This window comes from Muricoccus pecuniae (assembly GCF_014199205.1).
Classification (GTDB): Bacteria; Pseudomonadota; Alphaproteobacteria; order Acetobacterales; family Acetobacteraceae; genus Roseomonas; species Roseomonas pecuniae.
Genome location: NZ_JACIJD010000019.1, coordinates 1 through 54,809, shown reverse-complemented (window position 1 = coordinate 54,809; position 54,809 = coordinate 1). Strand labels below are relative to the sequence as shown.

Genomic DNA, 54,809 nt, shown 5'->3' with positions numbered 1-54,809 from the left:
CGGCTGGACGAGATCCAGGCCGCCATCCTGCGCGTCCGCCTGCCCCTGCTGGACGCGTCCAATGCCCGCCGGCGGGAGATCGCCGCGGCCTATGACGCCGCGCTGGCGGACGGTCCCTTCTCCCCGCCCCATCGCGCGCCGGGGGTGGAGCACGTCTTCCACCAGTACGTCCTGCGCGTGCCGGACCGTGAAGGGGTGATGGAGCGGCTGCGCGTCCAGGGGGTGATGACGGCCATCCACTACCCCGTCCCCGTCCATGAGCAGGCGGCCTATCGCGGCCGCGTGGCCCTGGGGCCGGCGGCCTGCACCGAGACGTCCCGCGCCGCCGGGGAGGTGATGAGCCTGCCCGTCTTTCCCGAGATGACCGAGGCGCAGCTCGACAAGGTCTGCTCGGCGCTCCGGGCGCTCTAGGAACGGCGGGCGCCGCCCCGGGCAGGATCGCGGCGGCCCTGGTCAGGGCTGCCCCTCCCGGCCGAAGGGGCCCCGCCCGCCTCAGCGAGCGGCGTGGGCGGGCGTGCGGCCGTCGTCGTCCTTCCCGGGATCGACGCCGTCCTTGCCCGAGCCGTAGCCCTCCTCGGTCCGCTGCATCGTGTCCTCCATCGCCTGATCGGGCACGCTCCCGGTCTTGTCGGTCTCCGTGTTCCAGGCCTGCTCGCTCTTCCGGGCGGCCTCGTCCCAGTTGTCGGTCACGGGCTTGGTCTCGGGGGAGGGCTTGGTGTCGTCCATGGGTGGCTTCTCCTCTGCGGTGCACCGGGCGCGCCGTCAGCCCCAACAACGCGGGACGGGGGCGGAGGGTGCCCGCGGTAGCCAAGTTTGCGAGGAGGCACGGATCGCTAGGCGAGGCCGCGCGCCAGGAGCTGCGCGCCGAGCGCCAGCAGCCCGAGGAAGAACCAGCGCCGGAACACCTCGGGCGAGACGCGCCGGCGCAGCGCGTTGCCCAGCCCCATCCCGGCCAGCGCCGGCGCGAGGGCGAGGGCCGAGCCCCAGGCCAGCCCCGCATTGAACACCCCGGCACCGCCGAGCGCCGCGGCGAGGGCGAGGGTCGAGACGGTGAAGGAGAGGCCGAGCGCCTGGACCAGCTCGTCCCGCGAGAGGCCGAGCGCGCCGAGATAGGGCACGGCGGGGATGACGAAGACCCCCGTGGCCCCCGTCACCAGCCCCGTCGCCGCCCCGGCCAGCGGCCCGGCCCAGGCCTCGTGCCGCGGCGGCAGGCGGGGCGGCTTGCGCGGCAGCAGGCCGAACACGGCATAGGCAACGAGCGCCGCGCCCAGCCCCGCCATCGCCGCCGGCCCGTTCGCCCGGGCGAGCAGCCCCGCCCCGGCCAGGCTCCCGGCCACCACCCCCGCCAGCATCGGCCAGAGGCGGCGCAGCAGCGCCCCAAGCCCCGGACCGCCGGTCATCTGCAGGATATTCGTGACGACGGAGGGGATCACCAGCAGCGCCGCCGCCTCGGCGGGCGGCATGAGGGAGCCGAGCAGCCCCATGGCGATGGTGGGAAGCCCCAGTCCGATCACCCCCTTCACGAAGCCCGCCAGGGTGAAGGTGGCGGCGATCGCGGCGATCAGCGCGGCGTCCATGTTCAGGTCCCCTCCGTCATGGGCGCTCATTCTCGGCGTCCGACGCCGCCGGATGCTTCGCTCCCGGCCGTAGCATGGGCGGTGGCGGGCGCGGTATCCGGTGGGCATGGCCAGCACCGCCGCCCTCGCCGAGACCGCCGCCGCCCTGGGCGACCCTGCCCGGCTGGGCATGCTCGCCGCGCTGATGGACGGCCGCGCCCTGACAGCGGGGGAGCTGGCGCGGGTCGCCGGGGTGGCGCCGAGCACGGCGAGCGGCCATCTCGCGCGGCTGCTGGAGGCCGGGCTGCTGGCGCAGGAGCGCCAGGGCCGCCACCGCTATCACCGCCTCGCCTCGCCCGAGGTCGCGCGGGTGCTGGAGGGTCTGATGGCGCTCTCCGCCGCGCAACACCGCCCCTCCGCTGGCAGTCCGCCGCGCACCGGCCCGCGCGAGGCGGCGCTGCGCGAGGCCCGGACCTGCTACGACCACCTCGCCGGTAGGCTCGCGGTGGGGATGGCGGATTCGATGGTCGCGCGCGGCCATCTGCGGCTCGGCGAGGATGGCGGGGCGCTGACCGGATCGGGCGAGATCTTCCTCGCCTCGCTCGGCATCGCGGTCCCCGGCCGCGCCGGCCGCCCCTTCTGCCGTCCCTGCCTCGACTGGAGCGAGCGCCGCCCGCACCTGGCCGGGTCGCTCGGCGCGGCCCTGTGCCGGCGGCTGGTCGAGATGAACTGGGTCCGGCGCGTGCCGGGATCGCGGGCGGTGGAGGTCACCCCGCCCGGGTGGCTTGGGCTGCGGGAAGGCTTCGGGCTGGACCGGGCGGCGCCCTACCCATCCGCCAGGATCTCCGGGGCGCGGTAGCCCTGGGCGTAGAGCAGGGCGCGCAGGTCGGCATGGTCCACCCGCGCGCGGGCGGCGGCGGCCACGATCGGCTTCGCGCGATAGGCGACGCCGAGCCCTGCCGCGCCGATCATGGCGAGGTCGTTCGCCCCGTCGCCGACCGCGAGCGTGGCGGACATGGGCAGCCCCCTCTCAGCCGCGAGGCGGGTGAGGGTGGCGAGCTTCGCGTCGCGGTCGAAGATCGGCTCGGCCACCGTGCCGGCCAGCGCCCCGTTCTCCTCCAGCAGCGTGTTCGAGTGGTGGCTCGCGAAGCCGCAGAGCTCCGCCACGCGCCCGGTGAAGAAGGTGAAGCCGCCGGAGGCGAGGGCGCAGTGCGCGCCATGGGCCGACATGGTCCGCACCAGCGCCCGGGCGCCGGGCATCAAGTGCGTCTCCCTCCAGGTCGCCTCCAGCGCGTCCAGGGGAAGGCCCTTCAGCATTACCACCCGCGCGCGCAGGGCGGCGGCAAAGTCCAGCTCGCCGTTCATGCTGCGCCGGGTGATCTCGGCCACCTGCTCCTTCAGCCCGGCATAGGCGGCCAGCTCGTCCAGCGTCTCGCTGGTGACGATGGTGCTGTCCATGTCGGCGATCAGCAGCGCCTTGCGGCGGCCCTCGGCGGGCCCGGCGATAGCGTCCACGGGCGCGTCCCCGGCGGCGCGGCGGAAGGCGGCCACCGCCTGCTGCGGGTCCAGCCGGGAGAAGGGCAGGTCCACCGCCTCCGCCTCCGCCAGCCAGTCCGGCGCGCCGAGATCGGCGCCGAGGGCGGCGAGCGCATCGCGGGCGAGGCCGGGCAGGGAGGCCGGAAGCCCCCCGGGGGGTGCGACGAGGGTGAGGACGTGCGACATGGGCGCGGTTCATGCCCTCGGACCCGCCATGGAGCAAATCGCCGGAACGCGCAGGGCAGCCCTGCTGATCGCGGGGCCCACCGCCTCGGGAAAGTCCGCCCTCGCCCTCGCTCTCGCGCGGCGCCTGGGCGGGGTGGTGATCAACGCCGACTCCATGCAGCTCTACCGGGAGCTGCGCGTCCTCACCGCCCGCCCCTCGCCGGAGGAGGAGGCCATGGCGCCGCACGACCTCTACGGCGTGCTGCCGGCGGCGCGCGCGGCCTCCGTCGCCTGGTGGCGCGAGGCGGCGCTGGAAGCCATGGCGCGGGCGGAGGCGGCGGGGCGGCTGCCCATCCTCTGCGGCGGCACGGGGCTGTATTTCAGCAGCCTGACCCGCGGCCTCTCCGAGATGCCGGCCATCCCCGACGCCGTGCGGGAGGAGGCGCGGCGCCTGCTGGCGGAGGAGGGGCCGGAAGCCCTGCACGCCCGCCTCGCCACCGCCGATCCCCGCAGCGCGGCGCGGTTGCGGCCCGGCGACAGCCAGCGCCTCGCCCGCGCCTGGGAGGTCTGGCGGGCCACGGGGCGCGGCATCGCCGCTTGGCAGGCCGAGGCGCCGGCCACCGGCCCCGCGCCGCACAGCTTCCGCGCGATCCTGATCGACCCCCCGCGCGACGTGCTGCGCGCCGCCATCGCCGCCCGCTGGGAGGCGATGCTGCGGGCGGACGCGATGGAGGAGGTGCGCGCGCTGCAGGCCCAGCACCTCGACCCCGCGCTGCCTGCCATGCGCGCCCATGGCGTGCCGGAGCTCTCCGCGGTGCTGGAGGGGCGGCTGTCCCCCGAGGAGGCGGGGCGGCGGGCCTGCCTCGCGATCGGCCAGTACACGAAGCGGCAGGCCACCTGGTTCCGCCATCACCCCCTGGCTGCCCCGAACCGGGCGCATATCATCAATGCGCGTATCGCGGGTTACGCGCAATTTTCGGAAAGTCAGTTAGGTGGAATCTTATCATTTCTGCAATTGCCGGATTGACGCGGGGGGAGGGGGCCCGTAGACCACCGGCCCGCGACCCCCTGCCCAGGAAACGCCCGATGTCCGCAACCCTTCCGGCCCAGACCGACCAGAGCACCCTGACGGGCGCCGAGATCGTCCTCCGCGCGCTGAAGGAGCAAGGCGTAGAGGTCATTTTCGGGTATCCCGGCGGCGCGGTATTGCCGATCTACGACGCGCTGTTCCAGCAGAACGCCATCCGCCACATCCTCGTGCGGCACGAGCAGGCGGCGGTGCACGCGGCCGAGGGCTATGCCCGTTCGACGGGGAAGGTTGGCTGCGTGCTCGTCACCTCCGGCCCCGGCGCGACGAACGCGGTGACGGGGCTGGTGGACGCGCTGCTGGACAGCATCCCCATCGTCTGCCTCACAGGGCAGGTGCCGACGCATCTTATTGGCAACGACGCGTTCCAGGAGGCCGACACCACCGGCATCACGCGGCCGGCGACGAAGCACAATTACCTCGTCAAGAAGATCGGCGACCTCTCGCGCACGGTGCACGACGCCTTCTACGTCGCGCGCTCCGGCCGGCCCGGCCCGGTGGTGGTGGACCTGCCCAAGGATATCCTGCTTGCCCGCGGCACCTATGAGGAGGCGCCGCGCGAGGAGCACCGTTCCTACCGCCCGCAGACGCGCCCCGATGCGGAGTCCATCCGCCGTGCCGTCGCGCTGCTCAAGGGCGCGAAGCGGCCCGTGGTCTATGCCGGCGGCGGCGTGATCAATGCGGGGCCGGAGGCGAGCGAGTTGCTGGCGCGCTTCGTGCGGATGGCGAACATGCCCTGCACGAACACGCTGATGGGCCTGGGCGTTTTCCCCGCCAGCGACCCGCGCTTCATCGGGATGCTCGGCATGCACGGCACGGTCGAGGCGAACCTCGCCATGCATGGCTGCGACGTGATGTTCAACATCGGCGCGCGCTTCGACGACCGCGTGACCGGGCGGCTGAACGCCTTCTCGCCGGGATCGAAGAAGATCCACGCCGACATCGATCCCTCGAACATCAACAAGAACGTCAAGGTGGACGTGCCCGTGGTGGGCGACGCCGCCGCCGTGCTGCGCGCCATCATCGAGGCCTGGGAGGCCGACCGCGCCGAGCAGGACCGCGAGGCGATCGCCGCCTGGTGGCGCGAGATCGACGGCTGGCGCGCGCGGAACTGCCTGGACTACGTCCAGAGCGGCAGCATCATCAAGCCGCAGCACGCCGTGCGCCGCCTCTACGAGATCACGCGGGAGAGCGGGCGCGACACCTTCATCTCCACCGAGGTCGGCCAGCACCAGATGTGGGCCGCCCAGTATTTCGGCTTCGAGAAGCCGAACCGCTGGATGACCTCGGGCGGGCTCGGCACCATGGGCTACGGCCTTCCCGCCGCGGCCGGGGTGCAGATCGCGCATCCGGACGCGCTGGTGATCGACATCGCCGGCGAGGCCTCGATCCTGATGAACATCCAGGAGATGGGCACACTCGCGCAGTACCGCCTGCCCGTGAAGGTCTTCATCCTGAACAACGAGTACATGGGCATGGTCCGCCAGTGGCAGGAGCTGCTGCACGGCTCCCGGTACTCCGAGAGCTACTCGGCGGCGCTGCCCGACTTCGTGAAGCTGGCCGAGAGCTTCCACGCCCGCGGCCTCCGCGCGACGGATGCGAGCCATCTGGACGAGGTGATCCGCGAGATGATCGCGCATCCCGGCCCCGTCATCGCCGACATCGCCGTCGACCAGAAGGAGAACGTCTTCCCGATGATCCCCTCGGGCGCGGCGCATAACGAGATGATCCTCGGCCCGGGCCAGCAGGGCGGGGTCGCCGGCGTGACCGACGAAGGCAAGGTGCTGGTCTGAGCATGTCCGACCTGATGCAGCGCACGGCGACGATCGCCGTGCTGGTGGAGAACGAGGCGGGCGTGCTCGCGCGCGTGATCGGACTCTTCTCCGGCCGCGGCTACAACATCGAGAGCCTGACGGTGGCGCCCGTGGACGAGGAGCGGCGCCTGTCGCGCATCACCGTCGTCACCAGCGGCACCGACATGATCATCGAGCAGATCAAGGCGCAGCTCGACCGCCTCGTGCCCGTGCACACGGTGTCCGACCTCTCGCTGGAGGGGCCGCACCTGACGCGGGAGCTGGCGCTGATCAAGGTCGTCGGCCGCGGCGAGGCGCGCATGGAGGCACTGCGCCTGGGCGACGCCTTCCGCGCCCGCGTGGTGGATGCGAGCCACGAGAGCGCGACCTTCGAGATGACCGGCACCGCCGAGAAGATCGACGCCTTCGTGGCGCTGATGCGGCCGCTGGGGCTCGCGGAGGTGTCCCGCACGGGCGCCGTCGCCATCGCGCGCGGGCCGCGCAGCCTCGCGGCCTAGAACTGGCAAGCTCGACAAGGGGAAAGACTGGATGCGCGTTTACTATGACCGCGACGCGGACGTGAATCTGATCAAGGCCAAGAAGGTCGCGGTCATCGGCTTCGGCAGCCAGGGCCATGCCCATGCCATGAACATGCGCGATTCCGGCGTGAAGGACGTCGTCATCGGCCTCCGCCCCGGTGCCTCCGCCAGGAAGGCCGAGGCCGCGGGCTTCAAGGTGATGTCGCCGGCGGACGCGGCGAAGTGGGCCGACGTGGTCATGATGCTGACCCCCGACGAGGGCCAGGGCGACCTCTATCGCGAGCAACTGCACGCGAACATGAAGGAGGGTGCGGCGCTGGCCTTCGCGCACGGGCTGAACGTGCACTTCAACCTGCTCGATCCCCGCCCGGATCTCGACGTGTTCATGATCGCGCCGAAGGGCCCGGGCCACACGGTGCGCGGCGAGTACCAGAAGGGCGGCGGCGTGCCCTGCCTCGTGGCCGTGCACCAGAACCCCAGCGGCAACGCGCTGGAGATCGCGCTCTCCTACGCCTCCGCCGTCGGCGGCGGGCGCTCGGGCATCATCGAGACGACCTTCAAGGAGGAGTGCGAGACCGACCTGTTCGGCGAGCAGGCCGTGCTCTGCGGCGGGCTGGTCGAGCTGATCAAGGCGGGCTTCGAGACGCTGGTCGAGGCCGGCTACGCCCCCGAGATGGCCTATTTCGAGTGCCTGCACGAGGTGAAGCTGATCGTTGACCTCATCTATGAGGGCGGCATCGCCAACATGAACTACTCCATCTCCAACACCGCGGAGTACGGCGAGTACGTCACGGGCCCCCGCATCATCACGCCGGAGACGAAGGCGGAGATGAAGCGCGTGCTGGACGACATCCAGACCGGCAAGTTCGCCCGCGACTGGATGCTGGAGAACCGCGTGAACCAGGCGAGCTTCAAGGCCACGCGCCGCAAGCTGGCCGAGCACCCGATCGAGCAGGTGGGCGAGCGCCTCCGCGAGATGATGCCCTGGATCAAGAAGAACCAGCTCGTCGACCAGGCGAAGAACTGAGCCGGCCCGCGGGGTCCCTGAAAGGGGCCCCGCGACGCCATTCCGGGCTTGCCCTTGCCCGAGAGGCGACGTAGCTTTCCCACCATGCAGGCGAACCCCGCCCGTTCCGCGCCCTTCCGCCCCGGCCTTCCCGCCGGCGCTTCCGCGCGCCCGGCCCTCGCCCTCCTTCTCCTTCGACTTCGCCGCCCCTGGGCGTGACGCGCGGCTGACCGGCCCGCATCGCTCAGGGGGTTCCCCGGGCGACGCGCCCGTATGTCTGAACCACACGGCACCAAGGAACGGCACAGATGGCCAGCAGCCACCCCAGCTTCGGCACGATCGCGGAAGACCGCGTCATCATCTTCGACACCACGCTGCGCGACGGCGAGCAGTCCCCCGGCTTCTCCATGAACCTGGAGGAGAAGCTGCGCATGGCCGAGAGCCTGGCCGAACTCGGCGCGGACGTGCTGGAGGCCGGCTTCCCCATCGCGAGCCCCGGCGACTTCGACAGCGTGCGCTCCATCTCGCAGCGCTTCGAGAAGGACGGGCCGGTGATCTGCGGCCTCGCGCGCTCGGCGGATGCCGACATCATCCGCGCGGCCGAGGCCATCAAGCCCGCCGCGCGCGGGCGCATCCACACCTTCATCTCCACCTCCGAGCTGCACATGCGCGTGAAGCTCCGCATGTCGCCGGAGGACGTGCTGGCGGCCGTGTCGCGCAGCGTGGCGCTCGCGCGCAGCCACACCGCCGATGTCGAGTGGTCGGCCGAGGATGGCAGCCGCACCGATCCCGACTTCCTCTGCCGCTGCGTCGAGGCGGCGATCAAGGCGGGCGCCACCACCATCAACGTGCCGGACACCGTGGGCTACGCCCTGCCGGAGGACATGACCCGCATCTTCTCCATGCTGCGGGAGCGCGTGCCGGGGGCGGATGAGGTGATCTTCTCCACCCATAACCACGACGATCTCGGCCTGGCCGTGGCGAATACCCTGGCCGCCATCCAGGCCGGCGCGCGGCAGGTGGAGTGCACGATCAACGGCATCGGCGAGCGCGCGGGCAATGCCTCCCTGGAGGAGGTGGCGATGGCGCTGCGCACGCGCGGCAACGCCATCGCGCGGCGTACCGGCATCAACACGCCCAACATCCTCCGCACCTCGCGCCTGCTGGCCACCATCACCGGCTTCGACGTGCAGCCGAACAAGGCCATCGTCGGCCGCAACGCCTTCGCGCATGAGAGCGGCATCCACCAGGACGGCGTGCTGAAGGACGCCTCCACCTACGAGATCATGACGCCGGAGAGCGTGGGCTGGACCACCAACTCGCTGGTGCTGGGCAAGCATTCCGGCCGCGCCGCCTTCCGCGACAAGCTGAAGGCCCTGGGCTACGAACTGGGCGACAACGCGCTGAACGACGCCTTCCGCCGCTTCAAGGACCTCGCCGACCGCAAGAAGTCCGTCTACGACGAGGACGTGGTCGCGCTGGTGGACGACGAGGTGGTGCGCCAGCACGACCGGGTGAAGATCACGGCGCTCACCGTCACCTCCGGCCTGAACACGCGCCCCATGGCGTCGCTGAAGCTGGACGTGGATGGCGAGGAGCGCGAGGGCATGGCGGTGGGCGACGGCGCGGTGGACGCGACCTTCAACGCCATCCGCGCGGCATTCCCGCACGAGGTGGCGCTGAAGCTCTATGCCGTGCAGTCCGTCACCGGCGGCACGGACGCCCAGGCCCGCGTGACCGTGCGCTTCGAGGAGCACGGCAAGCTCGTGGACGGGCAGGGGGCCGACACGGACACGATCGTCGCCTCCGCCCGCGCCTATGTGCACGCGCTGAACAAGCTGCTGGTCAAGCGCGAGCGGACGGCGCCGGCCGAGATGGCGCAGCCCGCTGCCTGAGCCGGGCCACCCCGAAGAAGAAAGGGCGCCCCGAGGGGCGCCCTTCGCGTTTCTGCCCGAGACGGGCTCAGCGCCAGGCGGGGCGGCCGAGATTCACGTCGCGCCCGCTGGTCAGCGCGCCGCCGGCGGCACCCGCCGCGCCGCCGATCAGGGCGCCCGTGCCGAGGCTGCCGCCGGTCAGGGCCGAGACGCCCGCGCCGGCGCCGGCGCCGAGCAGGCCGCCGGAAACCGCCCGGTCCCCGGTGCTGTAGCCGCAGGCGCCGAGGCTGAGCCCGGCGAGGGCGAGGAGGGCAAGGCTGGTCTTCCGCATGATGGGTTTCCCTGGGCTTTGTTGACGACTGTCTCAAAAACGCGGCCTGTCGCGCCGGGTTGCGAGACCTTCATCTCCCCCGCCGCCGGTTTCCGGGCTTGAGCGGCCCGGCCCTTGCCGCTAGTCACCCCTCGCCCGGTCCGCCGGCCCCCTCCCACGCCCTTCCGAGGTCTGATTCCCATGTTCTCCCGCCTGTTCGGCTTCCTCTCCGCCGACATGGCCATCGACCTCGGCACGGCGAACACCCTGGTCTATGTGAAGGGCCGGGGCATCGTCCTGGACGAGCCGTCGGTGGTGGCCATCGCCGATATCCGCGGCCGCAAGCAGGTGCTCGCGGTGGGGGAGGAGGCCAAGATGATGCTCGGCCGCACGCCCGGGAACATCGCGGCCATCCGGCCCCTGCGGGACGGCGTGATCGCCGATTTCGAGGCGGCGGAGGAGATGATCAAGCACTTCATCCGCAAGGTTCACAACCGGCGCTCCTTCGCCTCGCCGATGATCATCGTCTGCGTCCCCTCCGGCTCCACGGCCGTCGAGCGCCGGGCGATCCAGGAGAGCGCCGAATCGGCCGGTGCCCGGAAGGTGCTGCTGATCGAGGAGCCCATGGCCGCGGCCATCGGTGCAGGCCTGCCGGTCACGGAGCCTTCCGGCTCCATGATCGTCGATATCGGCGGCGGCACGACGGAGGTGGCCGTCATCTCCCTCGGCGGCATCGTCTATGCCCGCTCGGTCCGCGTCGGCGGGGACAAGATGGACGAGGCCATCATCTCCTACATCCGCCGGCAGTTTAACCTGCTGATCGGCGAGAGCACGGCCGAGCGGATCAAGATGGGGATCGGCGCCGCCGCCCAGCCCGAGGGCGGCGAGGAGGGGCCGATCGCCGAGGTCAAGGGACGCGACCTCATGAACGGCGTCCCGCGGGAGGTCTATGTCTCCCAGCGCCAGATCGCCGAGAGCCTCGCCGAGCCCGTCTCCCAGATCGTGGAGGCGGTCATCGTGGCCCTGGAGAACACCCCGCCGGAGCTGGCCGCCGACATCTCGGACAAGGGCATCGTCCTCACCGGCGGCGGGGCCCTGCTGCACGGGCTGGACGGCGTGCTGCGGGACGCCACCGGCCTTCCCGTGAGCGTGGCCGAGGAGGCCCTCTCCTGCGTGGCGCTCGGCACCGGCCGGGCCCTTGAGGATATGAAGCGCCTTCGCCACGTGCTGTCCTCGATGTACTGATATCGGGGGGACGGAACCGGGCGAGTCCCGATCCGTTTTAACAACCAGAACTTGTGGTGACATCCGCGCGGGCGCGTTCCGGCCCGGGCGGGGCGCGTGGCCGCGGGGTGGAGGGGGGCTGAACGGCATGATTCGTCTGAGCGTCCCGCTCCGGCACGCCCTCGCCCGGCTCTCCGTACCCGTGCTGGTCGCCGCCGCCTTCGGGACGATGCTGCTGGGCAAGGCGGACCCGCCGCTCGTCGAGCGCGGCCGCATGGCGGTGGCCGACCTGCTCGCCCCGATCTACGCCCTGGCGGCGGAGCCCATCGGAGCCCTGCGCGGCGCGGTCTCGGAAGGGGGTACGCTGCTCAACCTCCGCGAGGAGGCCGCGCGGCTGCGCGAGGAGAACGAGCGACTGCACCGCTGGCAGGCCGCCGCCCTCGCGCTCGAATCCGAGAACGCCCTGCTGCGCCGCCAACTCCTCTTCGTGCCGGACCCCGCGCCGCATTTCCGGACGGCCCGCGTGGTCGCCGATGCCGGCGGCACCTATGCCCGCGCCGTGCTCATCGCGACCGGCCCATCCCTCCAGGTGGAGAAGGGGCAGGTGGCGCTGGACGAGCGGGGCCTGGCCGGGCGGGTGACGGAGGTGGGCTCGCGCTCCGCCCGCATCCTCCTGGTGACGGACATGAACAGCCGCATCCCCGTGGTGCTGGAGGGCTCGCGGGCCCGCGCGATGATGGTGGGCACCAACGGCGCCCGGCCGAGGCTCCAGCACTGGCCCTCGGGCATGCAGCCGGGGGAGGGGGACCGGGTGGTCACCTCCGCCGAATCCGCCACCTTCCCCGCGGGGCTGCCCGTGGGCGTGGTGCGGCTGGGCGAGACGGGCTGGCCGGAGGTGGAGCTCTTCGCCCGGCTGGACCGGCTGGACCTGCTGCGGATCTTCGAGTTCGGCCTGGCCGGCATCCTGCCGCCCGAGGCGGTCGTGCGACCGGACCCGGCCGCCCGGCCGCGCCGCTGACCCCGTGGCCCGCCCCGGACGCCCCGCCTCCGCCCCCGGCCCCGTGGCGCGGCTGGATGCGCTGGCCCGCGCCGCGGGGCCGAGCGTGGCCACCGCCTCCTTCATGATCCTGGCCGCGGCCCCGGTGGGCCTCCCCTCGCTGCTGCCGGCCGTCGCCCTGGCCGGGGTGTTCTTCTGGAGCCTCTTCCGCCCGGCCTCCATGCCGGCGCCCGCCGCCTTCGGGCTGGGCTTGCTGCAGGACCTCCTCGGCTTTGCCCCGCTGGGCAGCGGCGTGCTGGTCCTGCTGCTGACCCATGCCGGCGCGCTCAGGGCGCGGCGGGTGCTGGCGCGGAGGTCCTTCCTGCTGGTGTGGCTGGCCTATTGCGGCTTCGCGGCGCTGGCGGTGGGGCTCGGCTACCTCCTCCAGGCGCTGCTGGGCTGGGCCGTGCCGCCGGCCTTCCCCGCCTTCACCCAGCTCGCCCTCACGATCGGCCTCTATCCCCTGCTGGCCTGGCTCATGGCCCGGGCGCATCGCGGGATGCAGCGTGCCGAGGCCCTGGCGTGAGCGCCGCGCGGAAGGAGGAGGCCGCGCGGCGGGGCGTCTTCACCCGACGGGCGCTGGTGCTGGGCGGAATCCAGCTCGGCGCCCTCGGCTTCCTCGCCTACCGGTTGAAGAAGCTCCAGGTGGATGAGGGGGAGCGCTACGCGACCCTGGCCGAGGAGAACCGCATCTCCGCCCGCCTCCTCGCCCCGCCCCGCGGCCGGGTGCTGGACCGGGAGGGGAAGGTGATCGCCGGCAGCCAGTCCAACTGGCGCGCCCTGATCGTGGCCGAGGACGCGCGGGACGTGCCCGCCGTGCTGGAGACCTTCTCCCGCATCGTGCCGCTGACGGAGGCCGAGCGCGGGCGGATCGAGCGCGAGTTGCGCCGCCGCCGCCGCTTCATCCCCGTGACCGTGCGCGAGTTCCTGAGCTGGGAGGAGATGGCGCGGATCGAGATGAACGCGCCGGATCTCCCTGGCATCTCCGTCGATGTCGGCGCCACCCGCGAGTATCCGGAGCGCGAGCACCTCGCCCATATCGTCGGCTACGTCGCGCCCCCCGCCGAGGCCGACATGGGGGAGGACCCGCTGCTGGAGCTGCCCGGCATCCGCGTCGGCCGCGCGGGCGTCGAGCGCTTCCACGACAAGGCGCTGCGCGGCCGCGCGGGCTCCATCCGGCTGGAGGTGAACGCGGTGGGGCGCGTGATCCGCGAGCTGGACCGGCGCGAGGGCCAGCCCGGCCAGGACGTGCAGATCAGCGTGGATGCCGAGCTGCAGCGCACCGTCCGCGCCCGCTGCGAGGAGGGGACGAGCGCGGTGGTGCTGGACGCCCGCACGGGGGAGGTGCTGGCCATGGCCACCCAGCCCTCCTTCGACCCCAACCTCTTCAACGCCGGCGTCTCCGCCGCGCAGTGGCGGGAGTGGACGAGCCGGCGGCAGACCCCGCTCATCAACAAGACGACCAACGGCCTCTACGCCCCCGGCTCCACCTTCAAGATGGTGGTGGCGCTGGCCGCGCTGGAGGCGAAGGTCTGCACGCCAGGGGAGCGCGTCCACTGCCCCGGCCATTACGACCTCGGCGACACGCGCTTCCACTGCCACTCCCGCTACGGCCATGGCAGCCTCGATATGCGGGGGGGCATCAAGCTCTCCTGCGACGTCTATTTCTACGAGATGGCCCGGCGCACGGGGATCGACCGCATCGCGGCCATGGCGCGGCGCCTCGGCCTCGGCGTGGACCTGGAGATCGAGCTGCCGGGCACGCGGCGCGGGCTGGTGCCCACGCGGGAGTGGCGGCAGGCCCAGGGCAAGCCCTGGAACCTCGGCGACACCGTGGTCCACGGCATCGGCCAGGGCTTCTACCAGCTCACCCCGCTCTCCCTCGCCACCATGACGGCGCGGCTGGCCACGGGGCGGGCGGTGCAGCCGCACCTCACCCGCGCGGTCGGCGGGCGGCCCGTGAAGGGCATGCGCCCGGACGACTGGCCCCCTCTCGGCATTCCCGAGCGCGACCTGAAGCTCGTGCGGGAGGCCATGTGGGCCGTGGTGAACGAGGAGGGCGGCACGGCCCGCGGCGCCCGCCTGCCCGGCAACCTGGGCCAGCTCGCGGGCAAGACCGGCACCACCCAGGTCCGCCGCGTCAGCCGTGAGCAGCGCGAGCGGGGCTTCCGGGTGGAATCCATGCCGCGCGAGTGGCGCCCCCACGCGCTCTTCGTCTGCTTCGCGCCCTTCGATAATCCCCAGTTCGCCGTGATGGTGATCGTCGAGCACGGGACCAGCGGCTCGGGCGCCGCCGCCCCGATCGCGCGCGACATCATGGCCGACACCATCAACCGCTTCCGCCAGCCCGTGACCGCGCCGCCCGCCCGGGTGGCCGAGGCCGCGCCGGGGACCGCCCGCCCATGATCCTGCCGGATAACCGGACCTATGAGCGCCGCCTGCTCATGCGGGGTTACAGCTTCGGCGTGCTGGAGAAGCTCTGGGCCATCCCCTGGCTCTTCGTGCTCCTTCTCTGCGCCGTGGCGGGGGTGGGCTATGTCGCCCTCCTCTCCGCCGGCGAGGGGGTGGCGGAGGCCTATGCCTCGAAGCACGCGCTGCGATTCGGCTTCGGGCTGGTGCTGATGCTCTCCCTCTCCCTCGTGGACATCCGGGTGATCGCGCGGCTGGCCTGGCCCGCATACGCGGTCGGGGTGGGGCTGCTCGTGCTCGTGCTGCTGCACGGCAATGTGGGGAAGGGGGCCCAGCGCTGGATCGATATCGGTCCGGTCCAGCTCCAGCCCTCGGAGTTGATGAAGATCCTGCTCGTCCTCGCCCTGGCCTCTTGGTTCCGGCGCGCGAGCTGGGAGCGGATGGGCAACCCGCTCTTCCTCATCCCGCCCGCGCTCGCGGTGCTGGTGCCGGTGGCGCTCATCCTGAAGCAGCCGAATCTTGGCACGGCGCTCATCACCGCCACCATCGGGGCGGCGATGTTCTGGGCGGCCGGCGTGCGGTTGTGGAAGTTCGCCATCCTCTTCGCCGGCGTCGGCCTCGCGGCCCCCATCGCCTACGAGCGTCTGCACGACTACCAGCGCGCCCGAATCACCACCTTCCTCGACCCCGAGAGCGATCCGCTGGGGGCGGGCTACAACATCATCCAGTCCAAGATCGCCCTCGGCTCCGGCGGGCTCTGGGGGAAGGGGTTCCTGCAGGGCACGCAGGGGCACCTGAACTTCCTGCCGGAGAAGCAGACGGACTTCATCTTCACCATGGTCGCCGAGGAGTTCGGGCTGGTCGGCGCCCTGGGCACGCTCGCCCTGCTGGCCCTGGTCATCGTCTTCGCCCTGCTCACCGCGCTCCGCTGCCGCCACGGCTTCGGGCGGCTCCTGGCGCTCGGCCTCGGGATGAACTTCTTCCTCTACGTCTTCGTGAACATCGCCATGGTGACGGGCAGCATCCCCGTGGGCGGGGTTCCGCTGCCCCTCATCAGCCATGGCGGCTCGGCCGTGCTGACGGTGATGCTCGGCTTCGGGCTGCTGGGCAGCGTCCATGTCCACCGGGACGTGGAATTCGCCGCCTCCCATGATTAGGTGGCGGATAGGGGGTTGACCTCTGCGAGGGATCGGATAGAAGCCGCCTCCCGGGCCGAACGGACAATGCGAGGCCCGGCGAATGGTGCGATGGGCGCATAGCTCAGTTGGTAGAGCAGCTGACTCTTAATCAGCGGGTCCTAGGTTCGAGCCCTAGTGCGCCCACCATCGCTCCAGTAAATCAGCTTTTCCCAGGGCTATCTGCGGTGTGGCCTCCGGGGTCGCAGACCGCTATCGGACCTGCTCGGCATGAAGCCTGGGCGTCCCGTTCTTCTTCCGCCTTATCCCCCCCAATTCGGAACTGCTTCGGCTGACCAGGGAGCGTGGCTGGGCTTCAGCATGGCCCGCTCCAATGGCCGGTGGTGCGGGACGAAAATCGCTGGTTCGGCTAGCCCGGGCGGTGGACGCAACGCTTCGCCAGCGTTCGAAGAGGCTGAGTGGGAAATCAACGAAGCGTATCGGCCGATCAGGGGTTCATGACCTCTACTCGATCACCATTAAGAGAGGTTATTCGCGCATTACGAAACTCTAAAATCTTTTTTAGACAATACACGTTCTATTCCCAGCAAGTTTCACCTGGGTCCGACGCGATGAGCAAAAACAGCAACTTCGACTGGAATGAACTCGACACCGATGTCGTCGTGGAGCGCCGTGGCTTTCGGGCGGAAGCCTGGGGGTGGAGAATCACCAACAACGGTCATACCGTGGACGGGTGTGAGCGGGGCTACCGCTGTGCCGAAGATGCCTATGCAGCCGCGCATACCTATCTGAAGCACCTGCGTGCCACATCGGCTCCGGTGAAGCGCAGCCCCAAGCCGGAGGTTCGCCCGGAGAAGCAGGGTCTGCCCGAGGTTCCGGCGAAGAAGCGTGTTCACCAGCGTCGGATCATCCCGGGCTGGACCCGGGGACCCCGTTCGGAGAAGTCGGAAGCGGTGGTGGAAGCTCCTCGCTCCTATCCCGCATGGCATCCATGGGCTGCATCACAGCAGGCCGGCACTCTCTAGGGCCGGATCGTGGTGGAGGAGCAACCCTCGGATCGCTCCTCCCCCGACCCGGCGAAATCCCGTCACCCCGCGGGTGTCGGCGCCCCTTCCGGCAGCACGCCCTCCCTCTTCAACTCCGTCCAGAAGCCGGCCGGGACGGGCTGGTTCATCAGCGCCACGTTCTGCCGGACCCTCTCCGGGTTCTTGGTCCCCGGAATGACCGAGGCGACCACGGGATGCGCCGCGCAGAACTGCAGCGCGGCCGCGCGGAGATCGACGCCGTGCCGCTCCGCGATGGCGGCCAGCCGGTCCCGCGCCGCCACCCTCTCGGGGGAGGCCTCCTGGTACTCGAAGGTCTTGCCGCCCGCGATGAGCCCGGAATTGTAGGGGCCGCCCACGACGACATGCACGCCCCGCCCGGCGCAGCGGGGGAACAGCACCTCCAGGGCGGGCTGGTTCAGCAGGCTGTAGCGCCCGGCGAGCAGGAACACGTCGGGGTCCGCCCGCTCGAGCGAAAGCACGCAGGGCTCCACCCGGTTCACGCCGAGGCCCCAGGCGCGGATCACGCCCTCCTCCCGCAGCCGCGTCAGCGCGACGGCGGCGCCCTTCATCGCGGTGTCGAACACCTCCATCCAGTGCTCGCCATGCGCGTCCTCCGCGCAGTCATGGATGTAGGCGACGTCGATGCGCGCGAGGCCGAGGCGCTGGAGGCTGTCCTCGATCGAGCGGCGCACGCCGTCCGCGGTGTAGTCGTAGTCCACGCGGAAGGGCAGGCCGGCGACGAAGGGGCCGTGCTTCCCGCCCTTGCTCGCATCCGCCCGCAGCAGGCGGCCGACCTTGGTGGAGAGCACGAACTCGTCGCGCGGCTTGTTACGCAGGAACTCGCCGAAGCGGTGCTCGGAGATGCCGGGGCCGTATTCCGGGGCAGTGTCGAAGTAGCGGATCCCGACATCCCAAGCAGCGGCGAGGGTCGCGGCGGCATCGGCGTCCGACACCACCTCGAACATGTTGCCGAGCGGGGCGCCGCCGAAGCCGAGCGGACCGGGCGGGGCGTAATGGGGGCCTTGGGCCATGGGGGTACCTCTGTGCTGAGCTCCCTAAGCGCGCCGCAGCCCCTCCCGTTCCATTCGTCCCCGAACCGGCCCGGCGCTCAGCCTGCCCGCTCAGCCTTGGCGGGGGAGCTGCTGCTCCACCATCGTCGCCCACCAGGAGGCGCCGAGCGGCAGGACCGCGTCGTTGAAGTCGTAGCGGGGATGGTGGACCTGCGGGTCGGCCGGGGAACGCCCGGCGCCGAGCATGAGATAGGCGCCCCGCTTGGCGTTCAGCATGAAGGAGAAGTCCTCGCCGCCCGTGGTGGGCTTCTCCAGCTCCACCACCCGCGCCTCCCCGGCGACCGCGCGCGCGGCCTCGGCGGCCAGGGCCGTGCTGCTCCCCTCGTTGATGGTGGCGGGGTACATGCGGTCGAAATGCACCTCGGCCTGGGCGCCGAAAGCCAGGGCGATGCCGGAGGCGAGGGACTTCACCTTCGTCTCCAGCACGTCGCCCACCTCCGGCAGGAACCAGCGGGCGGTGCCGCGCAGGTTCACCACCTCGGGGATGACGTTGAAGGCCATGCCGCCCTCGATCTTGCCGATGGTGATGACCGCGCCCTCCACCGGCTCCACGTTGCGGGCCACGACGGATTGCAGCGCGGTGACGATCTGCGCCGCGATCACGATGGGGTCCACGCCCTGGTGCGGCATGGCGCCGTGCGCGCCCTTGCCGGTGACGGTGATGCGGATGTCCGCCACCGCCGCCATCACCGGGCCGACGCGCCAGAGGAAGACGCCCTCCGGCGCGCCGGGCCAGTTGTGCAGCCCGTAGACGCGGTCCATCGGGAAGCGCTCGAACAGCCCCTCCTGCACCATCACCTCGCCGCCGCCGCCCATCTCCTCGGCGGGCTGGAAGATCATGTAGGCCGTGCCGGAGAAGTTCCGCGTCTCGGCCAGGTAGCGCGCGGCGCCGAGCAGCATGGCCGTGTGCCCGTCATGCCCGCAGGCATGCATGATGCCGGGGGTGAGGGAGGCGTGGGGCACGCCCGATTCCTCGTGGATGGGCAGGGCGTCCATGTCGGCGCGCAGGCCGATCGCGCCGCCCTCGCCATGGCCCTTGATGACGCCCACCACGCCCGTCGTGGCGATGCCCGTGATCACCTCGTCGCAGCCGAACTCGCGCAGCTTCTCCGCGACGATGCGGCTGGTGCGGACCTCCTGGAAGTTCAGCTCGGGATGCTGGTGGAAGTCGCGGCGCCAGGCCGTCATCTCGTCGTGGAAGTCGGCGATGCGGTTGATGATGGGCATGCGGTCCTCAGTGAAGGGGAGGGAGTTGGCCGATCCTGGGCGCGGAAGGGCGCGGCGTGAAGCCCGCCAGTCCCGCCCGTGGTCAGTCGGGCGCGCCGAAGGTGCGGGAGAGGCCCTCTTCCAGCGGAATGGGCTCCACCCCGAGGAGGGCGCGCATGGGGCCGATGTCGAAGGCCTTGTCCTCCGTGAGCCGCCGCAGCTCGGCGGCGCGGATCCGGGGCAGGCGCGGCACGAGGCGCAGCAGCGGCGCGGCGGCGACCAGCGGGGCGAGGGGGAGGGGCACCACCCGCGGCGGCCTGAACCCGGCGGCGCGGCAGACGGCGCGCAGGAAGTCGGCGTAGCGCAGGGGCTCGGGCCCCGCGATCACCACGGCCTGCGGCGCCGCCCAGTCCCGCCGCAGCGCGGCGATGACGCAGCGCGCGACATCGGACTGGTGGATCGGCTGGACCAGCGCCCGCCCCCCGCCGGGAAGCGGCGCGAGCGGCAGGCGCCGGAGCAGGGCGGCGAGGCGCTGCACGTTGTCCTCCCCCTGAGCGCCGTAAATCATCGTGGGGTGCAGGATGGCCCCCGGCCGGCCGCTCTCCAGCAGCGCCGCCTCCCCCTGCCGGACCCCGTCCCCGTGGCCGTCCCGCCAGCGGGAGAAGCGGCGGGTGCTGCCCATCAGCACGACCGGCGCCTCCGGCGGCGCGGCGGCGAGGATGGCCGCGGCATAGCGCGCATGGGCGGCGGAGGCGATGCGGCCGGCGCCGAGGAGGGCGGCGCGCAGGGCGGCGGGGTCGCGCAGGTCGGCCAGGGCCGGTTCGCCGGGCAGGCCGGTCGCGGCCCAGCGCGCGGCGTTCCGCACCACCGGGCGGAAGGGGATGCCCTCCGCCAGCAGCGCGCGGCAGAGCGCGGCGCCGGAGCGTCCTGAGGCGCCGATGACGGCGATCGGTGCGGTCATCGGCAGGTGCCCCAGCCTCCCCGGTCCAGGTGGAAATGGTCGCGATGCGCGGCGTTGTACTCCGGCCCGAGGACGGTGCCGAAGACCCGGCACGCCGCCCCCCGCACCGCGCGCAGGAAACTGCCCGAGGGCGCGGGGGCGGTCCAGTCGCGCGGCAGCGCGACGGCGCGCCCGTCCGCCAGGGTGAAGCCCGCGACGTCCAGCGCGTCCGCCGTGGCGTGGCGGCTGCGGGGCGCGCGCTCCTGGTGGTAGATGTTGCGGCAGTTATAGGCGCCGAGGTGGCGCACCCCCGTCACCCGCTGCCCGAACTCATCGCGGGCGGCGGGCTGGAGCCCGTGGCGCTCGAAGATCGCCCAGGCAGCGGCGAAGGGGCAGTTCACCACCGGAAGGTTCGGACTGAAGCGCAGCTCGCTCGGCAGGCGCACGGGGTCCTCGATGCCGCAGCCGTCCCGCAGGGGCTGGGGCGTGAGCTGCTGGAGAGGGATGCCCGAGAGGGCGAAGGAGGCCGCGCAGAGCCCGGGATCGCGCGCCATGCGGGACAGCTTGTACCGCGTGAGCAGCCCGGGCGGCTCACGCAGGTCGAGCGGCGTGCGGGGATCCCAGGCCGGGGGAAGGACGACGGCGCGCGGCAGCAGGACGATCAGCAGCACGAGCAGCGGGAGCAGCAGGAGGGGGAGCCAGCGGCGCATCCACCCCCAGATAGGGGCAAATCCCGAGGGCGGGCAGGGGTCTCCGGGGCTGTGGTATCATGATACCACAATCTTTTCCTTGACGCGGCGCGCCTCCCGGGCGATAGGGCGCGCCGCATTTCTGATTGAACACACGGATCATGCTGCAAACCCAGACCCGCTCGATCAAGCCGGCCGAGGTCCAGAAGGACTGGATCCTGATCGACGCCGATGGCCTCGTCCTCGGCCGTCTCGCCGCGCTCGTCGCGAACCGCCTGCGCGGCAAGCACAAGACCACCTTCACCCCGCATGTCGATTGCGGCGACCACGTGGTCATCATCAACGCCCGCCGCGTCCGCCTGACCGGCAACAAGGCCGAGCAGTCGGTCTTCTACTGGCACACCGGCTATCCCGGCGGCATCAAGGGGCGCACCGTCCGCGAGGGTCTCGAGGGCCGCTTCCCCGAGCGGGTCGTCGAGAAGGCCGTGGAGCGCATGATCACGCGCAACAATCTCGGCCGCCAGCAGATGCGCAACCTGCACGTCTATGCCGGCGCCGAGCATCCGCATGCCGGCCAGTCCCCGAAGCCGCTGGATGTCGGCGCGCTGAACCGCAAGAACATCGCCGCCGCGAAGAAGGCCGCCTGATTATGAGCGAGCAGACCACCGCCACCTCGCTGGCCGACCTGAAGACCCTCGTCGCCGGCACCCCCGCCTCCCCCGAGACGCCCGCCGCGGCCCGCGAGCCGAAGAAGGACGCCTTCGGCCGCGCCTACGCCACGGGCCGCCGCAAGAACGCGATCGCCCGCGTGTGGATCAAGCCGGGCAAGGGCACGGTCGAGATCAACGGCAAGCCGGCCGCGAAGTACTTCGCCCGCCCGGTGCTGCGCATGCTGATCGCCCAGCCCTTCCTGGTGGCCGACCGCTACCAGCAGTTCGACGTGATGTGCACGGTGACCGGCGGCGGCCTCTCCGGCCAGGCCGGCGCGGTACGCCACGGCCTGTCCCGCGCGCTGACCAACTTCGAGCCGGGCCTGCGCCCGATCCTCAAGAAGGCCGGCTTCCTGACCCGCGACCCCCGCGTGGTCGAGCGCAAGAAGTACGGCAAGCCGAAGGCCCGACGCTCCTTCCAGTTCAGCAAGCGCTGACGCTGGCGGGCCGGCGTTCGCGCCGGTCCGTTCGACAGGACCGATATCAGGAGGGGCGGCCCGCAGGGGCCGCCCCTCTTGCGTTTCCGCCCCCCTCATCCCCTACTTCCAGTCCCGAGGAGAGCCAGATGGCACAAGGCAGCACCCCGAGCGTCTTCATCGACGGCGAGTCCGGCACGACCGGCCTCCAGATCATCGAGCGTCTCCAGGGCCGCGCCGACATCGCCCTGCGCTCCCTGCCGCCCGAGCGCCGGAAGGACCCGGAGGCCAAGCGCGAGATCTTCGCCGAGGTGGACGCCGTGGTGCTCTGCCTGCCCGACGACGCCGCGAAGGAGGCGACCGCCCTCGCCACGAGCCTCGGCGCGCGGGCCCCGAAGCTGCTGGACGCCTCCACCGCCCATCGCGTGAACCCCGACTGGGTCTATGGCGTGCCGGAGCTGGCGCCGGGCCAGGCCGCGCGGATCGCGGCTTCCCCGCGCGTGGCCAATCCCGGCTGCTACCCCACCGGCGGCATCCTGCTGCTGCGGCCCCTGGTCGAGGCCGGGCTCCTGCCGACCGACTATCCCGTCACCGTCAACGCCGTCTCCGGCTATTCCGGCGGGGGCAAGGCGATGATCGCCGCCTATGAGGGGGAGGGCGCCCCGCCCTTCGAGCTCTACGGCCTCGGGCTTGAGCACAAGCACCTGCCGGAGCTGCAGCACTATTCCCGCCTCACGCGCCGCCCGATCTTCGTGCCGAGCGTCGGCGACTTCCGCCAGGGCATGCTCGTCTCCATCCCGCTGCATCTCGACCTCATGAGCGCGGCGCACAGCCCCGCCATGCTCCACGACGCCCTGGCGAGCTACTACGAGGGCTCCGAATTCGTCCGCGTCCTCCCGCCCGAGCCGGGCGGCAAGATGGAGCCGGAGGCGCTGAACAACACCAACTTCGTCGAGCTGCGCGTCTTCGGGAACGAGCGGCGCGGGCAGGCCGTGCTGGTCGCGCGGCTGGACAACCTGGGCAAGGGCGCCTCGGGGGCTGCGGTGCAGAACCTGGAGCTGATGCTCGGCCTCGGCGCTTCCAGCCGCATGGGGAAGGCCGCGTGAGCGGCCCCCTCTTCCCCTTCAAGGGGCGCTGGCCCGCGATCCACGAGCGCGCCTTCGTGGCGCCCAGCGCCTCCGTCATCGGCGACGTGACGCTCGAGGAGGATGCGAGCGTCTGGTACGGCTGCGTGCTGCGCGGGGACACGAACTTCATCCGCATCGGCGCCCGCAGCAACGTGCAGGACGGCACGATCATCCACGTCAACGCGGGCACCATGCCGGCTGTGATCGGGGCGGATGTCACCATCGGCCATGCCTGCATCATCCATGCCTGCACGCTGAAGGACCGCGCCTTCGTCGGCATGGGGGCCACGGTGCTGGACAAGGCGGTGATCGAGGAGGGCGGGATGCTCGGCGCGGGCGGGCTGCTCGCCCCGGGCAAGGTGATCGGGCCGAACGAGCTGTGGCTCGGCGCGCCCGCGCGCCTGGCCCGCGTCATGTCGGCCGAGGAGCGCGCCGGCTGGGACAAGACCGCGCCCCATTACGTCGAGCTGGCGAGGGAGCACCGCGCCAGCCTCTAGGAGCACGCCCCCCCATGCGCGCCGCCCCCGCCGCCCTTCTCCTGGCCCTCGCCGGCTGCTCCGTGCCGGCGACGGAGGCGCTGCCCGTGCCGCCGCTGGCCGGGCTGGGCAACCGCGCGCCCGGCTACAACGCGATCCAGGGGGCGGCCGAGGCCTTCTCCTCCCCCTCCGCCCTAGCCGGCCGACCGGACCTGGCCGCGGTCGCCGTCAGCCGGCTGGAATGGGAGACGGTCGCGGTCGGGGCCGACCGCAGCTTCTTCACCTTCAGCACCATCACCCCGCCGGCCCTCAGCGCCGCCCGCTGGGAGGTACGGCGGGCGCTGGGTATCGCCGGGGACGCTCCGCCCCCGGCCGTGATCGCTGCGATGGAGGCGGCTGCCCCGGCCCTCGCGCGGGGTGACCGCGCCGCCGCGGCCGCGGCCCTTCCGCCGTCCCTCTTCGCGCCGGACATCATCGACCGCCTGTCGAGCATGCCCTACCTTCCCCAGGCCAATCTCGCGACACGGAAGGCGCAGGCGGACCTCGAGTTCGGGCGCGACGAGGATCGCGAGTTCCCGTGAGGCGGCGCGCGCGGCATGGTGCGTCCCCATGCTACCGGAATCCGCGATGACGCGCCGCCGCGCCCTCCTCCTCTCCGCCCTGCTGCCGCTCGCCGCCTGCGCCGAGCTGAGCCGGCCGAACCTGCCCCAGCCTGCCCCGCCCGGCCTGCTGCCGCCGGGCGTCGATCCCGGGCGCGCCGCCATCGCCGCGCTCGCCCAGGACCTGCGGGGCGCGAATGGCGGCATACCCGGCGACCCCGCCCGTGTCGCGCGGGCCGCCGCACTGCTGGAGTGGCTGGCGGTGGAGCTGGTGTCCAACCCGCGCTGGGCGCCCGTGCCGGGGGATGCGCGGGCCGGGATCGGCCTCGCCCGCGACGAGATGCGGGGCGCGCTGGGCGCGGACCCGCTCGCGGCCTCCCCGCGCATGATCGCCGCCCTGGCCTCCGCCTACCGCGCCCTTTCCGCGGGCAATCGCAGCCTCGCCGCGGCCTCCTTCCCCCGCGCCCTGTTTCCCCGGGGAGGGGAGGCGGTGCTCGCCCGCCTCGCGGATCCCGGGCCGCTGCCCCAGGGCGAGATCGCGTCCGGCGCCCTGGCCGACCGCGTGCGCGCGCTCGACGAGACGAATGGCTGGGCCGCCGACTTCGGCACGCCGATCCCGCCCGAGCGGGGCGGGCGCGGCTCGCTGCCCTTCGGGATCTAGGGCGGCCGGGGCTCAGTCCCCGGCCATCACCTTGACGTAGCTGCCGGGCGCGTCCTCCAGCGCGGGCAGGCCGCCGGCGCCGGGCACGCGCGCGGGCACGGTGCTGCGGTCCTGCGCCGTGATCCAGCGCTGCCAGTCCGGCCACCAGGAGCCGGCGAACTCGGTCGCCTGCTCGAACCAGGCGGCAGGGTCTGTCGGCGCGTCCACCGTCGCGACCCAGTGGCTGTACTTCCCGCTGTCCGGCGGGTTCACCACCCCCGCGATATGGCCCGAGGCCGCGAGGACGAAGCGCACGGGGCCGGAGAAGATCTGGGTCGCGCGGTAGCTGCTCTTCCACGGCGCGATGTGGTCCTCGCGCGTAGCGAGGATGTAGGTCGGCAGCTTGATGTCGCGGAGGTCCAGCGCCTCGCCGTCCAGCACCACGGCGCCGGGCTTCACGAGGTCGTTCTGCTGGTACATCCGGCGGAGATAGAAGCTGTGCATCTTCGCCGGCATGCGCGTGGAATCGCCGTTCCAGAACAGCAGGTCGAAGGGAAAGGGCTCCTGGCCGAGCAGGTAGTTCTGCACGACGAAGGACCAGATGAGGTCGTTGGCGCGCAGCATGTTGAAGGTGTCCGCCATCTCGGACCCCTCGAGGAAGCCGCGCTGGCTCATCTTCAGCTCCAGCGCCTGGAGCTGCTCCTCGTCGATGAAGACGCCCAGCTCGCCCGCCTCCTCAAAGTCGAGCATGGTCGTGAAGAAGGTGGCCGAGGCGATGCGGTCGTCGCCCCGCCTGGCCATATGCGCGAGGGTGGAGGCCAGCAGCGTGCCGCCGAGACAGTAGCCGATGGCGTTCACCTGACGCTCGCCGGTCGCCTTCTCGATGGCCTCCAGCGCTTCGTAGGGGCCGAGGCGCATGTAGTCGTCGAAGCCCATCTCGGCCAGCGTCTCGTCCGGGTTCACCCAGGAGCAGACGAAGACCGTGTGTCCCTGGGAGACGGCCCAGCGCACGAAGGAGTTCTTCGGGCGGAGGTCGAGGATGTAGAACTTGTTGATCCAGGGCGGCAGGATCAGCAGCGGGCGCTTCAGCGCCGTCTCCGTCGTCGGGCTGTACTGGATCAGCTCCATCAGCGCGTTGCGGTAGACCACCTTGCCCGGGGTGACGGCGATGTTCTCCCCGATGGTGAACTTGCTCTCGTCCGTCATGTGGATGCGCAGCTTGCCGTGGCCGCGCTCGAGATCGGCGAGCAGGTTGGACAGGCCCTTCAGCAGGTTCTCGCCGCCCGTCTCGGCGGTCTTGCGCAGCACCTCGGGATTGGTGAGCCAGAAGTTGGTCGGGCTCATCGCGTCCACGAACTGGCGGGTATAGAAGTCCACCTTCTGCGCCGTCTTCGGTGTCAGCCCCTCCGCCCCGTGCACCACGTTGGTGAAGTAGCGGGAGGAGAGGAGGTAGGACTGCTTGATGAAGTCGAAGACCTCGTTCTCGCGCCAGGCATCGTCCTTGAAGCGCTTGTCGCCGCGGCGCTCGGCGATCACGGGCTCGGGCTGGCCGCCCATCATGCGGCGCGCCGTGTTCTGCCAGAGCGTGAGATAGTCCTGCCAGAAGCCGATCTGCGCCTGCATCAGCCGCGCGGGATTGGCCATCAGCCGCGTCGTCATCTCCAGGAAGGCGCCGCCGATATTCAGCGGGTCCGGGTTGGGCGGCGCGTCCGCCTTGCCCTGGCGGCGGAGGAACTCGGCCACGATGCGCTGCCCGCGCTCGGCCACGTCCGCCATGGTGCGGCTGACGAGGTTCGGGTCGGGCAGGCGGAAGGCAGGCTCGGCGGCGGTGGCGACGGGCGCGGGAGGGGAGGGCGATGCGGCGCGCGGCGCGGCGGCGGCTCCAGCCTCGGGCGGGGAGGCCTTGGGCGCGGCGGGGGAGGGGGGCGGCACGGGCACCGGCGCGGCCGCCACGGGGGCAGGCGCCGGCTGCTCCCGCACGGGAGCGGGGGGCGGCGGCGCTTCCGGCGCGTGGTCCGGGGCGGGGGAGGAAGCGGCGATGGCCATGGCGAACTGCGAGACCGCGGGCTCCGCCGCGCGCGGCTTCCGGCCGGGCGGCTGGGCGCGGACCATCGGCGCTGCCTGCTCCAGCGGGGCCGCGTGGGCGGCGAGCGGCCGGGCCTTGCCCCTCGGCTTGCGGGGGGCCGGCGGGCTGCCTTCCGAGGGGCCCCCAAGGGCCGCCGCCCCGGCCTGGGCCACCTCTGCCGGGCTGCGGCCGCCTCTCCGTTTCTCGCTCATTCCGCGCTCTCTCCCTGAAGGCCGCCCGCGGGCCGGCGCTCCCGGCCTCTTCACCGGCTATCGCCGCTCGCCATTCTGCGGCAAACCCCTCCGGAGAGGAGCGTGCGATGCGAGAGCAGGCGGTGCCGTCCCGGCCCGATTTCGTCCGGTACGAGAAAGCTAGGGACCGCGGGAGGGCGAAGCAAGGACGCCACCCCCGGTTGATGGTCGCCATTCTCGCCCCGTTGGCGCTGGGCGGCTGTGTCGGCTCGCCGGGTGAGGGGCCCTTCGAGTTCTACCGCCAGATCTCGGGCAAGGCGCTGGAGGGGCGCCCCCTCCCCCCGGGGATGGACCGCGACAGCCCGAATCTCGGCAGCGTGCCGCAGCGGCCTGACCGGGGGCCGGCCAGCGCGCGGGCTGACCTATCCGCCCTGCTCGCGGCCAACCGCGCGGCCTCGGCCGCCCCGCCCCGCCCCGGCGCCCCGGTCCCCGAGCGCCCGGCGACCGAGGGGCTGGCCGCCGTGCCTGCCGCCCCGCCCGCGCCGCCGCGCCTGGCCACCGCCCCACCCGTGGGCACCGGCCCCGCGACGCTGCTTGTGCCCGGTACGGAGGCGCCGACCATCGGGGAGAGCGCCCCGGCCGCCCCGCCGCCCGAGATGAGCGTGCCCGCGCCGCCCGATCTCGCCGCGCCGCCCAGCTTTCCGCCGATCGCGCCTCGCGGCCTCTGACCGCCGCCGCTATCCTGTCACGCAGATAACGCCGAGCACCCGGACCATGACCGAAGAGTTCCACCGCATCCGCCGCCTCCCGCCCTATGTCTTCGCGGAGGTCAACGCCGCCAAGGCCAAGGCGCGCGCGGCCGCAGAGGACGTGGTCGATCTCGGCATGGGCAACCCGGACAGCCCGACGCCGCCGCATATCGTGGCCAAGCTGGTCGAGGCGGTGCAGGACCCCCGCACGCACCGCTACTCCGCCTCCAAGGGCATCCCCGGCCTGCGCCGGGCCCACGCGAACTACTACGCCCGCCGCTTCGGGGTGAAGCTCGACCCGGAAACGGAGGTGATCGCGACGCTGGGCTCGAAGGAGGGGCTGGCGAACCTCGCCCAGGCCATCGCCTCGCCGGGTGACACGATCCTCGTGCCCAACCCCTCCTATCCCATCCACCAGTTCGGCTTCCTCATCGCCGGTGCGAGCGTGCGGAGCATTCCCTACACGCCGGATGACGACATGCTGCGCGCGATCGACCGCGCGGTGCGCCACTCCGTGCCCAAGCCCACGGCGGTGATCGTCAACTTCCCCTCGAACCCGACGGCGCTGGTCGCGGGCATCGAGTTCTACCGCGAGCTCGTGGCCTTCTGCCGCCGCCACGAGATCTACATCCTCTCCGACCTCGCCTATGCCGAGCTCTACTACGGCACCACGCCGCCCCCCTCCGTGCTGGAGGTCGAGGGCGCGAAGGAGGTGACGGTGGAGTTCACCTCCATGTCCAAGACCTACAACATGCCGGGCTGGCGCATGGGCTTCGCGGTGGGCAACCCGAAGCTGATCGCGGCGCTGACGCGGGTGAAGTCCTATCTCGACTACGGCGCCTTCACCCCAATCCAGGTCGCGGCCACCGCCGCGCTGAACGGGCCGCAGGACTGCATCGCGGAGATGCGTGCCCTCTACAAGGACCGCCGCGACGTGCTGGTGAAAGGGCTGCGCGGCGCGGGCTGGGACGTCCCCTCGCCCGAGGCCTCCATGTTCATCTGGGCGCCGATCCCCGAGCGCTTCCGCCATCTCGGCAGCGTCGAGTTCTCCAAGCTGCTGCTGGCCCGCGCGAAGGTGGCGGTGGCGCCCGGCATCGGCTTCGGCGAGCACGGGGACGACCATGTCCGCATCGCCCTCGTCGAGAACACGCACCGCATTCGCCAGGCGCTGCGCGGCATCAAGACCTTCCTCCAGGGAGACAATGCCGCGCCCGCCATCGAGGAGCAGCCGAAAGTGGACGCCGTCCGCGCATGACCCGTCCTCTTGCTGTCGGCGTCGCCGGCCTCGGCACGGTGGGGGCGGGCGTGCTCGGCCTGCTGCGCCAGAACGCGGAGATCGTGGGAGCCCGCGCCGGGCGCCGCATCGCCGTCACCGCCGTCTCCTCGCGCGACCGCACGCGCGACCGCGGCATCTCCCTCGACGGGCTGCGCTGGTATGACGACCCCGTGGCGCTGGCCAACGACCCCGGTATCGACGTGGTGGTGGAAACCATCGGCGGTAGCGAGGGGCCGGCGCGCGCGCTGATGCAGGCGGCGCTGGCCGCCGGCAAGCCCGTGGTCACCGCCAACAAGGCGCTGCTGGCCATCCACGGCGCCGAGCTCGCCGAACTGGCCGCGCGGTCGAACGCGCCGCTCGCCTTCGAGGCGGCGGTGGCCGGCGGCATACCCGCCATCAAGGCCATCCGCGAGGGGCTGGCCGGCAACCGCATCACGCGCGTGACCGGCATCCTCAACGGCACTTGCAACTACATCCTGACCCAGATGCGCGAGCGCGGGCGGGAGTTCGCCGAGGCGCTGAGCGAGGCGCAGAAGCTCGGCTATGCCGAGGCCGACCCGACCTTCGACGTGGACGGGATCGACGCCGCGCACAAGCTCGCCATCCTCGCCGCGCTCGCCTTCGGCCGCCCGGTGGATTTCGATGCCGTGCATGTGGAGGGCATCCGCGCCGTCTCCGCGCTCGATATCAGGCTGGCGGAGGAGCTGGGCTACCGCATCAAGCTGCTCGGCATCGCCTCCTGCTCCGAGGCCGGGGTGGAGACACGGGTGCATCCCTGCATGGTGCCCGTCGCCCATCCTATCGCGACCGTGGACGGCGTGTTCAACGCCGTGGTGGCGGAGGGCGACCATGTCGGCCGCGTCGTGCTCGTCGGGCGCGGCGCGGGTGCCGGGCCGACGGCCTCGGCCGTGGTGTCCGACCTCATCGACATCGCGCGCGGGCGCCACACCCCCGTCTGGGGCGCGGAGTCCTTCTCCGCCCTGCCCTCGGTCGGCATGGAGCGGCACAGCGGCGCCTATTACCTCCGCCTGATGGTGGTGGATCGCCCCGGCGTGATCGCTGACGTGACGGGCGCGCTGCGCGATGCCGGGATCAGCCTCGAATCCATGCTCCAGCGCGGCCGCGCGCCGGGGGAGGCGGTGCCCGTCGTCCTCACCACCCATGAATCGCGCGAGGTCGCGATGCGCGAGGCCATCGCGCGGATCGCGGCGCTCGACGCCGTGCTTGAACCCCCCGCCCTCATCCGGATCGAGACCCCATGACCAACGCCATCAATCCCAGCCTGCCGCTGCAGAGCGACCGCAACCTGGCCATGGAGCTGGTGCGCGTGACGGAGGCGGCGGCGCTCGCCTCCTCCCGCTGGATCGGGCGCGGGGACAAGAACAGCGCGGACGGCGCCGCGGTGGACGCGATGCGCCGCGCCTTCGACAGCGTCGCCATCACCGGCACCGTGGTGATCGGCGAGGGCGAGATGGACGAGGCGCCGATGCTCTACATCGGCGAGAAGGTCGGCGCGGGCGGCCCCGAGGTGGACATCGCGGTGGACCCGCTGGAGGGCACCTCGATTTGCGCACGCGGCATGCCGAACGCGATCGCGACCCTGGCCGTGGCGGAGAAGGGCGGCTTCCTGCACGCGCCCGACATCTACATGGACAAGATCGCGGTCGGCCCGGGCCTGCCCGAGGGCGTCGTGCATATCGACGCCACCCCGCAGGAGAACCTGCGCGAGCTGGCCCGCGCGAAGAAGACGGAGATCGGCGACCTCGTCGTCTGCACGCTGGACCGCGACCGCCACAAGGACATCATCCGCGCCTGCCGCGAGGCCGGGGCGCGCATCATGCTGATCCCCGACGGCGACGTCGCGGGCGTCGTCGCCTGCTCCCAGGAGGAGGCGGGGGTGGACATGTATCTCGGCTGGGGCGGCGCGCCCGAGGGCGTGCTGGCCGCGGCCGCGCTGCGCTGCATCGGCGGCCAGATGCAGGGCCGGCTGATCTACGAGGACGAGTCCCAGCGCGAGCGCGCGAAGTCCATGGGCATCGCCGATCCCGACCGCATCTTCAACGTGGAGGACATGGCGCGGGGCGACGTGATGTTCTCCGCCACCGGCGTGACCACCGGCGCCATGCTGCGCGGCGTGCGCCGCACGGCGACCGGCGCCACCACCCACTCGATCGTCATGCGCAGCAAGACCGGTACGGTGCGCTACATCGAGGGGCACCACAACTTCACCATCAAGCCGAATACCTTCATTGCCTGAGGGAAGCCTCATGGAGGCGCCCGGCGCCGTCCTCGGCGTCGAGCGCAGCGCGACGGGCCGGCGCTGGGTCTGGCGCGGTGCGGACGATCGCACGGCGCTGGCCATCGCGCAGCGCCTGGAGGTGCCGGAGATCGTCGGGCGGCTCCTCGCCGCGCGCGGCATCGGGGTGGAGGCGGCGGCGGACTTCCTGGAACCGCGGCTCCGCGCCCTGATGCCCGACCCCTCCTGCCTGCGCGACATGGACCTCGCGGCCGAGCGCCTGGCCCGCGCCGTGCGCGCGGGCGAGCCGGTCGTCGTCTTCGCCGACTATGACGCGGACGGTGCCTGCGCCGGCGCGCTGATGCTGCGCGTGCTGCGCGACCTCGGCGTGCCCGCCACGCATTACGTGCCCGACCGCATCAAGGAGGGCTACGGCCCCAACGCCCCCGCCATCGCCGCGCTCTGCGATGCGGGCGCCGGACTCATCGTCTGCGTCGATTGCGGCATCTCCGCCCATGCGGCGCTGGAGGCGGCGCGCGGCCGGGCGGATGTGGTCGTGCTCGACCACCACAAGGCCGAGGGGCCGCCGCCCGCCATCCTCGCCACCGTCAACCCGAACCGGCTGGACTGCGACTCCGGCCTGCGGACCCTCTGTGCCGCCGCGGTGTGCTTCATGGCCGCCGTGGCGCTGCACCGCGTGCTTCGCAAGACGGGCTTCTTCGAGGGGCGGGCCGAGCCGCCGCTGCTCGACCTTCTCGACCTCGTCGCCACGGCCACCGTCTGCGACGTGATGCCGCTCACCGGCCTCAACCGCGCCCTCGTCTCCCAGGGGCTGCGGGTCATGGCCCGGCGCGGGCGGCCCGGCATCGCCGCGCTGCTGGATGTGGCGGGGGTGAAGGACGTGCCCTCCTCCCACTCCCTCGGCTTCGGCCTCGGCCCGCGCCTGAACGCCTCCGGCCGGATCGGGGAGAGCGACCTCGCCCTCCGCCTGCTGCTGGAGGCCGACCCGCTGGAGGCACGCGCCATCGCTGAGCGGCTCGACACCACCAACCGCCGCCGCCAGGAGGTGGAGGCGGAGGTGATGGGTACGGCGCTGAGCATGGCCGAGAGAGGGGTGGCCGCGGGCGACCCCGTCCTCCTGATCCTCGGCGAGGGCTGGCACCCCGGCGTGGTCGGCATCGTCGCCGGCCGGGTGAAGGAGAAGTTCAACCGCCCGGCGCTGGTGGCGGGCGTGTCGGACGGCATGGCCAAGGGATCCGGCCGCTCGGTCCCCGGGCTGGACCTGGGCTCCGCCATCATCGCGGCCCGCCAGGCGGGGCTGCTGGTGACCGGGGGCGGGCACGCCATGGCGGCCGGCTTCAGCTTCCGGGCCGAGCGGCAGGCCGAGGTCCACGCCTTCCTGAACGAGCGCCTGGCCGCCGCCGCCGACCTCCCCGGCGCCGCCGCGCTGGTGGTGGAGGGCACGCTCTCCGTCGCCGCGGCGAACACGGCGCTGGCCGGGCAGGTCGGCCGGCTGGCGCCTTTCGGCACGGGGAACGAGGAGCCCGTCTTCGCCATCCGCCACGCGCGCGTCGCGCGCGCCGACCGGGTGGGGAAGGAGGGGGCGACCATCCGGCTCTTCCTGGAAGGGGAGGGGGGCGGGCGGCTGAAGGCCGTGTGCTTCCGCGCCAAGGACGGCCCGCTGGCCGAGCTGCTGCTGGGCGCGCGGGGCACGCCGCTGCATCTCTGCGGCACGCTGCGCGCCGAGAGCTGGAACGGCGAGGTCTCCACCTCCCTCCATGTGCAGGACGCGGCGCGGGCCTGACCTTCGGCGGGTTGCCCCGGGCCGCTCGTCGCTCTAACCCCTCCCGGAGCCGCCCGGAGAGCCCCGGCGGCGGTGCCCCACGACCGGTCCCGCGGAGCCCCCATGCTGCCCAGCCGCTTCCTCGTCGCCGCCCTCCTCCTCGCCGGCTGCGGCAACGACTACTCGGCCAACACCTACGCGATAAAGGCCGTGCAGCAGGCGAACCCGGTACAGCAGGGCGTCATCATCGGCGCGCGCGAGGTGGCCATCGTCTCCGACGGGGCCGCGGGCGCGGCGGTGGGGGGAGCGGCGGGCGGGATCATCGGCTCGGCGACCCCTGGCAGCGGCCTCACCTCCGCCCTGGCCGGGGTCGGCGGCGGGCTCGTCGGCGGGCTGTTCGGCTCGGCAACGGAGCGGATCGTGAACGACAACCGCGGTACGGAGTACATCGTCCGCAAGACGAATGGCGAGCTGGTGAACGTCACCCAGCGGGACGTGCCGCCCCTGCCCCTGGGGCAGAAGGTACTGGTCATCGCGGGCGCCCAGGCGCGGATCGTGCCGGACTACACCGTGCCCAACCTGGCGGCGGCGCCTCCCCCGGGCCAAGCGCCCTCCCCGATGCAGTCGCCCGTCCGCGCCGATCCGCCACCCGCGACCAGCACGGCCCAGCCGCCCGCGGCACCGCCGGTCTCCACCGCGCCAGCCAGCGCGGACGCGCCGGCTTCCCCGCGCGCCCCCCTCGTGCCGCCCGAGGCGCCTCTCGCCCTCTGACGGGCGCTGGACGGCGGGCCTCGGGCGTTGTAGTGACCGCTCCGCCCCTGCCGCGAGCGGGGGGAGGCCTGTCCCGTTCGTCTAGAGGCCTAGGACGCGGCCCTTTCAAGGCTGCAACACGGGTTCGAATCCCGTACGGGACGCCATTCCTTGTTGGTTTTGTTGTGGTTTTCTTGGATCGATCAGCGCAACCCCACAATCACCCCCACAATCGATCCTAACCGTGTGCTGAAGGTGATGGTTCCGTTTTACTTGATTGCTGCTCCGTCGCCGATTGAGATTGTGGTCGAGCGCCGAAGGCCTGGCTCAGCCGGCTGGGGCTGGCGCCTTGTACGGGACGAAGAGACCTGCAGGACTGGCCCAGGCGGCTACCGGAGCGCACAGGACGCTTACGAGGCGGCTGAGGCGGAACTAGGGAGAAGGCGTCGGTCGGGATGAGTGTTTAGGGACGGGCGAACTTGGCCGGCGGTTATTGCGGGCTGATGTCCCGGCTCTTTTTCACCGCCTCCTGCGACGTCCGACTGCGATTTCGTTCGCTGAGGCTCCGGCCGGTTACGAGCTCGTATAGGCGGTCTAAAGGAAGCGCCCGCCCAGCCTTCAGCGACTTCTCCGACACTACAGGGCCTGCTGTCACTGTCGGGTGGTCAAGGTGGGAATCGATCAGGCTGCACGGGATGTACACGCCGCAGATCCCTTTCCAGCCATCAAGCTCGGTTCCAGGCATCGAGATCTGAAACAAGGTGCCGTCCGCATTCCCATGCACGACGGCACCACGGTACTCGAAGCTGGAGCCGTGAGCCTGGAGGGCAGAAGAGCCGGATGCTACTTCGGCCGCGCCAATCCCGCTGTTTCGCGAGAACCGAGTTTCGTCAGCAGTTCGCAAGTTATTCAACCCTCAATGGCGAACGTGGCGCATCATACAACCACCGCTCAGGTAACGCTCACTCGCCTGCCTGGGTTCGCTAACGTCAGGCGCCGCCGAGCATCGATCCCGCGCTAGGAGGGGGCAATTTGCCGACCGATGTGCATGCGTTCATCAACTGTCATCTTGCCGGTCAGTCGCTTGAACAGGCGGTCCAGCCGAAGCCGCTCCACAACTCCCACCCGTTTCGTGATTGGCACGTGGACCTCTTCCAAAATCGGCCGTTCGGACATCGGGTAATCGAGGTGGCAATCGATGAGACGGCAGACCAACGCCCGACTGCCTACTACTTTCCATCCATGGAGGGCGGTTCCGGGCATGTAGATCCGGATAACTCCCCCCTCCGCCAGCCCGAACAGGATAGCTCCCCGGTATAAAAAAGCCGGATCAGGAGCTTCGGGGAGCTTAGGCGGCGGCTGCCTCTTTTGGAGCCCAGGGATGCCGTCGAACATCGCGCGCCCTTCATTGCGTGTGGGAACGATAACGCATTCGTGACTGCGGCGTCGAGCAGAAAAGCAACCTGGGGTTGTGGTTCTCGACTGTGAGAAGAGGTGGGACCCCTGGCAGGATGACCGGTGTTCGATTGGTGGAAGCGCGCGAGTTCGCTTGCGCCAAGCGCCACAGGCTATCTGACAAATCGGGTGGGCCCTATCGAGTGCTGCGGAACCCTCGATGTTTGCTGGGCTTTTCGCGCGTGGAGATGCTTGGGATTTCTCTAAAAGACTGAAATTTTCGAAGCTCTCGCGTCAGGGTTGGGCTTCGACAATCCCGATAAACAAAGGAGTTTGGGGGAAAGAGGCGGCGGAACCCTTAGGCATGCGAGGTGCCTAGCAAAACGGCGCGCTGTCGCCACCCGCATACGTTGCAGCCCGGGGAGGGACCCGCGACCCTGAGGCCACGCATCCCTCCCCTTGCCGTCATCCAACCGCCTCGGCCATGGCTTCGGCCGTGAGGGCGGGGTCAGTCCCGAGGCGCTCGGCCACCGAGGGCGCGGCATCCTGTGCCCACCGTCGCCTCTCCTGCCGCTGCACCGCCTGGATGGCCTCGGCCACCTCGCGCTTCTTGCGATCCTCGATCGCGTCCACCAGAGCACCCAACGCTTCTGCCTGGGGCTGAGGCAGAACCCCGGCCGTCCAGTTTGCTGGCACCGCGCAGAGCGAAACCTCGTAGGGCCTCCACGACGGGATCAACCGCACCCCGTCAGTTCCCGGATCCGCGTCAGGATGGAAGAAGCCCATCGAGACATTTGTCACGATGCGCTCACGGACCATTGCCCAGGCATCCGCGGCTCTCGAGTGGCTTGCGAACCGCGCGATGGCCCAACCTTGCGTGCCCTCGATCCAAGCCGTCTCGACTACACCGAGCACGCTCTCGAGTTGCCGCATGTGGCCGTCCAGGAGCGGTGCTCGTCCCGTGTTGAGGAGGCTCAGGTCAGCGCCACCCATGTCCAGCTTGTAGGGTGAGCCCTGGCCGTAGTTGTCCACGGCCAGGTCAGTGGCGAAGCAGAGCAGTGCCCGCCTCGTCTTCTCGTCGTGCGGAGCAATGACACCATCGATCACCGTTGTCGTCATGGTCAGTGCCCTCCGCGAGGCAGCGGTAGGAAAGCCCTAGGGCTGCCGACTGCATCGATCCTGCCATCCGGATGCGGCATCGAGATCCGGGATGTGACACCACCACCAGCGTTCGACGGGTCGCCAGGGAAGATGAGATCGGCCGGCTGCGGAGGTAGGCTGATATCTCCAACAGCTTGGGCCGCTGGATGCATGACCGTCATCTCGGCCAGCTCATTCAGTTTTTGTACGGCCCTAGCTTCCAGCATGGCGCCGTCGCGGATCTGGGTAGCGAGAGCTGGATACTTCTCACGCCAGAAGGTGACGAAGGCGGCGCTGAGGCTCACTACCTCATCGCGGAGCCGGGCCATCTCCTCCGCCTTCTCCCGGTTGATCGCCTGCTCCAGTGTGGGCCGCAGAGCCGTCGCGACTACCTCACACCGCTCGGCTTCAGCACGTGCCTCAGCGAGATCTCGCTCGCCATTCTCGACGGCACGCACCTCGCCGTTGAGGAGAAGGTTACCCCGTCCCGCCTCCAACTCCGCGATGCGGACGAGAGCGGCGGACCGGCCTTCCTCGGCAGCGGCAATGGCCGCACGGATTGCCTCGGCGGTTTGGGCCTTGGGGCGCAGCCCGAGAAGCTTCTTGATGTCCATGGTGATCTCCTGAGGTTGGAAGGGTTGGTCAGCTCGCGGCATGACGGCGAAACCCCGCCAGCAGGCCGGCCGCGAGTGGGTCGTGTGATGGCAAGTCGGGACCAGCAGGGGCGGCGTAGTGCTGGGCCAAAGCGACTGGCTCGGCCGCGTCGTGGTCCATCGGAGGTTCTGCCTCCGGGATGGGCACCGATGGGACCCGGTACCTCTGCGCGAGTGAGCGGAGCCGGCTCATGTGCCGCTGGCTCCTTCGCATTTTTGGTCGGAACGGTCGGAACAGGTCGGAACAGCCCCGAAAACAAAGGCTGAAAGCTGTTCCGACCTGCACTGGCACAGGTCGGAACAGGTCGGAACAGCCAACCGGGCCGTCACTCCGCACCTCCGGCCAGCAAGCCCGGCAGGATCACGAATAGCCGGGGTTGGCCTTCGCCTGGGATGCGCACTCGGGCTGCCAGGTTCTTGCCCTCGCCACGGCGCAGATACCCGTGGGCGTCGAGTTCTCGTGCCACCTGCTGGGCGTCGAGGCCCTTGCACACCTCATCCCGCCAAGCTTCAGGGAGGACCAGGTACTCCCATCCCTGCACCGTCTGGCGCCGCCAGCCGGCGCGGTTGATCACGGGGCGGCTACTGTCCTCCGTCTCGCTACCCTGTTCGGTAGAGAGGAGCAGGGTCGAGAAGCGGCTCGATCCGTGGGCGCCGATGAAGGCACGCACCGCCGAGAGCGACGTCTGAGCCTCGCCCGCACCGTGCCCGCCGCGGCCAGCCAGCCAAGCCACGAAGCCCGCGACAGCTGCCCGCTGAGCCTCGCCCTCGGGCCAGGGCAGGATACCGAGCTCAGTGGCGAGGTCGCCGGCTGCCGCGATCACTCCGAAGCGCTGCGCTACACGCCGGACCTGCCCATCGGCATCGGCCGGCACATGAGCGCCGCGGGTGAAGGCGACGACGGTCTCCTGCAGGCCCCGGAGCAGCTCGGCGGGCTTCTCGGCCCGCATGCGGGTCAGGGCGTTCACGAAGGCCCGGGCTGCGTGTCCGTGGTGGGCGAGAGCCGCGGCCTTCACCGCGTTGCTCAGTCCCTCGCCATCACGAAAGCTGTGCAGGGTCTGCCACACTCCTCGGCCGCACCCGGCATCGGCGGGCACAGAGACGCAGCGGACATCCTGGCCCGCCCGGCTGCGCTGTCCGGCCTCCACGATCTTCGCAGCGGGTGACACTTCTCCGGTCGAGAGGAAGAGGCTGCGCCACGTCTTGGGTGCCCGAAGCGCACCAGTCCGATCGGCACGGCCACGGCCAGCACCGCCCGCGAGGGTGTACATTGTCACCGCCACGTCCTTGCCGTCCGCGAGGCCGATCTCGTCTAGTGCGAGCAGGGCGTCCGAGCACTCCACCGCCGCGCCCTCCAGCGCGTTCGCGGTGCTGCGCCACGACCGGACCTGCTGGCCCATGCGCGGGCTGCCCCAGGCGCTGGCGGCGGCCTCCAGGCAGGTGCTCTTCCCCGTGCTGCTGCCGCCCAGGAGGTGCAGCCCGCCACCCTCGACGCCGAGGATCTCCAGCAAGGGCGAGGCGAGCGCAGCGGCGAGGAACAGGGCAAGCCGATGATTGCCGACAGCAGGGGCGGCGACGCCCTGCTGCCATCCTTCCAGCGTGCCACTCGCTGCCACGCGGGCCATGGCTCCAGATCCGGCACCCGCAAGGAGCACCTTCTCGGCGGCATCGCCATAAGCGCAGCCGTCCGCCATGACATAGGCCATGCGACCTCCTGCCGTGTGCCAGCCGGTGCGGTCGGCGCTCGCGATGCGATTGGGCGTCTTCACGCCGGACAAGGCCTCGGCCAGGCGGGTGCGGTAGTTCTGGCCTGTCCGGACACGAAGGCCACGATCCTCCAGATCACCGGCCAGGGCGCCGCCCTCGCCGTGCAGGAGGCGCCGCGGGAGGGCGTAGCGTTGTTCCCGGCCATCGCTGTCGGTCCACGCGAGCAGCAGGGCCCGTCCATGCCCGTCCGCGTCGCGCGCCTCGCCGAGAACGCGGAACGCGGCGGACAGCCGCATCGGCGTGCCTTCCATCTCCTCGCCGGTTCGCGGGTCACGCTTTGGCTGGGGCAGGTAGAAGAGACCCTCCTCGCGCATGACGTAGGAGAAAGGCCAGGTCACGCCGTCAGCGTCCGGCGTTGGTTCGGCAGGCTCGCCGGCTCGCTCCCAGGCTCGGCGCAGTTCGCGCCCGCCTTGGGCTTCCCCCTTCTCCGTGCGCCACTCGGCGGTGACCGGATCGGCTTCGAGTGCGGCCAGGAAGTCGGCGAAGGAACCACCCGCGCGCTTCACATTCGCTGCGGTTTTGAACGCAGCGGCGCTGCGGCTACCGTCACCACCACCAGCCTTCACACCCAGGCTCTTGGCGATGCGGCCGGGCTTACGCGACGCGTCACCATCCTCGGCCGCCATCGCCGGCCCAGCCTCCCGGATCAGCCACAGCACGTCGGCCAGCGGGACGCGACGCAGTTCGGCGGGTGCGTCGGGGTACTGCTCGCCCGTTACAGCGAAGAAGCGGCCCGAGATGTAGAGCTCGATCCCGGGCGGGTGGTCGCCCCCCTTCCTGGCCCACTTCCGTCCGGTCGCCGTGCCCATTACCTGCCGGATCGCGGCGCCGTCAGCAGGGTGGTAGAGAAAGAACACCTTCATCCCAGTGCCGGAGGGGGACACCTCGGCATAGGTCGCAAAGCGGCGGATCACCTCCAACGCCCAGGGTGCTAGCGCACCCGTCTCGGGATCCCGACAGGTGTCGAGGTCGATCCCGCCGACCGCGCAGCCTTCGTGTTCGCCTAGCTCCAGCCCGATGCCGCCGCTCCCGAAGGGGAGTGGCAGGTCTCTCGCGCGTACCTCTGCAGCTTGGCGTGTGCCCCAAGTGGAGGGGTTGTCGGCCATGGCCTTGCCGCCGGTAGCCGGGTTGATCGGCGTCTTGGTCGGCTTGCCCGTAGAGCCTCGCGCTTCGTCCTGCCACGCGACCCACCGAGATGCTTCGGCAAGACTGGCGAGATCCACGGAAGGGCTCTCGGCGCAACTCGTGTCGAGCGGCGCCATCAATAGTCACCTCCGATCGGGTGAAAGCCGCCTCGCGGTCGCGCGCTGAAGACCAGCACCGGGAGCTTCGCGCCCGAGCGGGCACGGCGGTCAACTTCGGCGCTTACCAGGCGGAGCCAAGCGTCCTCCTGTGATGTACCGGTCTCGATGAGCAGGACCTGGCGCAAGATCGGCACAGCTGCGGCGACCGTGGCGTAGTCCTCACGCCTTCCACCCGTCGCATGCACGATGATCGTGGCCGCCCAGCGGATGGCCTTCTGCACCTTGGGAAAGGCGCTCGGCGGCGGGGTTGGCTCGGGGAAGTTCGGATCACCGCTGACGATAACGAGCGTCGGAGGCCGGGTCGGCTCCATGGCCCTAGGCGGCACTCGGCCGCCGGGGAGAACACCAACGATGCGGAACTCCCCGGCTAGCGAGGCTCTCAGGAGCGGGATGCTGAAGTCGCCCCGCCCGCCCTCGTTGCGCGCGATGCACTCGGAGAGAAGGGCCGGCGGCAGATCCATGAAGTGCGACGGCATCTGCGTCGGGCTGGGGAAGCGCATCACTTCCTCCCTCCGCGCTTCTGGACGGCCGCGCTCTCGGCTTGACGCTTGTGTGTGAGGGCGGCGGCGATGCTGGCGAACATGAGCAGTGCAGGCCGGCGCGAGACGGCGCCCGGGCTTGGCGGCAGTTCCAACGCGACGCGGGGCTCGCCGTCAGCGTCAAGCGCGTTCGGGACATGGACCAGGCGAATGAAGGGGCAGCCCGCGGGTGCGGCCTTCGTGCGGCGCTTGGTTCTCTTAGTCACAGTGACCTCCATCGAGGAGAGGCCACGGAAAGGGCTGGAAAAGCGGCGGGGAATACGCTACATGCGGAGTGCTTGGGTGTGTCCGCGTAATCAAGTAGCTTCAGTTCCCGCAGCCCGTCATGGCGCCTCGCCGTGGCGGGTTTCGCGTTTTTAGGCAGCGATCCTGGCAGCTCGGGGAAGGTTGTCCACGAGAGCACGGAGGGACGGGGCAGGAATTAGTGTGCGTTTGCCCAGCTTACGTGTTTCGAGATGCCCTTCCTTGATCAAGGCGTAGAGTTTGGTTCGGCCGATACCCGTGCTGGTGACCGCTTCGGAGATGGTGAAGGTCAGCTTCTCTGGCTGGATGTACATTACTGCACGCCCTCGTTCTCTGTTGAACGAGGAGGAAGATGCAGAGGGACTGTTGATCTCAGTAGCTGATAAAAACGGCGTTGATCACGACATTTGCTGCCATGGAGGGAAAGGCTGTCAGATGCGCTGATTTCCGCAATCTCTCGTCTTTGTCTTAGTGTTTCGTTTTTGCATCGTCCCGTGTGAGATTCTCGAGGTACGACTGGAGCATGTAGCCGATCTCGTCCTCCTTCTTCTTCGAAACAGCCTTGAAGTCCCGAATCTTGCGTAACAGCGTGCCCTCTTCTGGCAGCCGCCATGCCTGCCGAACACGTATGCCTCCCTCGGGAGGATCGAACGTCGACTGAGTAAGAACTTCGCTCATCTGAATATAGAGCGCGGTGAGGAAGCGGGCCGTAGGACCACCTGAAGTGGATGACGGCTCTCGACTGAAGACGAGACGATAGAAGGCGAGAAGGCGCGGCAACATGAAGTGGTCGAAGGTGTCGATAGGCGCTCCCCGAGGAGCCGGCGTCGTGTGCTGCTCCCGCACCCAATCGAACATCTTGCTGGCCCATTCTGCTGGAGGGGCTGGTGGCCCTTCCAGCGTGTGCCAGAGCGGAGCCAGTCTTTGCATTGCCGCGAGATACGTCTGTGCAGCCTTCAACTTCGTCCGATGTGACGCGCGAGGTTTCTCGCCACCGATAGTCATGCTCATGTCGAGAACCTTGGCCAGGACGAGAGCAGCCGCCTCGATATCGGGAGATTGATCGACAACGATAAGGCGTGGGGCGTTGAGAACCTGATGTATCGCTGTCCTCTTTAGCGGCGAGCGATACCAAGTCTGATCCACGTCGAACCAAGCCCGAACAGGGTTCTCTTCTTCCAACAGCGCCTCCGCAGCGCATCCGCAAGTGAAGTGGCGGGGCAGCAGGCGCGGAGAGCCTGCGTTCGGGGATCAGCCTAGCCCCGCCGAAAGAAAGTGTAGCAGCCGCGGCCGGCCGCGCGCGAGTGGGAAGCGGCGAGCCCATCAGCCACCGCCTTCCGCCATCTTCAGCAGCCGCAGGAGATCCCCCAGCGCGCTCCACGCCAGGTCATCCGGCGTGCCGTTCGTGATCAGGCTGCCGTCAGATCTCTTCGCCGCTAATGCCAGCGCCGCGCGTGCCTTGGCGGCGGCACCAGCCAGGGTGTTGGCCGGGAGATCCAGGGCGTTCTCCGCGTGGGTGAAGGCCAGATCCGCGAAGTGGTCGGCGCGATCCTCGTAGGGCTTTGCCTCCTCGGCCGTGAGGTGCAGCGGGTAGCAGTAGGAGGCTTCGCACTCGCGCTGGGCCTCCATCGCCCGGGCACACTCCGTGATCAGTACGACATCGGGAGCGGGTGCAGCCACGGCCACAGCGGGCGCAACAGCCGCAGCGGAGAGGGCCCCCAGCAGATCGCGGCGCCTCGGCGGAATGGCCTCCTTCGGCAGCGGAGCCGGCTTCCTCGGCGGCAGGGAAGCTGGCGCCTGGGGCAGCATGCGGAACGGCTTCATCCGCGCCTCCCCTCACGAGCACGCCGAGCCTGATCCTCAGCGTAGGTGCTGATGCTCTCGATCTGCTCCGCCATCCGTGTGGCGCACCACTCGATGGCGTTGTTCCGCATGTCGATGGTACGCGGGTCATCGCCCGAGCTGTTGTTTCTGACGATCTCAAGAATGGCGCGAAGGCCCAGCTCGGCGTCGATGACGCGGGAGTAGATCTCCTCGAAAGCGTTCTGGCTCATGTCGACACCTCCACGAACCGGAGGCGACGGGGGAAGTCGATGACGTTGCCCCTGCTGAGCACCTGTCCCGTGACGCGGCAGTACTCGGCGTACTTCTCGGAGATGGTCGGAGCGCACCCGGACTTCGGGCGCACCCAATCGGGCGCGAGCGTCACAGCCTGGGCGCTGACCTCCTCCGCCTCGGCTTCGCCGTCGTGGTCCGGCTCCATGTCGGCGTGCCGGGCGTCGAGCTCGTCGAGGAACTCGATCGCCCTGGCCGCGGTGTCGATCGCCTCGGCTGCGACCGCCTCTAGTCTGGCCCGCAGCTCGGCCAAGTTCAGTGGGGCCGGTCTTCTTCTGGGCCCGCCCGCAAGGCACGCGCGACCTCTTCTGGGCGTGGTTCCAGGCGTGGTATGGGCGTGTTCAGCCATAGCCTGCTCTCCAAGTGAGCGGGTTGCGGTTAGGCCGGGCGAGGTGTTGCAAGCACCTTGCTCGGCCGCTCACACTCTCTTACAATGTGTTCCAAGCAGTCAAGCACTTTGTGAGAGGTTGTAAGAGATGGCGAAGGGGGCGGTGTTGTCGTTCCGCATCAACGACGACACAAAGGAAGCCATCACCCGCGCTGCAGCCGCCGAGGATCGCAGCGTCTCCTACATCGTCGAACGGGTCCTGCGCGCATGGCTGGAAGAGCGGGGATTCCTGAAGAAAGTCGAAGGTTAGGAGGCAGCAGTGTCCGGTTATTTCGACCTTATGCAGGTCTGCACGAACGGACACGTCATTACTGATAACGCAGCATCGCTGCCTCATTTCCGACGGCCGTTTTGCAGCATATGCGGAGAGAGCACGATCACTGCCTGTCCAGTGTGTCAGGCGAGTATCCCGGGTGAGTACCACGTCCCGGGAGTGCTGGTGCTTAGCGGGGCCACCTCAACAGCGCCGAACAATTGTGCGAACTGCGGGGTTGCTTTCCCGTGGCGGCAGGCGTCGCTCGCGAGTGCAGTCGAAATCCTCGAAATGGACCTGGAAGGTCAGGACGCTGTGGATGCGGCCGCACTTGTTCCACTTATCGCCACCGAGAATCCGAAGACTGAGCTTGCCGCTCTTAAGCTCAAACGGCTCATGTCGAAGATGACCAAGCCAGCCTACGACGTCGCGATTAAGGTGGTCAGTGACCTGGCATCAGAAACAGCAAAGAAGATGCTCGGGATGAAGCCTTAGCGATTCTCGCTAACCGTTTCCGGCAGAATAAAGGCCGCCACCAAAGGCAGCGACTAATGAAGAAATCAGGCGTTTATGTGCGGCAACCTAAGTTCCAGGTTGCAGATAAGTCTCAGCCCCCTGTGCTGTTCCCGTTACTCGATCCATTGTTCAATTCGTCTATCGGCGAGCTGATCATTCACTGGTCGTTGATGGAGCAAAATTTAAACTTGCTGGTTTGGGCTCTTCTACAAGCAAATCACACCAGTGAGGGTGGCTGGAGATACCGTCCCTTTGAGAAGCGGTACGAGCTGCTGCGACAGGAATGGGAGAAGTTCGCCGAAGGTTATAGTGTTCTCCCGACCTTTCTGAATGAGGTAAATGCGAAAATTCGGTCATGCAAAATTTTGCGCGATTCGATTGCCCATAAGGAGATGATCCTCGGTCTCATGGAGGATGGTGACCACAGCGTTCAGTTCTACAATGAGACGCGCGCGAAACAGAAGTCCAAGCGGTATTACCTGAAGGATTTCACTGCTGCTGTGGAAGCGGCCCGTGAGGCGGCAGGCTGGTTGTACTGGTTGACCGACCCTACTTCCGCTTGGCCGCTACCATCTGAAGATACACAGCGACTACGCAGTTTGCCGAGCGTGGATCATTTGAGGTCTCCCACCTGAGTAAGGCTTCCACCCCCGCCTGGATCATCGGCGGCGTCACCTCAATCGGTTCCTCATTCTCCATGTAAGTGTGCATTTGACCCGACCTCATACCGGCGTTTGCTCCAACTGCAGTTACGGCTTCAACACCAAAACTTCTTCCCCTCTTCTTCACTCGAAACAGATAAGGGAAAGGTCGCGCTCTCGACGCGCCTCAGTTTTTCAAAGTGGACGGCGGCCGAGCAATGGCCACCTCAGAGGCAGTTTTCAATAACGCCACCTGCTGCGCGACCTGCTGCGCCTTCAGGAGGAAGCCGGCGTCGATCGCCGTGAAGGTCATGCTCATGGGCCCAAGCTTGGCAAGCGAGCGTGATGCTGCCTCGGTCTGTGTATGCGTGCCAGCCGATGCGGCCTGCATCTCAACATCGTTCACAGCCTCGGCTGTGGCGTTGAGCAGTTGCTGGATATGGGGGGAAAACATCGACGTCTCCTCTGTCGTAGGGTCGGATTATTCACGTGGAGGTGCCGTTCACCCTCGGAACCGCACAACGTTGCCAGAATCTGTCGGCGGGCCATCTGGCGCCCGAACTCGCAGTGCCGCGGCCAGCGTCGCCCCCAGCACCACCCCAGCCAACTTCAGCTTCGCCGCAGTCTCTGCCGGCATTTGGTAGCCCGGCGGCAGGGTCTCCAGCGCCGTCTCCACCATCCTCGCCGCGAGCTCGCGCGTCTCCGGCTTTGCCTCGGACGCGAGCGCAAGCACGGCCGCGGTCAGAATATGGTTTTGGGCCCGCGTGATCTCGACGGCCTCGATGAACCGGCCGATGAGGGCGACGTCCTGGGCCAACTCGGGGTTTTCCATGCGCTCTCCTGTCATCCCAAGGCGCGGGCTGGCCTGTAGGCCTGTTGCGCTGTCTCAGCGCGGAGCAGCCTCACCTCGTTGGTAAGGCGCTCTACGGCGGCCTCCAGCACCTGCGTCTGCGTCCGCGTCTCCTGCGTCATCACGCTCGCGGTGAGCCGATCCGCGCCGAGGTCCGCGATGGAGCCCAGCACGCCCTGCACCCGGTCGAAGTCCGCCACATAGCCGGTGCCCGAGCCATTCACGTTGCGCGAGGCCGACAGCAGCGTGTCCGAGTAGGACTGGAGGCGCGTGATCGAATTGTAGTCGCCTGCCTGCGCCGCCCCGGCAACCGCCTGGAAATCCCGCAACGCCATGTCGTACTGGCTGCGGCCATTGAGCGGAGAGGCATCACCGGAACGCAGCCCGCGCGCGTAGTCCGCCAGGGAAGAGATGGTGCCCGCCGCGGTGCCGGCCCGGTTCTCGCGCTCGGCCGCCAGTTCTTCCGCGGTCTTACCCAACTCCGTCGCGGCTTCGCTCATCTTCTGGACCGTCGTCTCGGTCGTGATGGCAAAGCGCGACATGATGCCGGCCGCCTCCTCTGCGCCAAAGCCAAGATCGGAAAGCTGGCGCTGCAGCGTGACCGCGGCCTCGGTCCGCTGCTGACGATAATCCATCACGTCCGCCTGAGTGTCTTGCCCATTGGCACGCAGGTACTCGGACCATGAGTTAGTGCGAATGCTGGCAACTGTTAGTTGCTCATCTTCTCTCGCCCTCTCGGCAGCCTTGCTCATCGTGACAACGGTCGCTTCCGTCGCCGCAGCAAAGCGAGCCATAATACCGGCCGCCTCCTCCGCGCTGAAACCAAGATCCGCCATCTGGCGCTGTAGCGTGACTGCGCCCTCGGTCCGCTGCTGGCGGTAGTCCATCACGTCGGCTTCGCTGTCCTGCCCGATGGCCCGCAGGTACTCGGTCATGCTGGACGAGCGGATGCCAGACACGCTCAAAGTGCGGTCCTCAGTTTGGCGTGCGGCGGCGAGGACATTCTCCCGCTCCTGCTGCGCCCGCATCTGCTCGTCCTGCTTATAGGACGAGTAGACCTGATGGCGTTGGGCAAGCGTGAGGTCGTTGAAGGCCGTCGCCGCGATGTCGATCTGCTCCTGGCCCAGACCCGACTGCTTGATCTGCTCCGCGAGCGCATTCCACTCGGTCTGGCGTTGCCGGTCGAACTCCTCCAGCACGGCGCCGAGCACGTTGCCGCCTCGCGCCTGGATAGCTTGGTTACGCAGCCCGGCAACGGTGTCGTTGAACTGCGAGGCGCGCGCGTCATTCAGCTTGGCGATCTGCTCGTTCATCACGTCCGCGATCGGAGAGATCGCGAGGCCGTACTCCTGAGCCTTGGCAATCAGCGGGTCGTACTGGTCGTGGAGCGACTTGAGCGCCTGAGCATACTGCGTCGTGGGATCTACGCTGTCCTTGAAGGACTTGTAGATCGTGTTCGTCCAGTCGAGCGCCTGCAGCAGCCGGTCCGTGTCGCCCGCGCCGACCGTGTTGAACGTGGTCTGGAGGTCGGACGAGAGCTGCCCGCGGTTCTCGGTCAGGATGGTCCGGGTCGCAGCCTTGATAAGCTCGGCAACACCGGCCTCATCCGCCTCGAACCGGGTGTTCTGGTCGCCGTTCCGCAGTACCAGCCCGTCGCGGTCGCCCACCGACACCAGCATCCGGCCCTGGGCGTTGATGCCGTAGGTGGTGCCGATCTGGTTGGCGAGGTTCTGGATGGACTGCGCGACCTGGCCGGCGAACTCGCGGTTTTCCTGGCTGTACCGCGCCCCCGTCAGCCCGCCGATGGTCGTCTGATCGTCGCCCAGGTTGACTAGCGCCGTGCCGGTGCGGTCGGACGGCTTCTGCGCCGGCAGCAGCATCGCCACCACCGCAGCGATGGCCGCGACGTAGGGAGCCACAGCAGCCACGGCACCGAGGGCGGACACAGCGCCGGCACCGAGGCCGAGAGCGCCGGCACTACCAGCCGCCAGCCCTGCCGCACCACCGGCCACGCCAGCCACGCCGCCGACCACGTTTGCCGCACCCTTGGCGCCGCCCTGCTGGATGCCGGAGTAGATGCCGTATGCGCCGCCGATGACGGAGAGGCCGCCGGCCGCCGCCTGGCCATAGGTTAGGGTGTTGGCGTTGCCGGTGAATGCCTGGGTCGGGTTGGCGGCGCTGTAGGGGCCGAATGCTGGCGCCTGCTGGGCATAGACCGGCGTATCCAGCCAGCCCGCCACGTTGGTCCCAAGCATCCCATCGGCACGGCTTAGGTAGCCGCCCTGGAAGGAATAGCCCTGCGTGAGCGGATTGGACGAGCGGAAGGCGCTCGTATAATCCATAAGGCTCGCGCCGCCAGCCGCAGTGGTCGCGCCGGGCATACCGCCCGCGCCGCCGCCCACCCCAGCAAGCCCGCCCACGCCGCCACCGCCCTGGAAAGCGGTGACGAGCGGCATAACGATCGGGCGAAGCAACGCCTCCGCGGCGATGCGGGCGAAGGTGGCGATTGCCGTCCTCCGCAGGTTCGCCATCGTCTTCTCCCACCCGCCCTCGGTGTCGAGGAACAGGTCGGCTATGCGGTCGCCGGCATAGTCCGCTATGCGGTCGTAGGTGCGCTCGGCCTCGCGGGCCTGTTTCTCGTAGGACTGGGTTGCGATCTTAGTGGCCTCGTCGGCCTGCTTTCGCTGCTGGTCGCCCAGCATGTTTTTGGACCGCAGGACCCGCTCAGCTTCCCGGATGCCGAGATCGTCGGCCTTGGAGACGGCGAGGAGCCCACTCGCGGTGAGCTGCAAGGCCTCATAGACCTGCTCCTCAACCCGTATAAGATCCATCGCCTCCTTGTTGTGCGTCCGAACACTCCGCGCGGCGGCACGATGCCCTTCTTCCAACTTGGACAAGGTGACCACGCCGGTCTCGACGGTCTTGCCCATCGCCTCGGCTGTCGCGCGGAACTCTTCGAGCTTGGGCGCGGCATCTGCTGCGCTCAGCCCTGTGGAGGCGAGCCGCTTGGCCTCAGCTTCCATCGCCTGGCGAACCGTCCGATCTGCCTCGTCACTGGCGCGGGACTGGGTGCGGATCTCAGCAAGTGCGGTAGCACCACGACGTGCCGCAGCGATCTCAGCATTCAGCCCTGAAACCCGGTCCTGTAGGGGCTTGAGGCTCGTATCGGCCGTCGCTCGGCTGAGACCCAGTATCTCGGCCGTAAGGGCGGAGACGCTCCCCGCAACCTGCGCCGCCGCAGTGGCCGTCTGGCTTGCTTGACCGTTCAGGGCGCCGAGCTGATCGGAGCTCTGCCGGGCTGCCTCGGCCAACTTTCGCGTGTCGCCGTCCGATTTGGCGATCTCAGCCGCCATCTCGCGAGCCCGCGCCGCCACAGCATCCGAGCCGGTGCTCAGTTCCTGCAGGGTTGCGAAGAGGCGCGCGTTCGTCTCGACCGTTGGGCGCCCCGCAGCTTCATAGGCGGACACCGCATCGGCCAGTTCGCGCATCCGGGCGCTGACTGCCGTGATGCTCTGCTCGTATCCCTGGAAATTACCGAGAGCGTCGTAGGACGGCCGCTCAACGTCGCCAACGTCCTGTCGAATGGCGCGCGCCGGAGCGACAATTCGGCCCTGCAACTCCGCGCGCTGCTGCTCGATCTGCCCGCCGGCAGAACGGAGCCGGGCTTCCTCATACCGCCGCACGCTCTCTGTCAGCGTGCCGTAGTAGGCTGAAAGCTGTTCCAGCTTCTTGCGTTCGTCGTCCAAGCCGCTGCGGTAGAGTTCCCCCGCCGCTGTTGCGCTCTTCACTGCATCTTCGTGAGCCTCGATTGCGTCAGTCGCCGTCGCGGCGGCCTTCCCGACACCAAGGAACTGCGCCCCGAGGCCGCCCACGGTCAGAACGGCGCCGGCAATGGCACCTCCTACCCCGAACATCCCAAGGAACTGCGCACCTTGGACTGTGATCGCAGTAAGCGCATTGCCGCCCATGCTGATCTGTGTCGCCAGATCTTGGGCCTGGTAGCCCGCCTGCCCCATGGCCTGCCCGAACCGGCCCATCCCGCGGCTCGCGTTGTCCGCCTCGGTGGTCGTCCGCTGCAGAGCCGGGCCAACCCGGCCGGCGCCCGTCTCAATGTTCTGCAGCGCCGCCTTGCCGTCGTCGCCAATGCTCTTGAGCGTGGCTCGTACCTGAGCCGCTTCTTCTACCGACAGGCGGATGGAAATGTTGCGTGCCGCCAAGGTGCCCCGTCCCAACCCGGTTGCGGGAAGGACTGTCGGATCCCTCGCCGGCACGATTCTACACCGGCCGACACCTACGAAACAGAGCTAAATCATTGTTTTAGCTCCGAACTTACATGGACGACCATGAACGTCACGGAACTAGGGCGGACGCGCGCTGACGTTCCAGACGAGCAATCTCCCCAGCCACTGCGGCATCTACTGCTGCGATTTCGTCCTGACACTGGAATGCGTTCGTGTCGCTGCACCTGGGGCGGATTACCGCAATCTGAGCCGCCCCCTGCGCTCGGACGGAGGCCACTTCTGCTGCGTAAGCGGTATCCCTCACATCGACACTGGGAAAAGCCGCCGGAAGAAGGCGCACGGAAGCTGTCGCCGGGTAGCGATTGAACATGCCACTGGCCATCCCAGCAGCCATCCCGAAGATGCCGGCTGCAGCGTACATACCCTGCATCGCGTTCGCGTCGGGTTCCACGAAGACAAGGGTACCTCCTGGGGCACGATCGGCGGCCGTGCATTCGATCCGCAGCGTCTGGCCAGATGCGGGGATGACGACCACCCCAGCAGGATCGGCAGCGATGGTGCCCACATCCGGTCGAATGCCGGCACAGGAAGCACCAGGAGGATCCGTGACGACGGCGATGCGCTGCATACCGCCACCCCGCTGACCAGTTGGCTGGGGCGGCGCCGCGCAGCCGACAAGCACAGCCGACAGCAGTGGGGCGAGAATCTTGATAGGTCGCATGGAAGCTGCTCAGTCCTGGATTCGGTTCTGCAAGAGTACCGAGGGACCGAGAAAGTGCCATCGGGCCTGTTCCGACCTGTTCCGACCTAACTAGCGCAGGTCGGAACACGATTTAGCCCCGGAAAATAAGGTTGTTCCGACCGTTCCGACCTGTTCCGACCGAAATACAATGGGTCGGACCTCAGAGAGCCTAATTTGCCGATCCCGTGGGCTCGCTATGGTGCGGCGAGGGTACGCAGTATCGCCCCCAGGCCACCATGAGTGGACGCCGCTGCTCCAGCATGTCGGATCCGCGGTACGCCGCCCGCACACTGTTGTCGTCCTCATGGGCCAGAGCCTTTTCAGCTGCCTCGCCGGCCTCGGGGCGGGTGTCGTCCACCCAGCTGCGGAAGGAGCGGCGGAAGCCGTGAGGGGTGGCACCGCGCCCGTCCACGTCCTGCCAGAGGAGGGAGGCACCAGCGGAGGCATCCTCGTTCATGCGGCGGATGCAGGCACCCAGGGCGGCATCGCTGAGGGCCAGGCCGGTGGGGGAGGGGAACACCAGCGCGTCAGCCTTAAGAGCAGCTTGCAAGGCCAACTTATCTGGACCCTCGATCGTGCCAGTCACGTGTACTGCTGCGGCCGACAGGATCTCCAGCATGGCATCCGTCAGCGGAACGCGATGGGGCGGTATCGCCTTGGCCTTTCCGCCTTTCATGCGCTGGGCAGGGATGGTCCAAGTAAGGGTGCCGAAGTCGATCTCGGGCCAACGAGCGTGCCGCACCTCTGCCGAGCGGACGGCCGTTAGCACGGCGAAGCGGAGGGCCAGGGGTGCCGTCCCTTCCATCGCCTCTACCCTACGAAGAAAGGCTGGCACTCGCTGCCAGGGGAGGGAGGGCTGACGTCGTTCCGGCGGCTGCTTCGGCAGAGCCTTGGTCAGACGAAGAACTCGTCCCTGGGCGGGGTTGTCGGTTGAGCGCCACCCGTGTGCCGCAGCGAAGTCCAGCACGGCGGCTATACGGCGCTGCAGCTTTCGGGCAGTCGCGGGCTGGGCTGTCCAGACAGGGGTGAGGGCGCGGACAACATCCTCTCGGCTGACCTCGGCAATCGGCATGGGCCCGATCACCGGATAGGCGTGCCGGTCCAGGGTCAGCCGCCAGCTCGCCAGCGTCTTCCCACTGGTCCAGCCAGGTTCCTGCGTCTTCACCAGACGCTCTGCCACATCCCGAAAAGTGCGGCTTTGACGCTCGGCCTCCTGTGCCTTTTGGGCAGCATCAGCCTTTGCGAACCTGTCACGGGCAGCGATGGGGTCGGTGCCGGCTTCCACCAGATCCGCTGCGTCACGAGCTTTCTTCCTGGCAGCCCCCAACCCAACCTCGGGATAGGCACCCAGCCCCATGTCTCTGCGGCGCCCAGCAAGCATGAACCGGAAGAGCCAAGCTCGCCCCCCGCCCGGGCGCACCTCTAAGAGCAGGCCGTTCCCATCAGAGAGCCGGTAGACCTTCTCCCGCGGCTTTGCAGAAGCAACGGCGCGCTCGGACAGCTTCGGCATCGAACCCCCGGGAGCAAGCGGGAGCACAACTGATCACCCCCACAATCACCCCCACACTGCGACAGCAACATGGGCGAACGCAACCGGACGGCTGCGGACGGTTGAGCACGTAAGATAATGAAAACATAGAAGGCATCTGGACGGCCTTGGACATCGGTGAACGTCGATCATAATCCCGTACGGGACGCCAGCCACTGCCCAAGTGGCTGATGTACATGGAAACAGAGAGTATCAGCGGCTTCCGGGGCGCCCAGTGCTACGAAGGGTGCTACGACGGATATCACTCGTGACGTAATCGAATCGATCTCCGCGGACCAGCGTCTACTGGTTTCGCCCGACCTTCTCGCAGCCTCGGCCGGTGCGAGATCACGGAGCCTCTTCGCGGGAGGTGGCCCGCTGAAGCCATGGCACGCCTCCCGGCCTCAGCCGCCAGGGCGGAGGCAGCACTTGGGGTGGCCAGAAACCTTGAAACTCCGTCGACCGCCGCGCCTGGCAGAAAAGGCGTCAACCCGCCCCCATGACTTCTCAGAAAGCCAGATCCACCGCTTCCCCAGGCGGATAGGCCACGATGAGCCGGAGGGGGCGTGGGCCAGGATAGCGCACGCACAACCAAGGATGGCGTGAGCAGGGCAGAGGCGAAGATGAGGCTGCGGCGGGCGATCACGGTTCGACGCTTTCCCATCCTGCCGCTTAGTTCGCGGCCACCGCCGGGAGACGGTAGGTGCGGATGGCCGTGCCGCTGAACAGCGCGGTCCTTTCCTCGGCCGAGACAGAGGCGCCGAAGCGCTTGAAGGCATTCCAGAGCACGGCGTAGCCGTAGCTCCCCTTGTCCACGGGGAAGTTGCTCTCGAACATGCAGCGGTCCGGGCCGAAGGCTTCGACGCAGGTGTCGAGATAGGGATGCCACGTCGCGGCCAGCTGCTCCGAGGATGGCGGCAGCTCTTGCCGCTCGAAGCCGAAGCCGTTCACCGCTATGCCGAGGCCGCCGAGCTTCACGACGACGTTCGGGCATCCGGCGAGCAGGCGCATGCGGCTACTCCACTCCGCGAAGACCTCCTCGCGGCGTGCCTGATAGGGGCCTGCCCCGAGCGGGCCGCCGCAATGGTCCAGCACCAGGGTCAGCTCCGGCAGCGCGCGGGCGAGGGCGAGAACCTCGTCGAGTTGCGTGTGGTAGGCCCACAGATCGAGCGAGAGCCCGTGCTCCACGAGGCGCGCGGCTCCCCGGCGGAAGGCGGGCTCGGACAGCAGGCCCGGCCGGGGCGGCAGCGGGTTGCTGTTGATCTCCGGCGAGGCGTGCCAGGCCGTCTGGTTCCGCACGCCGCGGAAGCGATCCCCGGCCGCCCGGATATGCCGCTCCAGCAACGGGGTGACGGCGTCGCCCAGCATCAGGTCCACCATGCCGACGATCCCTGCGCAGGCGCGGATCGGACCGTAGAGGCCGCTGGCACTCCGCGCGGCGACGCCGTTGGCGAACTCCGTCTCGCCGAGGCTGCGCAACTCCTCAGCTCCCTCGGCGCGGTACATGGATCGGGCTTGGACGTAGACGGTGGCCCGCACGTCGTGCCCGCTCCCCGCATCGCGCAGCAGCTCGTCGAACAGGTAGCGTGCGCCGGGACGGTCCCAGAGGTGGTGGTGCGCGTCCACGATGGGCAGGCCGGGATCGAGGATCCTCTCCCGGCGCTGCGCCAGCCATTCCTCGCGCACCGGAAGGTGCGGCGCGGCGTGCCCTGGGCCGGCCATGCCCGCTATTCCAGCCGGATCCCGGCCTCGCGCACGAAGCCCTGCCAGCGCCGGCTCTGGGCGGCGAAGAAGGCGGCGAACTCCTCGGGCGTGTTGCGCTCGGCCTGAAGGTCTTGGCTGCGCAGCTTCTCCGCCACCTCCGGCCGGTCGAGCGCCTCGTTCAGCAACGCGCTGAGCCGCGCCACCACGGCCGGGGCGGTGCCCCTGGGCAGGAAGACGCCGTTCCACTGGTAGGTTTCGAAGCCCGGCAGCGTGTCCGAGAGCGGCGGCACCTCGGGCAGGGAGGCGAGCCGTCCCCGGCCGGTATGGGCCAGCGCGCGCAGCTTGCCCTCCTTCACGAAGCCGATGGGCGCGTTGGCGTTGCCGAAGTAGAGGTCGACCGTTCCCGTCATCAGGTCGGTGTAGATGGGCGCACCGCCGCGATAGGGAATGTGGTTGACCGGCGCCCCCGTGCCTCGCGCAAAGAGCTCCATCGAGAGGTGCTGGATGGACCCGATGCCGGCCGAGGCGCCGTTGATGCCGCGCTTCTCCCTGGCATAGGCGACCAGCTCCGCCGGCGTGCGGACCGGCATGCCCGCCGGCACCAGCACGATCTGCGGCACGGTGATCGTGCGGAAGACGGGGATGAAGTCCCGCTGGGCGTCGTAGGGCAGGTTGCCGAACAGCGCTTTCTCGACCGAGAGGCCGGTCGAGCCGTGCAGCACGGTGTAGCCGTCCGGCGCGGATTGCGCGAAGGCGGCCGCGCCGATCGTGCCCGTGGCGCCCGGTCGGTTCTCGATCACGAAGGGCTTGCCCGTGCCCTGCGAGAGTGCGTTGAAGAAGAGGCGCCCGACGATGTCGGCCGTGCCGCCCGGCGGCCAGGGCAGGATGACGCGCACCGGCCGCTCGGGCCAGGAGCTGTCCTGCGCCCGCGCGCGTCGGCCGGCGAGGGCCAGCGCGGGGGCGGCGAGCAGCAGGGCTCGCCGGGACGGCGTCGGCAGGGTCATGGACGGGCTTCCTCGGTCTTGCTTCTTCGGGCGCGGAGGGATCAGGGGCGGGTCACTGCTGCCACGGGGTCTTCTCCCAGATGGCGCGGTAGCGGGCCTCCTGCGCCGGCATCTGCGCCTCCCACTCGGCGCCCGGCAGATAGGCC

The 54,809-nt window shown here is 69.7% G+C and carries 53 protein-coding genes, 2 tRNA genes and 1 pseudogene (1 of these 56 running past the window's edge); 30 read left to right on the top strand and 26 right to left on the bottom strand.

Going from position 1 to position 54,809, the window contains the following annotated elements; translation table 11 throughout:
• Nucleotides 1-411: the 3' portion of a DegT/DnrJ/EryC1/StrS family aminotransferase gene (locus FHS87_RS17860; protein ID WP_184520754.1), read on the top strand. Its footprint begins 735 nt before the window's first position; 411 of the gene's 1,146 nt are visible here — the last part of the coding sequence; its start codon lies off the left edge, out of view; its stop codon occupies nucleotides 409-411.
• Between the two features lie 81 nt (nucleotides 412-492).
• On the opposite strand, the gene FHS87_RS17855 is transcribed toward FHS87_RS17860, so the two are convergent.
• Nucleotides 493-726, bottom strand: a complete 234-nt coding sequence (locus tag FHS87_RS17855; protein ID WP_184520753.1) for a hypothetical protein — start codon at nucleotides 724-726, stop codon at nucleotides 493-495.
• A gap of 107 nt (nucleotides 727-833) precedes the next feature.
• Nucleotides 834-1,607: a sulfite exporter TauE/SafE family protein gene (locus FHS87_RS17850; protein WP_246418506.1), complete on the bottom strand. Its 774-nt coding sequence runs from the start codon at nucleotides 1,605-1,607 to the stop codon at nucleotides 834-836.
• A gap of 76 nt (nucleotides 1,608-1,683) precedes the next feature.
• Between FHS87_RS17850 and FHS87_RS17845 the strand changes: the two genes are divergently transcribed.
• Entirely contained in the window at nucleotides 1,684-2,415 is a 732-nt protein-coding gene (locus tag FHS87_RS17845; RefSeq protein ID WP_184520752.1) for an ArsR/SmtB family transcription factor, read from the top strand.
• Here the strand turns inward: FHS87_RS17845 and serB are convergent.
• On the bottom strand, nucleotides 2,382-3,278 hold the full coding sequence (gene serB, locus FHS87_RS17840; RefSeq protein WP_184520751.1) for a phosphoserine phosphatase SerB: 897 nt from the start codon (nucleotides 3,276-3,278) through the stop codon (nucleotides 2,382-2,384). The two genes, FHS87_RS17845 and serB, sit on opposite strands and share 34 nt — an antisense overlap.
• A gap of 28 nt (nucleotides 3,279-3,306) precedes the next feature.
• Between serB and miaA the strand changes: the two are divergent.
• From miaA to FHS87_RS17815, 5 genes and pseudogenes are all read left to right on the top strand, one after another.
• Nucleotides 3,307-4,306, top strand: a pseudogene (gene miaA / locus FHS87_RS17835) (tRNA (adenosine(37)-N6)-dimethylallyltransferase MiaA).
• A gap of 37 nt (nucleotides 4,307-4,343) precedes the next feature.
• A complete protein-coding gene (locus FHS87_RS17830; protein ID WP_184520749.1) occupies nucleotides 4,344-6,137 on the top strand; it encodes an acetolactate synthase 3 large subunit in 1,794 nt (597 codons plus the stop codon).
• A 2-nt stretch (nucleotides 6,138-6,139) separates the two neighbouring features.
• Complete coding sequence (gene ilvN / locus FHS87_RS17825; protein ID WP_184520748.1) at nucleotides 6,140-6,655, top strand: acetolactate synthase small subunit; 516 nt, start codon at nucleotides 6,140-6,142, stop codon at nucleotides 6,653-6,655.
• Between the two features lie 31 nt (nucleotides 6,656-6,686).
• Complete coding sequence (gene ilvC / locus FHS87_RS17820) at nucleotides 6,687-7,703, top strand: ketol-acid reductoisomerase (protein WP_184520747.1); 1,017 nt, start codon at nucleotides 6,687-6,689, stop codon at nucleotides 7,701-7,703.
• 287 nt (nucleotides 7,704-7,990) lie between these two features.
• Nucleotides 7,991-9,577 carry a 2-isopropylmalate synthase gene (locus FHS87_RS17815; RefSeq protein ID WP_184520746.1) on the top strand — a complete coding sequence of 529 codons (1,587 nt, stop codon included), beginning with the start codon at nucleotides 7,991-7,993 and terminating at the stop codon, nucleotides 9,575-9,577.
• 67 nt (nucleotides 9,578-9,644) lie between these two features.
• Here FHS87_RS17815 and FHS87_RS17810 read toward each other — a convergent pair whose 3' ends face one another.
• Nucleotides 9,645-9,887: a hypothetical protein gene (locus FHS87_RS17810; RefSeq protein ID WP_184520745.1), complete on the bottom strand. Its 243-nt coding sequence runs from the start codon at nucleotides 9,885-9,887 to the stop codon at nucleotides 9,645-9,647.
• Between the two features lie 180 nt (nucleotides 9,888-10,067).
• On the opposite strand from FHS87_RS17810, the gene FHS87_RS17805 reads away from it, so the two are divergent.
• The 7 genes from FHS87_RS17805 to FHS87_RS17775 all read left to right on the top strand — a co-directional run bounded on the left by FHS87_RS17805 (nucleotide 10,068) and on the right by FHS87_RS17775 (nucleotide 16,696).
• Nucleotides 10,068-11,111: a rod shape-determining protein gene (locus FHS87_RS17805; RefSeq protein ID WP_184520744.1), complete on the top strand. Its 1,044-nt coding sequence runs from the start codon at nucleotides 10,068-10,070 to the stop codon at nucleotides 11,109-11,111.
• 127 nt (nucleotides 11,112-11,238) lie between these two features.
• Nucleotides 11,239-12,108, top strand: a complete 870-nt coding sequence (mreC, locus tag FHS87_RS17800; protein WP_184520743.1) for a rod shape-determining protein MreC — start codon at nucleotides 11,239-11,241, stop codon at nucleotides 12,106-12,108.
• Between the two features lie 4 nt (nucleotides 12,109-12,112).
• Nucleotides 12,113-12,652, top strand: a complete 540-nt coding sequence (mreD, locus tag FHS87_RS17795) for a rod shape-determining protein MreD (protein WP_184520742.1) — start codon at nucleotides 12,113-12,115, stop codon at nucleotides 12,650-12,652.
• A complete protein-coding gene (mrdA, locus tag FHS87_RS17790) occupies nucleotides 12,649-14,532 on the top strand; it encodes a penicillin-binding protein 2 (protein WP_184520741.1) in 1,884 nt (627 codons plus the stop codon). The genes mreD and mrdA overlap by 4 nt, the downstream gene beginning before the upstream one ends.
• Nucleotides 14,529-15,692, top strand: coding sequence for a rod shape-determining protein RodA (gene rodA, locus FHS87_RS17785; protein ID WP_184520740.1), 1,164 nt, complete (start codon nucleotides 14,529-14,531; stop codon nucleotides 15,690-15,692). Before mrdA ends, rodA begins: the two co-directional genes overlap by 4 nt.
• Nucleotides 15,693-15,784: 92 nt before the next feature.
• Nucleotides 15,785-15,860: transfer RNA gene (locus FHS87_RS17780), tRNA-Lys, on the top strand.
• Between the two features lie 422 nt (nucleotides 15,861-16,282).
• Complete coding sequence (locus tag FHS87_RS17775) at nucleotides 16,283-16,696, top strand: hypothetical protein (protein ID WP_184520739.1); 414 nt, start codon at nucleotides 16,283-16,285, stop codon at nucleotides 16,694-16,696.
• Nucleotides 16,697-16,758: 62 nt separating this feature from the next.
• On the opposite strand, the gene FHS87_RS17770 is transcribed toward FHS87_RS17775, so the two are convergent.
• From FHS87_RS17770 to FHS87_RS17755, 4 genes are all read right to left on the bottom strand, one after another.
• A complete protein-coding gene (locus FHS87_RS17770) occupies nucleotides 16,759-17,748 on the bottom strand; it encodes an aldo/keto reductase (protein WP_184520738.1) in 990 nt (329 codons plus the stop codon).
• Between the two features lie 90 nt (nucleotides 17,749-17,838).
• The gene (locus FHS87_RS17765) at nucleotides 17,839-19,014 is read right to left on the bottom strand and encodes a M20 aminoacylase family protein (RefSeq protein ID WP_184520737.1); all 1,176 of its coding nucleotides are present in this window, start codon (nucleotides 19,012-19,014) and stop codon (nucleotides 17,839-17,841) included.
• An 82-nt stretch (nucleotides 19,015-19,096) separates the two neighbouring features.
• The gene (locus tag FHS87_RS17760) at nucleotides 19,097-19,954 is read right to left on the bottom strand and encodes an NAD(P)H-binding protein (RefSeq protein ID WP_184520736.1); all 858 of its coding nucleotides are present in this window, start codon (nucleotides 19,952-19,954) and stop codon (nucleotides 19,097-19,099) included.
• On the bottom strand, nucleotides 19,951-20,643 hold the full coding sequence (locus FHS87_RS17755; RefSeq protein WP_184520735.1) for an extensin-like domain-containing protein: 693 nt from the start codon (nucleotides 20,641-20,643) through the stop codon (nucleotides 19,951-19,953). Before FHS87_RS17755 ends, FHS87_RS17760 begins: the two co-directional genes overlap by 4 nt.
• A gap of 140 nt (nucleotides 20,644-20,783) precedes the next feature.
• Between FHS87_RS17755 and rplM the strand changes: the two genes are divergently transcribed.
• From rplM to FHS87_RS17725, 6 genes are all read left to right on the top strand, one after another.
• The gene (rplM, locus tag FHS87_RS17750) at nucleotides 20,784-21,269 is read left to right on the top strand and encodes a 50S ribosomal protein L13 (protein ID WP_184520734.1); all 486 of its coding nucleotides are present in this window, start codon (nucleotides 20,784-20,786) and stop codon (nucleotides 21,267-21,269) included.
• A gap of 2 nt (nucleotides 21,270-21,271) precedes the next feature.
• On the top strand, nucleotides 21,272-21,769 hold the full coding sequence (gene rpsI / locus FHS87_RS17745; protein WP_184520733.1) for a 30S ribosomal protein S9: 498 nt from the start codon (nucleotides 21,272-21,274) through the stop codon (nucleotides 21,767-21,769).
• Between the two features lie 128 nt (nucleotides 21,770-21,897).
• On the top strand, nucleotides 21,898-22,854 hold the full coding sequence (argC, locus tag FHS87_RS17740) for an N-acetyl-gamma-glutamyl-phosphate reductase (RefSeq protein WP_184520732.1): 957 nt from the start codon (nucleotides 21,898-21,900) through the stop codon (nucleotides 22,852-22,854).
• Nucleotides 22,851-23,372 carry a gamma carbonic anhydrase family protein gene (locus FHS87_RS17735; protein WP_184520731.1) on the top strand — a complete coding sequence of 174 codons (522 nt, stop codon included), beginning with the start codon at nucleotides 22,851-22,853 and terminating at the stop codon, nucleotides 23,370-23,372. The genes argC and FHS87_RS17735 overlap by 4 nt, the downstream gene beginning before the upstream one ends.
• Before the next feature lie 14 nt (nucleotides 23,373-23,386).
• Entirely contained in the window at nucleotides 23,387-23,932 is a 546-nt protein-coding gene (locus FHS87_RS17730) for a hypothetical protein (protein ID WP_184520730.1), read from the top strand.
• Nucleotides 23,933-23,978: 46 nt separating this feature from the next.
• A complete protein-coding gene (locus FHS87_RS17725; RefSeq protein WP_184520729.1) occupies nucleotides 23,979-24,611 on the top strand; it encodes a hypothetical protein in 633 nt (210 codons plus the stop codon).
• 12 nt (nucleotides 24,612-24,623) lie between these two features.
• Here FHS87_RS17725 and FHS87_RS17720 read toward each other — a convergent pair whose 3' ends face one another.
• Nucleotides 24,624-26,867: a PHA/PHB synthase family protein gene (locus FHS87_RS17720; RefSeq protein WP_456306620.1), complete on the bottom strand. Its 2,244-nt coding sequence runs from the start codon at nucleotides 26,865-26,867 to the stop codon at nucleotides 24,624-24,626.
• A gap of 203 nt (nucleotides 26,868-27,070) precedes the next feature.
• On the opposite strand from FHS87_RS17720, the gene FHS87_RS17715 reads away from it, so the two are divergent.
• The 7 genes from FHS87_RS17715 (at nucleotide 27,071) to FHS87_RS17685 (ending at nucleotide 33,807) form a co-directional block, all read left to right on the top strand.
• Entirely contained in the window at nucleotides 27,071-27,574 is a 504-nt protein-coding gene (locus FHS87_RS17715; RefSeq protein ID WP_184520728.1) for a hypothetical protein, read from the top strand.
• A gap of 46 nt (nucleotides 27,575-27,620) precedes the next feature.
• The gene (locus tag FHS87_RS17710; RefSeq protein ID WP_184520727.1) at nucleotides 27,621-28,850 is read left to right on the top strand and encodes an LL-diaminopimelate aminotransferase; all 1,230 of its coding nucleotides are present in this window, start codon (nucleotides 27,621-27,623) and stop codon (nucleotides 28,848-28,850) included.
• Nucleotides 28,847-30,133 (top strand): homoserine dehydrogenase, encoded by a 1,287-nt coding sequence (locus FHS87_RS17705; protein WP_184520726.1) that lies wholly within the window; start codon nucleotides 28,847-28,849, stop codon nucleotides 30,131-30,133. Before FHS87_RS17710 ends, FHS87_RS17705 begins: the two co-directional genes overlap by 4 nt.
• Complete coding sequence (glpX, locus tag FHS87_RS17700) at nucleotides 30,130-31,128, top strand: class II fructose-bisphosphatase (RefSeq protein WP_184520725.1); 999 nt, start codon at nucleotides 30,130-30,132, stop codon at nucleotides 31,126-31,128. The genes FHS87_RS17705 and glpX overlap by 4 nt, the downstream gene beginning before the upstream one ends.
• A 10-nt stretch (nucleotides 31,129-31,138) precedes the next feature.
• On the top strand, nucleotides 31,139-32,911 hold the full coding sequence (recJ, locus tag FHS87_RS17695) for a single-stranded-DNA-specific exonuclease RecJ (RefSeq protein ID WP_184520724.1): 1,773 nt from the start codon (nucleotides 31,139-31,141) through the stop codon (nucleotides 32,909-32,911).
• 102 nt (nucleotides 32,912-33,013) lie between these two features.
• Nucleotides 33,014-33,661: a hypothetical protein gene (locus FHS87_RS17690; protein WP_184520723.1), complete on the top strand. Its 648-nt coding sequence runs from the start codon at nucleotides 33,014-33,016 to the stop codon at nucleotides 33,659-33,661.
• A 70-nt stretch (nucleotides 33,662-33,731) separates the two neighbouring features.
• Nucleotides 33,732-33,807, top strand: a tRNA-Glu gene (locus FHS87_RS17685).
• Nucleotides 33,808-34,657: 850 nt separating this feature from the next.
• On the opposite strand, the gene FHS87_RS17680 is transcribed toward FHS87_RS17685, so the two are convergent.
• From FHS87_RS17680 to FHS87_RS17640, 10 genes are all read right to left on the bottom strand, one after another.
• Complete coding sequence (locus tag FHS87_RS17680; protein WP_184520722.1) at nucleotides 34,658-35,035, bottom strand: hypothetical protein; 378 nt, start codon at nucleotides 35,033-35,035, stop codon at nucleotides 34,658-34,660.
• 465 nt (nucleotides 35,036-35,500) lie between these two features.
• Nucleotides 35,501-36,154 (bottom strand): HK97 family phage prohead protease, encoded by a 654-nt coding sequence (locus FHS87_RS17675; RefSeq protein ID WP_184520721.1) that lies wholly within the window; start codon nucleotides 36,152-36,154, stop codon nucleotides 35,501-35,503.
• 2 nt (nucleotides 36,155-36,156) lie between these two features.
• Entirely contained in the window at nucleotides 36,157-36,789 is a 633-nt protein-coding gene (locus tag FHS87_RS17670; protein ID WP_184520720.1) for an ATP synthase subunit B family protein, read from the bottom strand.
• 365 nt (nucleotides 36,790-37,154) lie between these two features.
• A complete protein-coding gene (locus FHS87_RS17665) occupies nucleotides 37,155-39,857 on the bottom strand; it encodes a DUF927 domain-containing protein (protein ID WP_184520719.1) in 2,703 nt (900 codons plus the stop codon).
• A complete protein-coding gene (locus FHS87_RS17660) occupies nucleotides 39,857-40,399 on the bottom strand; it encodes a hypothetical protein (protein WP_184520718.1) in 543 nt (180 codons plus the stop codon). Before FHS87_RS17660 ends, FHS87_RS17665 begins: the two co-directional genes overlap by 1 nt.
• 395 nt (nucleotides 40,400-40,794) lie before the next feature.
• A complete protein-coding gene (locus tag FHS87_RS24640) occupies nucleotides 40,795-40,995 on the bottom strand; it encodes a helix-turn-helix domain-containing protein (RefSeq protein ID WP_376766443.1) in 201 nt (66 codons plus the stop codon).
• Nucleotides 40,996-41,149: 154 nt separating this feature from the next.
• Nucleotides 41,150-41,863: a hypothetical protein gene (locus FHS87_RS17655; protein ID WP_184520717.1), complete on the bottom strand. Its 714-nt coding sequence runs from the start codon at nucleotides 41,861-41,863 to the stop codon at nucleotides 41,150-41,152.
• Nucleotides 41,864-42,004: 141 nt separating this feature from the next.
• On the bottom strand, nucleotides 42,005-42,505 hold the full coding sequence (locus FHS87_RS17650) for a hypothetical protein (RefSeq protein ID WP_184520716.1): 501 nt from the start codon (nucleotides 42,503-42,505) through the stop codon (nucleotides 42,005-42,007).
• A complete protein-coding gene (locus FHS87_RS17645; protein WP_184520715.1) occupies nucleotides 42,502-42,735 on the bottom strand; it encodes a hypothetical protein in 234 nt (77 codons plus the stop codon). Before FHS87_RS17645 ends, FHS87_RS17650 begins: the two co-directional genes overlap by 4 nt.
• The gene (locus FHS87_RS17640; protein ID WP_184520714.1) at nucleotides 42,732-43,049 is read right to left on the bottom strand and encodes a hypothetical protein; all 318 of its coding nucleotides are present in this window, start codon (nucleotides 43,047-43,049) and stop codon (nucleotides 42,732-42,734) included. The genes FHS87_RS17645 and FHS87_RS17640 overlap by 4 nt, the downstream gene beginning before the upstream one ends.
• 223 nt (nucleotides 43,050-43,272) lie before the next feature.
• Here FHS87_RS17640 and FHS87_RS17635 point away from each other — a divergent pair, with 223 nt between their 5' ends.
• The 3 genes from FHS87_RS17635 to FHS87_RS17625 are packed head-to-tail and all read left to right on the top strand — an operon-like array spanning nucleotide 43,273 to nucleotide 44,588.
• Nucleotides 43,273-43,434 (top strand): ribbon-helix-helix domain-containing protein, encoded by a 162-nt coding sequence (locus FHS87_RS17635; RefSeq protein WP_184520713.1) that lies wholly within the window; start codon nucleotides 43,273-43,275, stop codon nucleotides 43,432-43,434.
• 9 nt (nucleotides 43,435-43,443) lie between these two features.
• Nucleotides 43,444-43,932: a DUF2321 domain-containing protein gene (locus FHS87_RS17630; protein WP_184520712.1), complete on the top strand. Its 489-nt coding sequence runs from the start codon at nucleotides 43,444-43,446 to the stop codon at nucleotides 43,930-43,932.
• A gap of 56 nt (nucleotides 43,933-43,988) precedes the next feature.
• Nucleotides 43,989-44,588, top strand: a complete 600-nt coding sequence (locus FHS87_RS17625) for a hypothetical protein (RefSeq protein WP_184520711.1) — start codon at nucleotides 43,989-43,991, stop codon at nucleotides 44,586-44,588.
• Between the two features lie 193 nt (nucleotides 44,589-44,781).
• Here the strand turns inward: FHS87_RS17625 and FHS87_RS17620 are convergent, their stop codons facing one another.
• The 7 genes from FHS87_RS17620 to FHS87_RS17590 all read right to left on the bottom strand — a co-directional run bounded on the left by FHS87_RS17620 (nucleotide 44,782) and on the right by FHS87_RS17590 (nucleotide 54,663).
• Nucleotides 44,782-45,048 carry a hypothetical protein gene (locus tag FHS87_RS17620; protein ID WP_184520710.1) on the bottom strand — a complete coding sequence of 89 codons (267 nt, stop codon included), beginning with the start codon at nucleotides 45,046-45,048 and terminating at the stop codon, nucleotides 44,782-44,784.
• Nucleotides 45,049-45,096: 48 nt separating this feature from the next.
• Nucleotides 45,097-45,426, bottom strand: coding sequence for a hypothetical protein (locus FHS87_RS17615; RefSeq protein ID WP_184520709.1), 330 nt, complete (start codon nucleotides 45,424-45,426; stop codon nucleotides 45,097-45,099).
• Nucleotides 45,427-45,437: 11 nt separating this feature from the next.
• Nucleotides 45,438-49,661, bottom strand: a complete 4,224-nt coding sequence (locus tag FHS87_RS17610) for a hypothetical protein (RefSeq protein ID WP_184520708.1) — start codon at nucleotides 49,659-49,661, stop codon at nucleotides 45,438-45,440.
• Between the two features lie 133 nt (nucleotides 49,662-49,794).
• Complete coding sequence (locus FHS87_RS17605; RefSeq protein WP_184520707.1) at nucleotides 49,795-50,406, bottom strand: hypothetical protein; 612 nt, start codon at nucleotides 50,404-50,406, stop codon at nucleotides 49,795-49,797.
• A gap of 190 nt (nucleotides 50,407-50,596) precedes the next feature.
• Nucleotides 50,597-51,937, bottom strand: a complete 1,341-nt coding sequence (locus FHS87_RS17600) for a tyrosine-type recombinase/integrase (RefSeq protein WP_184520706.1) — start codon at nucleotides 51,935-51,937, stop codon at nucleotides 50,597-50,599.
• Between the two features lie 690 nt (nucleotides 51,938-52,627).
• The gene (locus FHS87_RS17595; RefSeq protein WP_184520705.1) at nucleotides 52,628-53,677 is read right to left on the bottom strand and encodes an amidohydrolase family protein; all 1,050 of its coding nucleotides are present in this window, start codon (nucleotides 53,675-53,677) and stop codon (nucleotides 52,628-52,630) included.
• A gap of 5 nt (nucleotides 53,678-53,682) precedes the next feature.
• Nucleotides 53,683-54,663 (bottom strand): Bug family tripartite tricarboxylate transporter substrate binding protein, encoded by a 981-nt coding sequence (locus tag FHS87_RS17590; protein WP_184520704.1) that lies wholly within the window; start codon nucleotides 54,661-54,663, stop codon nucleotides 53,683-53,685.
• Nucleotides 54,664-54,809: the final 146 nt, after the last annotated feature.

What these genes read in the sequence shown, in the direction of transcription:
- FHS87_RS17855 (WP_184520753.1), bottom strand. Translation starts at nt 726, where the DNA reads ATGGACGACACCAAGCCCTCCCCCGAGACCAAGCCCGTGACCGACAAC.
- FHS87_RS17850 (WP_246418506.1), bottom strand. Translation starts at nt 1,607, where the DNA reads ATGAGCGCCCATGACGGAGGGGACCTGAACATGGACGCCGCGCTGATC.
- FHS87_RS17845 (WP_184520752.1), top strand. Translation starts at nt 1,684, where the DNA reads ATGGCCAGCACCGCCGCCCTCGCCGAGACCGCCGCCGCCCTGGGCGAC.
- serB (WP_184520751.1), bottom strand. Translation starts at nt 3,278, where the DNA reads ATGTCGCACGTCCTCACCCTCGTCGCACCCCCCGGGGGGCTTCCGGCC.
- FHS87_RS17830 (WP_184520749.1), top strand. Translation starts at nt 4,344, where the DNA reads ATGTCCGCAACCCTTCCGGCCCAGACCGACCAGAGCACCCTGACGGGC.
- ilvN (WP_184520748.1), top strand. Translation starts at nt 6,140, where the DNA reads ATGTCCGACCTGATGCAGCGCACGGCGACGATCGCCGTGCTGGTGGAG.
- ilvC (WP_184520747.1), top strand. Translation starts at nt 6,687, where the DNA reads ATGCGCGTTTACTATGACCGCGACGCGGACGTGAATCTGATCAAGGCC.
- FHS87_RS17815 (WP_184520746.1), top strand. Translation starts at nt 7,991, where the DNA reads ATGGCCAGCAGCCACCCCAGCTTCGGCACGATCGCGGAAGACCGCGTC.
- FHS87_RS17810 (WP_184520745.1), bottom strand. Translation starts at nt 9,887, where the DNA reads ATGCGGAAGACCAGCCTTGCCCTCCTCGCCCTCGCCGGGCTCAGCCTC.
- FHS87_RS17805 (WP_184520744.1), top strand. Translation starts at nt 10,068, where the DNA reads ATGTTCTCCCGCCTGTTCGGCTTCCTCTCCGCCGACATGGCCATCGAC.
- mreC (WP_184520743.1), top strand. Translation starts at nt 11,239, where the DNA reads ATGATTCGTCTGAGCGTCCCGCTCCGGCACGCCCTCGCCCGGCTCTCC.
- rodA (WP_184520740.1), top strand. Translation starts at nt 14,529, where the DNA reads ATGATCCTGCCGGATAACCGGACCTATGAGCGCCGCCTGCTCATGCGG.
- FHS87_RS17775 (WP_184520739.1), top strand. Translation starts at nt 16,283, where the DNA reads ATGAGCAAAAACAGCAACTTCGACTGGAATGAACTCGACACCGATGTC.
- FHS87_RS17770 (WP_184520738.1), bottom strand. Translation starts at nt 17,748, where the DNA reads ATGGCCCAAGGCCCCCATTACGCCCCGCCCGGTCCGCTCGGCTTCGGC.
- FHS87_RS17765 (WP_184520737.1), bottom strand. Translation starts at nt 19,014, where the DNA reads ATGCCCATCATCAACCGCATCGCCGACTTCCACGACGAGATGACGGCC.
- FHS87_RS17760 (WP_184520736.1), bottom strand. Translation starts at nt 19,954, where the DNA reads ATGACCGCACCGATCGCCGTCATCGGCGCCTCAGGACGCTCCGGCGCC.
- FHS87_RS17755 (WP_184520735.1), bottom strand. Translation starts at nt 20,643, where the DNA reads ATGCGCCGCTGGCTCCCCCTCCTGCTGCTCCCGCTGCTCGTGCTGCTG.
- rplM (WP_184520734.1), top strand. Translation starts at nt 20,784, where the DNA reads ATGCTGCAAACCCAGACCCGCTCGATCAAGCCGGCCGAGGTCCAGAAG.
- rpsI (WP_184520733.1), top strand. Translation starts at nt 21,272, where the DNA reads ATGAGCGAGCAGACCACCGCCACCTCGCTGGCCGACCTGAAGACCCTC.
- argC (WP_184520732.1), top strand. Translation starts at nt 21,898, where the DNA reads ATGGCACAAGGCAGCACCCCGAGCGTCTTCATCGACGGCGAGTCCGGC.
- FHS87_RS17730 (WP_184520730.1), top strand. Translation starts at nt 23,387, where the DNA reads ATGCGCGCCGCCCCCGCCGCCCTTCTCCTGGCCCTCGCCGGCTGCTCC.
- FHS87_RS17725 (WP_184520729.1), top strand. Translation starts at nt 23,979, where the DNA reads ATGACGCGCCGCCGCGCCCTCCTCCTCTCCGCCCTGCTGCCGCTCGCC.
- FHS87_RS17720 (WP_456306620.1), bottom strand. Translation starts at nt 26,867, where the DNA reads ATGAGCGAGAAACGGAGAGGCGGCCGCAGCCCGGCAGAGGTGGCCCAG.
- FHS87_RS17715 (WP_184520728.1), top strand. Translation starts at nt 27,071, where the DNA reads ATGGTCGCCATTCTCGCCCCGTTGGCGCTGGGCGGCTGTGTCGGCTCG.
- FHS87_RS17710 (WP_184520727.1), top strand. Translation starts at nt 27,621, where the DNA reads ATGACCGAAGAGTTCCACCGCATCCGCCGCCTCCCGCCCTATGTCTTC.
- FHS87_RS17705 (WP_184520726.1), top strand. Translation starts at nt 28,847, where the DNA reads ATGACCCGTCCTCTTGCTGTCGGCGTCGCCGGCCTCGGCACGGTGGGG.
- glpX (WP_184520725.1), top strand. Translation starts at nt 30,130, where the DNA reads ATGACCAACGCCATCAATCCCAGCCTGCCGCTGCAGAGCGACCGCAAC.
- recJ (WP_184520724.1), top strand. Translation starts at nt 31,139, where the DNA reads ATGGAGGCGCCCGGCGCCGTCCTCGGCGTCGAGCGCAGCGCGACGGGC.
- FHS87_RS17690 (WP_184520723.1), top strand. Translation starts at nt 33,014, where the DNA reads ATGCTGCCCAGCCGCTTCCTCGTCGCCGCCCTCCTCCTCGCCGGCTGC.
- FHS87_RS17680 (WP_184520722.1), bottom strand. Translation starts at nt 35,035, where the DNA reads ATGTTCGACGGCATCCCTGGGCTCCAAAAGAGGCAGCCGCCGCCTAAG.
- FHS87_RS17675 (WP_184520721.1), bottom strand. Translation starts at nt 36,154, where the DNA reads ATGACGACAACGGTGATCGATGGTGTCATTGCTCCGCACGACGAGAAG.
- FHS87_RS17670 (WP_184520720.1), bottom strand. Translation starts at nt 36,789, where the DNA reads ATGGACATCAAGAAGCTTCTCGGGCTGCGCCCCAAGGCCCAAACCGCC.
- FHS87_RS17665 (WP_184520719.1), bottom strand. Translation starts at nt 39,857, where the DNA reads ATGGCGCCGCTCGACACGAGTTGCGCCGAGAGCCCTTCCGTGGATCTC.
- FHS87_RS17660 (WP_184520718.1), bottom strand. Translation starts at nt 40,399, where the DNA reads ATGCGCTTCCCCAGCCCGACGCAGATGCCGTCGCACTTCATGGATCTG.
- FHS87_RS24640 (WP_376766443.1), bottom strand. Translation starts at nt 40,995, where the DNA reads ATGTACATCCAGCCAGAGAAGCTGACCTTCACCATCTCCGAAGCGGTC.
- FHS87_RS17650 (WP_184520716.1), bottom strand. Translation starts at nt 42,505, where the DNA reads ATGAAGCCGTTCCGCATGCTGCCCCAGGCGCCAGCTTCCCTGCCGCCG.
- FHS87_RS17645 (WP_184520715.1), bottom strand. Translation starts at nt 42,735, where the DNA reads ATGAGCCAGAACGCTTTCGAGGAGATCTACTCCCGCGTCATCGACGCC.
- FHS87_RS17635 (WP_184520713.1), top strand. Translation starts at nt 43,273, where the DNA reads ATGGCGAAGGGGGCGGTGTTGTCGTTCCGCATCAACGACGACACAAAG.
- FHS87_RS17625 (WP_184520711.1), top strand. Translation starts at nt 43,989, where the DNA reads ATGAAGAAATCAGGCGTTTATGTGCGGCAACCTAAGTTCCAGGTTGCA.
- FHS87_RS17620 (WP_184520710.1), bottom strand. Translation starts at nt 45,048, where the DNA reads ATGTTTTCCCCCCATATCCAGCAACTGCTCAACGCCACAGCCGAGGCT.
- FHS87_RS17615 (WP_184520709.1), bottom strand. Translation starts at nt 45,426, where the DNA reads ATGGAAAACCCCGAGTTGGCCCAGGACGTCGCCCTCATCGGCCGGTTC.
- FHS87_RS17605 (WP_184520707.1), bottom strand. Translation starts at nt 50,406, where the DNA reads ATGCGACCTATCAAGATTCTCGCCCCACTGCTGTCGGCTGTGCTTGTC.
- FHS87_RS17600 (WP_184520706.1), bottom strand. Translation starts at nt 51,937, where the DNA reads ATGCCGAAGCTGTCCGAGCGCGCCGTTGCTTCTGCAAAGCCGCGGGAG.
- FHS87_RS17595 (WP_184520705.1), bottom strand. Translation starts at nt 53,677, where the DNA reads ATGGCCGGCCCAGGGCACGCCGCGCCGCACCTTCCGGTGCGCGAGGAA.
- FHS87_RS17590 (WP_184520704.1), bottom strand. Translation starts at nt 54,663, where the DNA reads ATGACCCTGCCGACGCCGTCCCGGCGAGCCCTGCTGCTCGCCGCCCCC.